Raw genomic sequence first — 57,671 nt, 5'->3', positions numbered from 1 at the left:
AGGTAGTCGGCCTCTTCCCGCCCCCAGCGAGCGTCATCCCATCCCAGCAGCGGTTGGCACAAGGCGCGGACACGTGGCAGTTCTCCACGCGCGCCGTTGGGCAGCAAAAGGCCGAGCCGGGTCCGGCGCAACATCAGGTCATCCAGGTGCAGCACCAGCTCGCCTTCCGCCGCCCAGGCCAGTTCGGCCCAGAGCGTATCGGTGGCGCCGACGCGTTCATTGCCCAACCGCGCGACCCAGCGCGCGAGTTCCACCACTGCCCGCCCATGGCGCCCGACCAGTCGCAGATGCTGGGCAGGCGACAGGATCGGAAGCACTGGGGCGGAAACCACTGGGAACACCGGGCCATCGCCGTCCTCCACAGTGCGACCGACAAACCCTGCGCACGCGTGCAGCACTTCCAGTGCCAACAGGCGGAAGGTGGTCAGCTTGCCTCCGGCGAGGGTCACGCAGCCAGGTTCGGTCCAGAGGACATGCTCGCGCTTTTCATCCGAAGGCTTGATCTGTGAGTCGCCGTTGCTCACCACCGGCCGTACGCCGGCCCAGGTGGACAGCACATCGGCGCGTGCAATCGCCGCCGCCGGGAACTGCAATGCGCAGGCCTCCAACAGATAGTCCACTTCGGCCTCGCTGATGCGCGCGTCCTGGTCCAACCCTTCCCCATGATCGAGGTCGGTGGTGCCGATCACCGTCGCCCCCTCCCAGGGGAACACGAACACCGGCCGCCCATCGGCGGGGTGCATGAAGCTGATGGCATGGGCCAGCGGCAGGCGCCAGCCCGGCACCAGTAAGTGGCTGCCACGCAGCGGGCGGATGTGTTCGGTTCCCTGGGCCGCGCGCAGGCGATCAGCCCAGGCGCCCGTCGCCAGCGCCACGGCGCGGGCACGGAAAGTGAAACGCCGGCCGCTCTCCAGGTCCTCGGCCTCCAGGCCGTTCACCCTGCCCTGCTCACGCTTGAGGTCGACGACGCGCATGCCGTTCAGCGCCTCGCCGCCTTCGGCGCGCGCCTCGCCCAGCACCCGCATGACCAGACGGGAGTCGTCCGTCACCGCGTCGAAGAAACGGGTGCCGCCCTGCAACCCGCCTTCACCCAGGCCAGGAACCAGGTAGCGCAGTTGCTGCAGGGGGTAATAGAGGTGGTTGCGTCGTCCGGCCAGGGCGTCATAGACCGCCAGCAGGCTGCCGAACACGCGCGGCCCCGGAAAGCCGCCGCGATGGGGCATGACGAAGCTCAGCGGTTCCACCAGACCGGGGGCTTCGGCCAGCAAACGCTGGCGTTCGCGTACCGAAGCGCGGGTCAGCCCGAACTGCCCCTTGGCGATGTAGCGCAGGCCGCCATGGACCATCTTCGACGAGCGACTGGAGGTGCCCCAGGCAAAATCCCTCTGCTCCAGCAGCAGGCATTTCCAGCCACGCCGAGCCGCTTCCCGAAGTATGCCCGCGCCACAAATGCCACCACCGACGACAATCAGGTCCCAGTCCTGGGCGGCCAGTTCAGGCAAGGCGGCAGCGCGCCAGGCGGCGCTCCAGGTGGCCATGTTCAGTCCTCGAGCAGGACGCCGGGAGCCAGGCGCCCCTCGGGATCGAAGTGCTGCGCCAGGCTGCGCAGGGCGGCCATACCCAGCGGTCCCTTCTCTACTGGCAGCCAGGGCGCGTGATCGCGACCGACGCCGTGCTGGTGGCTGATGGTGCCGCGATTCTGCGCGATCACTTCGCTCGCGGCGCGCTTCAACTTGCTCCAGCGCGCCAGCGCTTCTGCGTAGCTGTCGCCCGGACGGTAGACGTAGGTGGTGTAGATGCTCGATCCCTCGCCGTAGACATGGGACAGGTGGGTGAACACGTGGACCCGCTCACCCTCCTCCTTCAATCCGGTGCGCAGGCTGGATTCGATCTTGTTGAGCAGGCTGTCGACATTGACCCAGTCGGTGGCGGTTTCCAGGGTGTCCACCACATAGCCGGCGCTCCATAGGGCGTGGCGCAGATAGGGGAAGCGGAAGCGGTTGTGTTCCCACTTCTTGCCCAGCAGGGTGCCAGTGAACACGCCACCGAAGCCCTTCAGCAGGCGACGTGCCTGCTTCAGCGAAGCGGCGTTTTGCGCGCGGTTGCCGGTGACGCCGAAGGTCAGCATGCATTTACCGGCGCCAGCGCCACGTAGAGCGAGGTACTTCTCCAGCAGGGCGATCTGCCCCGGATGACCCGCCAGCGCCAGCTGGGTTTCCGTCTCGATGGCATTGGACAGGCGCAGCATGGACAGCGGCACCCGTGCCTGGGCCAGGCTGCGGATCCCTTTCAGCGCCTGGTTCCAGCTGGGCAGGAAGACGGCGTAGAAGGACTCCTGCTCGGCCAGCCGGGTGACCCGCACCCGTACTTCAGAGATCACCCCGAATCGCCCTTCCGAGCCGAGCACCATTTCGCGCAAGTCAGGGCCTGCCGCCGACGCCGGGAAGGTGGGCAGCTCCATGGGGCCGGCGAAGGTCTCCAGAGTGCCACCGGCAAACAGCTGCTCGATGCGGCCGTAGCGCAGGGACTGCTGACCGCTGGAACGGCTCGCAACCCAGCCGCCGAGGGTGGACAACTCCCAGGACTGCGGGAAATGGCCGAGGGTGTAGCCACGGGCACGCAGCTGGCTTTCCACCTGCGGGCCGCTGGCGCCGGGGCCGAAGGTGGCGATCTGGCTGTCCTCGTCCAGCTCCAGCAGGCGGCTCATACGCTCCAGGGAGACAGTCAGTACCGGCCGCTCGCCGGCCTGGGGATTGATGTGGCCGGCTACCGAAGTACCGCCGCCATAAGGAATCAGCACCAGGTCACGCTCGACGGCCAGGGCCAGCAATTGGCGGATCTGCTCCGGGGTTTCCGGAAAGGCCACGCCATCGGGGAACAGCCCGAAGTCGCCCTCACGCATCGCCAGCCAATCCGGCAGGCTCTGGCCACGGGCGTGACGCACGCGAGTCTCGGCATCCAGGGTGATCAGCGGGTGGGGGGCCAGACGCGAGGCCGGCACGCGGGCCAGCACCTGTTCCAGTTCCGCGTCGGGCAACGGCTGCCCTTCACTGATGCGCTCGGCCAGGAACATCGCTCCATTGGCGGGCAGTTCCACCACCGTCGCCTCATCGCCCCAGCCGTTCCAGCGTCGCATGCCGTTCTCCTTGTTCGGGTTGTTTCGAAGGTTTTCGATGGCTGCCTATACTAGCCAGCCGCCCAAAGGCGTCACTGTCGGATCGGGACAGTGGCAATCGCCAATCAGGACATAACAAGAAACACATGCAAGCGCTCGGCTATACCTCGGTTCCCGCACTTCTCAAGTACCTGCGCCATGCAGAACAGCTCGGCATGGATCAGGCCTCCACCCTGGCCGCGACCGGCATTCGCCCGGACGACCTCGCGGACAACAGCAAGCGCCTGCCCAGTGAAGCCCACGAGCGCCTGCTGACCTACCTGATCCGGGAATCCGGCGACGCCCTCTTCGGCCTGCACTCGGCGCGCTACGTGCAGCCCGGCTCCTGGAGCGTACTGGGCTACATCACCATGAACTGCGCCACCTTGGGCGAGGCCATGAGCCGCATCGCCCCCTACGAAAAACTGGTGGGCGACATGGGGGTGAGCCGCGTGGAAGCCGACGGCGACGCGGTGCGGATGATCTGGAGCTGCCGCCACCAGGACCCGGCGATCCGCCGCCACATGGTGGAGAACGTGCTCGCGTCCTGGCTGCTCTACGCCCGCTGGATCGCCGACATGCAGCGTTCGCCGCAGGAAGTATGGTTCGAACACGCGCAGCCCGAGGCGACCCGCATCGAGGAATACGAAGAAGTGTTTGGTTGCCCGGTGCGTTTCGAGCAGCCCTGCAACGCCCTGCTGGTACCGATGGAGTACCTGGCCGTGCCCCTGCGCCAGGCGGACGCCAATCTGCTGCGCACCTTGGAGGAACATGCCCTGGCCCTGATGGCCGGGCTGAATGACGACGAGCCGCTTCCGCAACGGGTGAAGAACGCCCTGCGCCTGCTGCTCAAGGACGGCCTGCCACGCAAGGAACGGGTGGCGGAGAAATTCCACATGACAGTGCGCACCCTGCAGCGCCACCTGCAGCAGGCCGGCACCAGCTACCAGCAGATTCTCGATGAACTTCGCCGCGAGCTGGCTGAGCACTACCTGCTACGCAGCGACCTGCCGATCCAGGACATCGCCTGCTACCTGGGCTTCACCGAGTCCCGCTCCTTCCACCGCAGTTTCAAGGCATGGACGGGGCAGACGCCGGGGGAGTACAGGGAGGCGAAGAGGCAGGGGTAAAGCAATCATCCCCAAAGGGATAAACCTTGTAGGGGCGAATTCATTCGCCAAGGGACACAAAGCGGCCCCGGACATTGCCGGGGCAGACCTTCGGCCTGCTTGGCGAATGAATTCGCCCCTACATTGGACTTTCCTGATCTGGGCCGTCAGGCCTGCAACTCACTCAACGGAATGAAGCGCAAGGTGTCACCCTCAGCCAGGGTGGTGCCTTCCAGCACCTCCACCAGTCCCTCGGCCCAGGCTGCGCTGCGCAGCACACCGGAGCTCTGGTTCGGGTAGATCACCGCACGGCCGTTCTCCAGCCGCGCGCGCAGGTACTCGCGTCGATTGCCCGGCTTCTTCCAGATGAATCCGGCCGGCACTGTGAAGCCGAGCGGTTCCACTTCTTCCACGCCCAGGCGGCGCAGCAGGTAAGGCCGGGTCAGCAGGCCGAAGGTCACCAGGGTGGAAGCCGGATTGCCCGGCAGGCCGATTACCGGCACTCCACGGAAATGCCCGAAGGTCAGGGGCTTGCCCGGCTTGATGGCCAGCTTCCACAGCGCCAGCTCGCCTTCCTCACGCAATGCCACGCCAAGGAAGTCCGCTTCACCCACCGAGACGCCGCCGGTGGAGAGAATCAGGTCGACCTGTCCCAGCTCACCAAGCGCCTTGCGAGTGAGCGCCAGGTCATCGGCGATGATGCCGGCATCCACCACCGCGCAGCCCAAGCGCTTGAGCCAGGCGATCAGCAGGCTGCGGTTGCTGTTGTAGATCTGCCCCGGCCCGAGGGGCTGGCCAGGCGGTACCAATTCGTCACCCGTGGAGATCACCGCTACGACAGGACGGCGGCGCACCATCAGCTCGGCGGCGCCGAGGGAGGCGCACAGGCCCATTTCGATGGGACCCAGGCGAGTGCCGGCGGGCAGCACCGTTTCGCCGGTGTGGGTTTCCTGACCACGGGCGCGGACGTTCTGCCCAACCTTCATCGGTTCGAGGAAACGTACCCGGCCATCGGCCAGGACTTCGGCGTTCTCCTGCATTTCCACCAGGTCCGCACCCTCGGGCAACGGCGCACCGGTGAAGATGCGCGCACAGGTTCCCGGTTGCAGGGGTTCCGGTGCGCTGCCGGCGAGGATTCGCTGACTCACCACCAGCGGCTCGCCCTGCCAGTCGGCCAGGCGCAAGGCGTAACCGTCCATGGCGCTGTTGTCCCACGGCGGCAGGTCGAGGCCTGCCACCAGCGGCTCGGCCAGCACGCGGCCATCGGCATCGGCCAGCGCAACGGTTTCACAGGCTTCGATCGGTGCGGCCGCTGCCAGGTCGAGCAGACGCCGCAGGGCGTCCTCGACCGGCATCAGGTCGGGATGGTCGCAACCGCTCATCCGCGGCTCTCGCAGGCGTTGGCCTGGGTCAGGTGCGGCACGAAGTTGCAGGGGCGATGACGGTTGTCCAGTTGCTCGGCGAGGATGCCATCCCAGGCAGTGCGGCAGGCATTGGTGGAGCCCGGCAGGCAGCAGACCAGGGTGCCATTGGAGAGGCCAGCCAAGGCGCGGGACTGCATGGTGGAAGTGCCGATATCGCTGACGGAAATCTGTCGGAAGTATTCACCGAAGCCATCCACCTGCTTGTCCAGCAGGCAGGCGACCGCTTCCGGGGTGCTGTCGCGGCCGGTGAAACCGGTGCCGCCGGTGATCAGCACTACCTGCACGTGATCGTCGGCGATCCAGGTGGCGACCTGGGCGCGGATCTTGTACAGGTCGTCCTTCAACAGCACGCGCGCGGCAAGGTTGTGGCCAGCGGCGGTGAGGCGGTCAACGAAGAGCTGGCCGGAGGTGTCGGTCTCCAGGCTGCGGGTATCACTGACAGTAAGAACGGCGATATTGAGCGGCACGAACACCGCCTCGGCCTTGTGACTCATGGCAGGCTTCCAGTTGTAGGAGTGAATGCCCGGTGTTATATCACAGCGCCGTCCCGGAGACCGTGCCATGTCCGACAAGCCTTTGCCGCCCTGCTCTGTCCTGCTGCTTTCAGGCGGTCGTGGGCAGCGTCTTGGCGGCCTCGACAAGGGCCTGGTGGAGTGGCAAGGCCGCCCGCTGATCGCCTGGCTGCATGAGCGGGTGCGCCCCGTCACCGACGACCTGATCATCTCCTGCAACCGCAATGCGGACCGCTATGCCGCCTGGGCCGACCAACTGGTGCAGGACGACAGCCCCGACTATCCCGGCCCGCTGGCCGGCCTTCGAGCGGGCCTCGCGGTGGCCCGCCATGAGCAGGTACTGATCCTCCCCTGCGACGCCCCCAAGGTCGACGATGCGCTGATTGCCGAGTTGCTCGCCGCCGCCTGTGATCGCCCCGTAATGGTCCGACAAGGCAAATTCTGGGAGCCGTTGTTCTGTGTCCTGCCCCGCGCGGTGCTGCCAGTACTGGAAGCCGGATGGCAGGCAGGGGAACGCAGTCCGCAGCGCATCCTCCGCCAATTGAATCCGGTTGCAGTGGTCTGCGCGGAAGGTGATCCACGATTGGCCAACTTCAATACACCCGACCTGCTGGCCCCTTCGCCGCTGAAGGACTGAGTCAGATTGCCGGAACTTTGCCGGGAAGTTCTTCGTCAGAAGCTGCGTACAAACAGCGTAATCATCAAGGAGATGACGATGAACCAGCGGATCGCCCCCGCTTTCCTGCTCGCAATGGGCCTTTTCACTCTGGCCGGCTGCTCCTCGCCGACCGTGATCACCCTCAATGACGGGCGCGAGATCCAGGCCGTAGACAAACCCGACTACGACGAAGACTCGGGCTTCTACGAGTTCGAACAACTGGATGGCAAACATGCCAAGGTGAACAAGGATCAGGTCCGCACCATCAAGGAGCTCTGATTCCACCGGCCCGCTCACGCCCTCCTGGTAAAGCGGGCCCTCACCTCCTCCCGGCAATCCCGCGCCGTTCGCAGTCTCCCACCTCCCCCCGCAAAAAAATTAAAAAATCTTTCGCTAACCCCTTGTAGGCCAAAAGTTTTTCTGTAGAATGCGCGCCACACAACGGAGCGTAGCGCAGCTTGGTAGCGCGTCTCGTTCGGGACGAGAAGGTCGCTGGTTCGAATCCAGTCGCTCCGACCAAATCCCGAAAAACCCGCCTTAAAGGCGGGTTTTTTATTGCCTGCTATTTTTCATCGCCACGACGCGCCACGGCAAATACCCAAAGCCATCGACAGCTCCATCAGCTACTCGAAGAAGAATTGTGCAGCCGTGCTCGGCCAGCCAGCGGCCAGAACATTCTGTGCGGGAGCGGAACGATTTGCGTGGGCGCGCGCGGGAGGCATTACTGCCTGACGCCGGCTACATCAGGACGTAGCAATCACGTCAGAAAAGAAGCCACCTGGCAGGCATCGAAGGGCCACCCCAGCTCGCTGCCGGTATCGCAACGGCGCAGGACCGGAATGCGCAGGCCGTAGGTTTCGACCCACTCCTCGCGGTCGGCAATGTCCACCAGTTCCACCAACAAGCCACGTTCGACGAAGGGCATGAGCACGCCTTCGGCTACCTCGCAGAGGTGGCAGCCGAGGGTGCCGAAGAGTTGGCATTCAGGAAGCATGGGGACGCGCCTCGAAAATCAGCGAGGCGCGAAGTCTAGCACGGGGTCAGTCGTCAGTGGATTCGCTCTTGGCCTTGTCCAGCAAGGGCTGCAGGCCATCCAGCAGGCGGCTGTTGAAGCGTTCGGCCTTGGCCAGTTGGGCCGGGTCGAAACGCTCATCGAGGCCGAATCCGCCCTTGAGCAGCTCTTCCAGCGCACCCCGACCGTTCTCGGCCAGTTCGCCAGCGCTGCGCAGTGCCTCCAGAAGGCTGTTGGCGTAATCCTTGAGGTTGCCGTTGACCGCGCTCGCCGCCTGACCACCCTGCTGGGCGACGGCGCCATATGCGTCGGTCGCCTGCATGATCTTGGTCTGGGTGAGGTGCAGAGACATGGAAGCCAGTTGCTCGCCATCCATGTCCAGGGCCATGGCCCGGTCGAAGGCGCCAGCCACGTCGCCAGAGTAGAACTTGCTGGAGATGTCCTGGACCTGGCCGAGCAGTTCGCTCAGGGCCGCCTTCTCTTCGTCGTCCAACTCCCCTTCCACTTCGATCTGCCAGGCGCCGATCTGCAGGCTGGACGATTGGCTGCTGACGGACAGCAACGAGTTCTTGCCGTCGCTCGCCGCCGCCACGCTGCTGCGCGACCAACTGGACGACGCCTGGGCGATGGAAATGCGCAGCTTGTCGCCGTCGCGGGTTTTGACTTCCAGGTCGAAGGTTTCCGACTGGGCGTTGAAGCGTTCGCTGTAACCCGCGACTGCCACTGCCCCGCCGACCTGGGGAGATTGCGCCGGCTGGGTGTAGGTCTTCTGCAATTGATCCAGGCCATTCTGGATGCGGCCGAAGGTGTCATCGATGTCGTCAGCGACCTTGCCACCAAGTACACCGAGGCCGTCCAGAACCTTGCGCGCGTCGTCGAAGCCTTTCTGAATCCCGGCGCGGGCCTGGTCCAGCAGCCCCTGCAGCTTGGCCGGATCGGCACCGTCCGCCTTCTCTTTGCGCAGGCGCTGGTCGATGAAGCCCAGTACGCGGTCCGCGACTTTCTCGGGGGTGTACTTGGATGCCTTGTCACTCAGGGCGCCCGGCTCGAGACCCAGTCGCTCGCCAAGGCGACCAGCGAGGACTTCCTGGGCATCCGCCTGTTTGCGGGCCAGGACGGAAGCCAGGCCGGGGAAGGAGGAACGATGGGCGGCAGAAGCAAGGGAAGCCAGGGCATTCATGTCGGGAGCATCCGGAGTCGGCGGTGTCCCTTCTTTGGCGGCCGAAGGCCGAAGAACTTGAACCGCCGACGACAAACGGAGCCCGCCTCAGACTCCGGCGGCGTGCATCAGTTGTTCCGCAGCATCCTTCGCCTCCAGGGCCTGGTCGCTCGGCCCCTGGATGTGGGCCATGCTGATCGCCCCTTCCATCAGGTACTGCAACTGACGCGCCAGACGCTCAGGCTGAGCGGCACCCAGGCTCTGCAGGGCGGCGATGAAGTAGTTCTGCGTAGCGATCTTGTAGGACGCCGCAAGACGATGCACCGGATGGGCGCGGTCGTGGAATTCGGCCGCCGCATTGATAAAGGCGCAGCCGCAGAACTCTTCCTGCCGCAGCCATTCATCCAGGCCGTCGAACACCCGCAAGATGGCTTCCCGCGGCGGCAAGTTGGCGAAGGCCCATGCCATGCGCTCGGCCACTGGCGCGAAGCGGGATTCCAGGGCGGCCATGATCAGCTCGTCCTTGGACTTGAAATGCTTGTAGAGGGTCATCTTGGCCACGCCGGACTCCGCCAGGATGCGGTCGATGCCGGTGGCGTGGAAGCCTTCGCGATAGAAGAGCGAAAGAGCCGTGTTGACCAGTTGATCGCGTTTACTCGATGCCATTGCAGCCTCCTGAACCGGCGCATTATGCGCATCCCCCTTGAACGTCTCAAACCACACGGGGCGCGGAATGCGCGGGCGAAGCAAAATTCGCTCTTGAAATATACAGACAGGTCTGTCTACTATCCAGACCAGTTTTCAACCAATGCGAGGGACTCGCCATGCAACTCCACGATTTCTACCTCTCGGGCAACTGCTACAAGGTCCGCCTGTTCCTTGGCCTGATCGGCCAGCCCGCCGAGCTACTGACCGTCGACTTGCCCAAGGGCGCGCAGAAGCGCCCGGAGTTCCTCGCCCTGAATCCGCGCGGACAGGTCCCGGTGCTGGTTGATGACGGCCAGCCACTGGTCGACTCCCAGGCCATCCTGGTCTACCTGGCGCGACGCTATGCGGATGCGCACTGGTACCCGCTGGACGCCGTCCCCCAGGCCCAGATCGCCAGTTGGCTGAGCCTGACCGCCAACGAAATCCACAACGGCGCAGCACGGGCCCGGATTGGTCTGAAATTCGGCCGCCCCATGGACCTGGATGACGCCCAGGCCCGTGGCCGCCAGGTGCTGGAACTGGTGGACGCACACCTGGCCGACCGCGCCTGGCTGGTCGGCGAGCAGCCCACCATTGCCGACGTGGCGGTCTACCCCTACCTCGCCATGGCCGATGAAGGCGGCCTGGACCTGGCGCCCTACCCGCACCTGCACACCTGGTTCGAGCGCATCCGCGCCCTGCCCGGCTACGTCGACCTGCCCCACTTCTGAGGGGCCTGGAGGCCATCATGAGCAGTCCGTTCCACCCTGGCGAACAAGCGATCCAGACCCGTGTCGGCGTGCGCGAGCAAGTAGAAGACATGGGTAGCCGGATGATTCGCGACCACATGCCGGAGCAGCATCGCCTGTTCTTCGCCCAACTGCCCTGGCTGCTGGTGGGCAGCCTGGACAGCGACGGCCAGCCCCAGGCCTCGGTGCTGTGGGGCAAGCCGGGCTTCGCCCACTCGCCGGAGCCCAGCCTGCTGCGGATCAACGCCCGCCCGGAAGCCGACGATCCGCTGGCCGCCAACCTGCACAGTTCGGCACGCCTGGGCCTGCTCGGCCTGGAACTGCCGACACGACGGCGCAACCGCATGAACGGCCCGCTGCTCGACAGCGATGGCGAAGGCTTCGCCCTCGCGGTGCAGCAGTCCTTCGGCAATTGCCCGAAGTACATCCAGGCCCGTGACTGGCACTGGCATCAGCGCGCCGCCGGACCGCTGGAGCAGGGCGATGGTCTCGACCCGCGCTGGCTGGAACTGGTCAAACGCAGCGACACATTGTTCATCGCCAGCCAGCATCTCCACCCGGAAACCGGCGGCGTCGACATCTCCCACCGAGGTGGCATGCCGGGCTTCGTGCTGTTGGGCGACGACGGCCGACTCTGGCTGCCGGACTACAGCGGCAACCAGATGTTCAACACCCTCGGCAACCTGCTGCTGGAACCTCGCTGCGGCCTGCTCTGGGTGGACTTCGCCAGTGGTGACCTGCTGCAACTGGAAGCCCGCGCGGAAATTCTCTGGCCCGGCCAGGACGGCTCGCCCGGCCTGCCCGACTTGCCCGGAGCCGAACGCCTGGTGGCGCTGACTCCCGGCCGCTGGCGCCTGCGTCGAAGCCGCCTGCCGCTGGGCTTCGACAACACACGCCCGTCCCCCTTCCTGCCTCAAGGACACTGATTCCATGCATCTACGTTCGTACTTCCTGTTGCTCCTGCTAGGGACCATCAGTGCGCTCGCCCAAGCCGAAGGGCTGCGCTTCTCGTTGGTGAAGACGTCGGAAACCGAAACCCTGGACGCCTTCACCGTGGCTGATGGCCAATGGACCGAGAAGGTGAAGGCCAACCATGTGGCGGTGCTGATCGAGCACCATGCCGCCACCCTGCTCTTCGATACCGGACTCGGCCGCCAGGTGGACAGCCAGTTCAGCGGCGAGATGCCCTGGTGGGACAAGCCGCTGATGCAATACGGCGCCGTGACCCCGGCCCGCGACCAACTCGACAGGGACGGCATCCGGGTCGACCGCATCCTGCTCAGCCATGTCCATTGGGACCACGCGTCGGCGCTGGCGGACTTCCCCGAAGTGCCGGTCTGGGCGCCCTATGAGGAAATCGAGTTCACCGAGATCGCCACGCCGCCGGCCATCCTGCCCAGCCAGTTCGCCCACGGTGTGAAATGGCATCCCTTCACCTTCCTCCCCATCCCCTTCATGGGCTTTGAGGAAAGCCTCGACCTGTTCGGCGATCGCAGCCTGGTACTGGTGCCGCTCAGCGGTCATACGCCGGGTTCGGTGGGTATGTTCCTGACCCTGGAGGACGGGCGGCGCTTCTTCTTCACCGGCGACGTCAGCTGGCGCCTGGAAGGTTTCACCGGCCCGAAGGAGAAGTTCTGGGTCAGCCGCAGGATGGTCGACAACGACCGTGAAGCCACGCGCGCCCAGCTGCAGAAAGTGCATGACCTGCTCCTGCGCGAGCCCGATCTGGTTGTGGTTCCGGCCCATGACGCCGCGGTGCAGGATCGCCTCGGCTACTACCCGCAATGGGTACAGTGAACGACCGACCATCGTCTAACTGCAAAAGTTGTAACGAAATGCTTTAGTCAAATTGTTGTAACAGGACGACCCGACCGACCTGAAAACCAACGAGGAGACAATAACAATGAGCAAAACCTCGCTTGCGCAAGCCGTGGCCCTCGCCGCGCTCGGCGCCAGTGTCACCCTGCCGGGCGTCGCCCAGGCTGAGTTCATCAAGGACAGCAAGGCCAGCCTGGAGCTACGCAACTTCTACTTCAATCGTGACTTCCGCCAGGAAGGAGCCGCCCAGTCCAAAGCCGAGGAATGGGCCCAGGGCTTCCTCCTGCGTTACGAATCCGGCTTCACCGAAGGCACCGTTGGCGTGGGTGTGGACGCCCTGGGCCTGCTCGGCGTCAAGCTTGATTCCAGCCCCGACCGCAGCAACACCGGCCTGCTCAAGCGCGACCGCGAAACCCGTCGCGCCCAGGACGAGTACGGCGAGCTCGGTCTGACCGCCAAGCTGCGCGCGTCCAAGAGCGTGCTCAAGGTCGGCACCCTGCTGCCCAAGCTGCCGGTGGTTCAGTACAACGATTCGCGCCTGCTGCCGCAGACCTTCAAGGGCGGCCAGTTGAACTCCATGGAGCTCGACGGCCTGACCTTCGATGCCGGCCAGCTCAAGCAGGTGAACCAGCGCGACTCCTCCGACTACGAGGACATGACCATCACCACCGGCGCCGCACGCGCCATCACCGTCCGCAGTGGCACCACCAGCGACAAGTTCAACTTCGGTGGCGCCAGCTACAAGTGGACCGACAACCTCGTCACCGGCTACCACTACGGCGAGCTGCAGGACTTCTACAAGCAGCACTATTTCAGCGCCGTGCACACGCTGCCACTGGCTGACAAGCAGTCGCTGAAGAGCGACCTGCGCTACGCCCGCTCCACCGACGACGGCACCAGCAACGTCGACAACAAAGCCTTCGGCGCCATGTTCACCTACGCCCTGGGCGGCCACGCCTTCGGCCTCGGCTACCAGAGCATGAGCGGCGACACCGGCTTCGCCTACATCAACGGCACCGACCCCTTCCTGGTGAACTACGTACAGATTGGCGACTTCGCCAACAAGGACGAAAAATCCTGGCAGGCCCGCTACGATTACAACTTCGCCAGCATCGGCATTCCCGGCCTGACCTTCATGACCCGCTACCTGTCCGGCGACAACATCGACCTGGGCGCGGGCCGCGAAGAAGGCAAGGAATGGGAACGCAATATGGACATCGCCTACGTATTCCAGGAAGGAGCGCTGAAGAACTTCGGCATCAAATGGCGTAATGCTACGGTGCGCTCCACCAACTTCGGCAACGACCTCGACGAGAATCGCCTGATTCTCAGCTACGTCATGCCGCTCTGGTAAGTTCGCCAGGCAATGAAAAGCCCGCCAGATGGCGGGCTTTTTCTTTCGTCCTGAGGGCGAATTCACTCGCGAATGCGGAGGCTCAATCCTGCGAGGTAGCCCCGATCTTGTGGATCGACAGGTCGGCGCCGTAGTACTCCTCTTCCTGGCTCAGGCGGATGCCCCAGACCGACTTGAGCAGGCCGTAGACCGCAAAGCCGCCCACCAGCGCCACCAGCACGCCAACGCCGGTGCCGATCAGTTGGCTGACGAAGCTGACGCCACCCAGCCCGCCCAGGGCTTGCTGGCCGAAGATGCCGCAGGCGATACCGCCCCAGACGCCGCACAGGCCATGCAGGGGCCAGACGCCGAGTACGTCGTCGATCTTCCACTTCACCTGGGTAGCGGTGAACGCCCAGACGAACAGGGCGCCTGCGATCGCACCGGTGACCAGGGCGCCCACCGGGTGCATCAGGTCCGAGCCGGCGCAGATCGCCACCAGGCCGGCGAGCGGCCCGTTGTGCAGGAAGCCGGGGTCGTTGCGGCCCACCAGCAGCGCGGCGACCGTGCCGCCGACCATGGCCATCAGCGAGTTCACCGCCACCAGGCCACTGACGCCTTGCAGGGTCTGGGCGCTCATCACGTTGAAGCCGAACCAGCCGACGATGAGGATCCAGGAACCCAGCGCCAGGAAGGGAATGTTCGACGGGGCGAAGGCCACCAGGCGGCCTTCGCGATAGCGGCCATTGCGATGGCCCAGCAGCACCACGGCGCCGAAGGCCAGCCAACCGCCAACCGCGTGCACCACCACCGAGCCGGCGAAGTCATGGAAGCTCGCACCGAAGCTGTTCTTCAGCCAGTCCTGCAGGCCGAAGTTGCCGTTCCAGATCATCCCCTCGAAGAAGGGATAGATGAAGGCGACGATCAGCAAGGTGGCGCAGAGCTGCGGGCAGAACCGGGCGCGCTCGGCGATGCCGCCGGAAATGATGGCCGGAATGGCGGCGGCGAAAGTCAGAAGGAAGAAGAATTTCACCAGGGCGTAACCATGGTCGGCGGCGAGTACGCTGGCCGGTTCCAGGAAGGTCACGCCATAGGCGATCCAGTAGCCGACGAAGAAATAGGCCAGGGTCGAGATCGCAAAGTCGGAAAGGATCTTCGACAGGGCGTTGACCTGGTTCTTCTGGCGCACCGTACCCACTTCGAGGAAGGCGAAACCGGCGTGCATGGCCAGCACCATGACGGCGCCCATCAGGATGAACAGGGTGTTGGAACCGTGGATCAGGGTTTCCACGGCGCTATTGAGGTTTTCCATTGGCGAAGACAACTCCGGCAGTGAGGAAAAAAGCACCAATGCGGTTCAGGCGAGGCTTCCTGCGCACCATCCTGAAGCCATGCCGCACCGCAAAGGATCAAACCCGAATCCCGACTTGGTGCAGGCTGGCCAGCGCAGGAAAAATCCCGAACAGCGTTTCTTTTTGATTTTCATGAGGTTGGGCGCTGCTTCCGGGTCTCGACGGGCCATCCAGGGCGCCCCGATCCAGCGCATCTCGCCACAACCGCGCACCAGCCCGATGCAAGCGCTATACCAGCGGGCGGAAGGAAATTCCGGATGAACCTTGGACGAAGGCACCTACTCTTAGGCATTGAGTCCTACAAGGAGAATCGCCATGCCCCGTAAGACCGCCGCCCGCGCCCAGGACGACCTGCTGGCCGACTTCCAGACCCTGGTCAGCGATACCGAGAAACTCCTGCAAGACACCGCCAGCCTGGCAGGCGATCAGGCCGACGAGCTGCGCCTGCAGATCAACGAAAGCCTCAAGCGCGCCCGCGACACCCTTCGCGAAACCGAGCAGAACCTGAAGGAACGCGGCCAGGCCGCGGTACAGGCCACCGAGGACTACGTCCAGGAACATCCCTGGCAGAGCGTCGGCCTGGCTGCCGGTATCGGCTTCCTGCTCGGCCTTCTGGCCGCCCGGCGCTGACCATGAGTGAAGAAACCCCTTCCGCCCAGGAGGCGGGACGCGACCCTTCGCCCAGACGCCTCAGCGCCTCGCTGCTCGGCCTGCTTCAAGGTCATGTGGAGCTGTTCGGCATCGAGTTGCAGGAACAGAAGGCCAACAGCCTCTACCTGTTTCTGTTCGGCGGGCTGACGCTGATTTTCGCCATGCTCCTGCTGATTGGGCTATCTGGCCTGATCCTGGTCCTGCTCTGGGAGAACTGGCGCTTTGAGGCCCTCGGCGGTCTTTGCCTCTTCTACCTGCTGGCGACTATCTATTGCGGCGTGCGCCTGCGGGCGGCGGTGGATGACGAGGAATCGCCCTTCAGCGCGACGCTCGAAGAACTGGCCCGTGACCGGGAGCGCCTGCTGCCATGAGCCTGCCTGAACTACCCCGCAATGCGAGCCGTCGCGACATGCGCAAGGCGCTGATCCGCCTGCGCCTGGAAATGCAGCGCCAGGAACTGCGCCACGAGTCCCTGCTGCTGACCCAGCCCTTGCGCCAGGCGCGGGAGTTGACCCGCAAGCTGGACATCCCCCATGCCCCACTTTGGGGCATCGCGGCGGTAGCCGCCCTGGGCTTCTTCGCCGCGCGCAAGGGCAGCCTGAAGCGCGGCCTGCGCCTGGGCGGTGCGCTTCTTCCCTTGCTCCAGGCGCTGTTGAAAGTCCCGCCGCGAGATGAATCCGGCTGACATCCAACCGGACGAAGGCAACTGGCCACATTCTTGCTACGGGTGAGCGGCCCGTCGCACCAGCCATGGGCATCGACCTGCGCCGTGCGCAAACCCATGGCCTTCCAGCTAAGGAGTCAACGTGATCGATGGGCAACCGCTCGCCTGCTTCCAGCCCTTCATCGATACCGCCACCGGGCTGATCGCCGGCGTCGAGGCCCTGGGGCGGCTGCGCCAGCCGGACGGCAGCCTGCAATCAGTCGGCCCCCTCTTCCTCGACTCCAGGGCGTCCCCGACGGCCCTGCGCAGGCTCGACCGGCAATTGCGGGAAGATGCCCTGCAGCGCCTGCACAGCGCCCCGCCGGAGTGGTTCCTCAGCCTGAACATTTCCCCGCGCTGGATCAGCCGCCTGCGTCCGGGCCAACCCCTGCCCAGCCTCAAGCAACTGCAGCGCTATGGCGTAGAGGCCGAACGCATCGTCTTCGAAATCACCGAACTGGGTGGCGCCAGCCAGCGCCTGGCGGAGGTGGTGGCGCGTTATCGTGAAGCCGGCGCGCGGATCGCCATCGACGACTTCGGCGCCGGCTACTCCCAGCTCGACCGGGTGCTGGCCCTGCAACCGGACATTCTCAAGCTCGACATGCGCCTGTTCCAGGCAGCAGCCCGCGGCGGCCCCAGCGGCGAAGTGGTGAAAGCCCTGGCGCAAATGGCCGAGAAGACCGGCTGCTGGATCATCGCCGAGGGCGTGGAAACCGAAGCCGAGCTGGATTTCGCCCTGGAGTGCGGTGCCCGCTACGTGCAGGGTTACCTGTTCGCCGCACCGCGCCTGGAGTTCTTCGCGACCGACGCCTTCGTCCAGCGCTTCGCCCTGCTGCGCGACCGCTATGTGCAGAGCAAGCTGGCCGAGCGTGCACGCCTGATGACCCTGCGCCGCAGTCTCAACCAGCTGATGGCGCGGCTGCGCATCTGGGCCGAAAGCGGCGCTCCGGCATCCAGCCTGGCCAGCCCCGATGACTATCCCTGGCTGCTGCGCATCTACCAGTGCGACCGCAATGGCACCCAGATCAGCCCCAACCTGCAATGGGGGCCGGGTGGCTGGCAGGAGGACCCAAGCTATCTGGGCCACAACTGGTCCTGGCGCCCCTACTTCTACCAACTGCTGGCCGAGGGCTGGGAAGAGCGCCGCCTGACCCTCTCCACGACCTATCGCGACGCCACCACCAACCAGTACTGCCTGACTGCCGGGCAGTTCATCGACAATGGCCGCCGCCTGCTGTTGGTGGATATCGACGCCGCCGGCCTGGCGAGGGACTGAGCCGCAGGCAGGCGCTTGGGTTAGAGTAGGATCTTCGGCCACTGAACGGCGAGGACAGGCCTTGGACTGGCAGACCCTGCTCACCCGCGAACGCCTTGGCAAACCGGTGCACAGCACCGATGAGCTGGGCCGCAGCCCCTTCCACAAAGACCACGACCGCATCATCTTCTCCGGCGCCTTCCGGCGTCTCGGACGCAAGACCCAGGTGCACCCGGTCTCCAGCAACGACCACATCCATACGCGCCTGACCCACTCACTGGAGGTGAGCTGCGTCGGGCGATCCCTGGGTATGCGCGTGGGCGAAACACTGCGCGACGCGCTGCCGGACTGGTGCGAGCCCTCGGACCTCGGCGTCATCGTCCAGTCGGCGTGCCTGGCCCACGACATCGGCAACCCGCCGTTCGGCCACTCCGGCGAGGACGCCATCCGCCACTGGTTCGAGCAGGCTGCCGCACGGGGCTGGCTGGACGCCATGAGCGACACCGAGCGCGCCGACTTTCTCAGTTTCGAGGGCAACGCCCAGGGCCTGCGCGTGCTCACCCAGCTGGAGTATCACCAGTTCGACGGCGGCATGCGCCTGACCTACGCCACCCTCGGCACCTACCTGAAATACCCCTGGACTTCGCGTCATGCCGAGGCCCTGGGCTACAAGAAGCACAAGTTCGGTTGCTACCAGAGCGAGCTGCCTTTGCTGGAGCAGATCGCCACCAAGCTGGAACTGCCGCGCATCGACGAACACCGCTGGGCACGCCACCCGCTGGTCTACCTGATGGAGGCGGCGGACGACATCTGCTACGGCCTCATCGATCTGGAAGACGGCCTGGAGATGGAGCTGCTGGATTACGAGGAGGTCGAAGCATTGCTCCTCGGCCTGGTGGGCGACGACCTGCCGGAAACCTACCGCCAGCTCGGCCCCAGGGATTCCCGCCGGCGCAAACTGGCCATCCTGCGCGGCAAGGCCATCGAGCACCTGACCAATGCCGCCGCCCGTGCCTTCGTCGATCAGCAGGACGCCTTGCTGGCCGGCAGCCTGCAGGGCGACCTGGTGGAACACATGCACGGCCCGGCCAAGCACTGCGTGCTCCGCGCCAAGGCCATCGCCCGCGAAAAGATCTTCCAGGACAAGCGCAAGACGCTCCATGAGATCGGCGCCTACACGACGCTGGAGATCCTCCTCAACGCATTCTGCGGCGCGGCGCTGGAGCAACATGGCGGGCGCTCGCCGTCGTTCAAGCACCGGCGCATCCTCGACCTGCTCGGCAACAATGCCCCCGACCCCGATTGGCCGCTCTATCGCGCGTTCGTCCGGGTCATCGATTTCATTGCCGGGATGACCGACAGCTACGCTACCGAAATGGCCCGTGAGATGACCGGCCGCTCCAGCCCGACCTGATCCAGCGCCTTCAGGAGCCGTGTCGATGCGCAACCTGCTCAGTCGAAGCCTTAGCTGGCACGCTGGCCCACCCACTTGGGGCCCCGCTCTGATGGCGGGCATGGGCTGCGGCCTGCCGCTGGTGCTTGGCCTGTTCACCAGCCACAGCGGCTTCCTCTGGGCCGCCACCGGTGCGTTCCAGGCCGCCCTGGCCAATCCCTACCATCGACTCGGCATGTTGCGCATGAGCCTGCTCACGAGTCTCGGTGCAATCGCTGCCGGGATGGGCTTCTGGGCCGCCAGCCATCCGTTACTGAGTCTTGCCAGCTTTGCCTTCATGGGGTTGCTGTTGGCGGTGATGCAACGCTATGGCACGGAGTTCGGCAAGTTGGGCGCGGGGCTGGCGGCCTGCCTTTGCCTGGGTCAGGGCCAGGCGGGGCTAGGCAACCTGCACAACGGCCTGGCGGTGGGGGCCTTGTTCGCCATCGGCGGGCTGTGGGTGATGCTGCTGGCGTTCGCCCTGCGCGCCTCCCGGGGGATGCGGCTGTGGCCGCTGATGCCGCGACTGGGCAAATTCGCACGGGTCATGCGTCGCCATGCCCAGCGTCTGCCCCAGCGTCTCTGGCTGATCCATGCGCTGGCTTGCACCCTGGCGGGTGCCCTCGCCGGCCTGGCGGTGAACCTGTCGGGGCTGCCACGGGGCTACTGGCTGACGCTGACGGTGATGACCACCATCCAGATGGATCTCCATGGCAGCCTGGAGCGCGGCATCCAGCGCAGCCTGGGCAGTCTCATCGGGGCGCTGATCCTGATCGGCATCGGCAGCTGGCTGCAGAGCCCGGCGCTGCTGGTGGCCTGCATGCTGCCGCTGATCGTGCTCAGCCGCGCCTACATCGCCCATCACTACGGCCTGTTCGTGGTCCAGACCACCGTGTGTTTCGTGCTGCTGGCGGAGAGCCTTTCCAACGACTGGCACCTGCCCGAGCTTCGCCTCTACAACACGCTTCTCGGGGCTGGATTGGCGCTACTGGTGGCCTATCTCGCCCACCGCGCGCGCCTGCACTGGGCCACTCCCGCACCGCGAATGGAAGCAGCGCCCCAGGGCGACTGAGCTCTTACGCTTTCAGCCGCCCAGCAGTTGCTCGAGTTCTCGCTGCAGGCCGCCAAGGCTCATCCGTATCGCTTCGCCCAGATGCATCAGTTCGGTGACATTGGCACCGCGTCGATGGGCAGCACCGAAGGCAATGCAATGGGCGAGCAGCGGCTGGGCGTCGATCAACTCCATCGCACCCTTGATCTTGTGCACCAGGCGCTCAAGGTCGTCCCAGCGTTCCTCGCGCAGCAGACCCGCCATTTCCTGGCCATCGGCCTCGTTGGCCTTGTGCAATTCGTGCATCAGCATGCGCGCCACTTCGGGTGATCCCCCCGTAGCGCGATCCAGCAGGCTGAGGTCGAAGCGGACGGAGTGCTCGGCCCAGCCCGACACGGCGTCGAGGTCAACCACGCGCAGCAGGTAGCGCTGCAGGCCTTCGAGACCGATGGGTTTGAACAGACAGTCGTCCATGCCGGATTCGCGGCATCGCGCCAGCTCCTCCGGCTGGGCATTGGCGGTAAGACCAACGATCAGCGCCGGCGGCGTATCTCGTTCACGCTCGTACTTGCGGATACGTCGTGCCAGTTCGTAGCCATCCACCACTGGCATGTTGCAGTCGGTGATGAGCAGGTCGAATGCCGACGCCATCCACAAGCGCAGCGCCTCCTCGCCATTCTCCGCCTGCTGCGCCGTCTGCCCCAGCAGCTCGAGTTGCTGTGCCAGCATCATTCGATTGATCGGGTGATCATCCACCACCAGCACACGCAGGGCACCGGCGGGCAGATCGCGGACGGCCTGCGGCTCAGCGACCATCGGCAGCGGCTCCAGCCGTGGCAGGCACAGGCTCACCGCGATCCGCGTTCCGACACCCAACTCGCTGCGCATATCCAGCTGGCCATCCATCATGTCCACCAACCGGCGGCAGATGCTCAGGCCCAGACCGGTGCCACCGCGTCCCGCATTCATGCTGCCGGCCACCTGGGTGAATGGCTGGAACAGCCGTTTCTGGTCGTCTTCGGCTATGCCGATTCCGCTGTCCTCGACCACCACAATCAACTGCAGTTGCTCTTCGTCCACCGGACGGGCTTCCAGCTCCACGCGGATGGCGCCCTGGTCGGTGAACTTGATGGCATTGCTGACGAGGTTCGAGAGGATCTGCTTGTAACAGGACGGGTCCACCAGCACATCGTCCTGGCTCTGGATTTCCAGACTCAGCGACAGTTGCAGCCCCTTCTGCCGCGCCAGCCCCTCGAACACGCGGATCACGGACTCGGTCAGCGCGCGGGGCGACTGGCGGCCAGGCTCCAGCGTCATGCGTCCGGACTCGATCTTGGCGATGTCGAGGATGTCGCCGATCAGTGCCAGCAGGGAGTCGGCAGAGCTGCGAGCCACCCGGATCGCCTCCCGATCCAGACGCTCGCGTTTCAGGGCCAGTTCGAGCATACCCGTGATGGCGTTCAGCGGTGTGCGGATCTCATGGCTCATGGTGGCGAGGAAACTGCTCTTCGCCACATTGGCGGATTCCGCCTGCTCCTTGGCCTGCCGCAGCTCCTCCATCAGACGGTTGCGCTCAGTGATGTCCACCCAGCCACAGATCAGGCCCCGGACGCGCTGCCTGGCATCGCGATAGGGAATCGCCCAACAGGAGACTTCCAGCACGAAGTCACGCAGGTGCAGTTGCTGGTCTCGGAACTGTGCCTCCCCCTGTTCCAGGGCACGCTGGCTCAGCTCATCCAGTACCCCCAGCTCTCCCTCGGCATCGGCATGCAGACCGTCAACCTTTGCCAGCCGCCGGCCGATCAATGCTTCCCGCGGCACGCCGATGGCTTCGATGAAACTGCGGTTGCAGGTGATGGTGCAGCCATCCAGGTCCCGTACCGACAGCGGAAAGGGGATCCCATCGATCAGCGAACGCTTGAAGGCCAACTGGTCGTTCAAGCGACGCTGCTCCCGCTCGCGCCGGCGAACCTGGCGACGCAGGTAGAGAACCCAGGCGGCGAATACCATCGCCACGAGCAAAAAGACGAAACCCACCTGATAGAGCCGAGCCTGGTATTCGATCCAACTGCTATCGGCCTCTTCGGCCCGGGTGTACCAGCGATTGATGATGCTGCCCAACTCGTCCGGGGAAATGGATAGCAATGCCTTATCGAGGATGCTCTGCAGTTCAGGCGCGTCGCGGGAAACGGCGAAGGCAAAGCGGCCCGGATCTCGGCCTACGGTGTCAGCGATGCGGAGCCGCCCCGGAAAGTAGCGGCTGATCAGGAATGTGGAAGACGCCATCGCATGCAGCGCCGCGTCGAACCGGCCCTCCACGACGCCCGAAAGCCCCTGGATTCCGGTTTCTACCTCCTGCAGCAGCAGCTTGGGGTAGTGATTGCGAATGTATGGGATCAGCGAATGCCCGGCCGGAATGGCGAGCCTGCGCCCGTCGAGGTCGTCGAGCCCCTGCGGGCTGTTGTCGGAGTCCCGCACCACCAGCACGCTACTGGTGCTGAAGTATGGGCGGGTGAAGCTGAGACTCTGGCTGCGCTCAGGGGTGGAGAACAGCGTGGCGGCCATGTCAGCGCGTCTGGCGCGCAGGTCGGCGAGCATGTCCCGGGCCGAGGAGCGTGCACTGATCTCGAACTCCAGCCCCGTCCTCTGCCGGATCAGATCCAGGAGGTCCGGCACGATGCCCCGAAAACGGCCCTGGCTGTTGAAGAAGGTCATTGGCTCGAAGGTTTCATCTACCACCAGCCGCGCGGGGCCATGCCGCTCCAGCCAATGCAATTCGCGCTTGGTGAGCTGGGGGCGAAGATTGTCCAGGAACATGCCCGCGCCATCGCCCCAGCGCTTCACGATTTCGGCGCTCATGGTCTCCGGGATTGCGGCGATCGCCGCGTCGAGAATCCGCAGCAAGTTCTCGTTGCCCCTGGCCACGGAAAAACTCACGCCCACGCCATCGAACCCGGCGAAATTGACCATGCGCAGGTTGATGAGGTAGCCCTGCCTTATCAGGTAGTTGGCGGCAATGGCGTCGCCGATGAAGACATCGCTCTGATCGAACGCCACCGACTGCAGTGCGCTGCGCACCGAGTCGTAGCGGAACGAACGCGCGTCGGGATAGGCCTGACAGAGCTTTTCCAGGCTCGGGCCTTCCGCGGAATAGGCCAGACGCAACCCGTCGAGGTTTCCTGACGCGGCACGCCGGTCATCGATGCGGGTCACCATCACCGGCTGCTGCTGCATGTAAGCGACGGTCTGGGACAGGCCGGGGCTGGCGGAGTCGCCGTCCACGCTGTTGCCCAACAGGTCGATCTTCCCGCTTCGCAGGGCGTCGCGGGCCAGCTCACGGTCCGCAAAGCGCACCACTTCCGTTTCGACGCCGATGGACTGGGCGATCAGCCGTACGAAGTCCGCGGTCACGCCCTCGTAATCCTGGCCACTGGCGGTGATGTCGAACGGCGGATAATCGGGCTCGTTGGTGCCGATCCGCAGGACGCGCTTCTCCCGCAGCCAGCGCCTGTCCCGTTCCTCCAACGGCACTCGCAGGTCCCGGGCCTGGGAACGACCCAGCAGTTCCAGGCTGGGTTGATCCTCCGCCAGGCAGTTCGCAGGCAGCAGCATGCCTGCGAGCAGAAGGCAGACGAACAGGGCAGAAAGACGCATGAAGACGATCAAACCAGGGCGTTACGGTTGGCGAACTCCACCAGTTCGATCAGGGAACGGGCGTTGAGCTTGAGGAGAAGGCGGGTTTTGTAGGTACTGACGGTCTTGTTGCTGATGAACATCTCCTCGGCAATGTCCTTGTTGCTGTAGCCATTGGCGAGGAACTTGAGCACCACCAGCTCGCGGTCGGATAGCCGCTCGATCATTTCGTTCTCGTCGGGCAGGCCGACCTGGCGCTTGCCGGACCTGATCACGTCGCTGGGGAAATAGCTGTAGCCGGACAGGACCGCCCGCACCGCGGCAGTCACTTCAGCGAGGTCGCCTTCCTTGCAGACGAAGCCCGCGGCGCCGGCCTGCATGCAGCGCGTCGCATAGTGGTTGGGGTTCTGCCCGGTCAGCACCAGCACCCGCAGCGGCAGGTCCAGCGCGTGCAAGCGGGCGATGACATCCAGACCGCCGAGCTTGGGAATTCCGATGTCGAGAATCACCAGGTCCGGCTGGTGTTCCCGCGCCAGGGCGATGGCATCCACACCGTTATCCGTCTCCGCGACGACTGCATAACCCTCGCGATCCAGCAGCAGGCGTACGGCAAGGCGAATGACCGGGTGATCGTCGACGATCATCACCTTGTAGGCGGACTCGCTTCCGGGTTCGAGGAAATCATCCAGATTGACCATTTTGCTCACAGCATCGCTCCCTTGGTGCGGTTTGGAGGCTGCCACGATAGAGAAGCGACCTGCACTGTCGACCCCTGAAACAGACAGGGCACAGCTTTCAGGAATCGACCTACCTCACCTTGCGTTTCCTCCTACAGGGGAGAACTGATTTCGGCGGCAATACATGCTCGATTCCCGGCAGATGACGGTCATATCCACGGCCACCCTTGCTCCCGAGCAAGGCGGCGCTTCGCCATTTCCAGCCTTTCCCGCCGCGCCGGCCGACAGCCCCTGCCCCATGGCAAATTGCACGACGGGCGTCACAAGCCTCATCTATGCTCCTGTAGCCCCTCAGGGATGGGGTTAAGGAGCTGCTGCAATGCCTCAAAAGTTTGCTGAGCGTCGCTTTCCGCTGCACGTCCATATCAGTGCGCTCTTCACCCTGCTTCTGCTGTTCACCGGAGTGGTTCTGGGCCTGTTCAACTATCGCCAGACCAGCCAGATCATCCTTTCCAGCAGCGATGAGCTCTTCGGCCGCATCAGCCAGGAGGTGGAAACCGACCTGCAGCAGACCTACCAACCCATCTACCACTTGCTCAACCTGCTGGCCCTGGGTGGAACCAACCAGCGTCTGAACAGCTTCGACCGCCTGGACATCCTGCTAAGACCGCTTACCCAGGCCCTGCATGACAATCCCAAGCTGGCGGCGCTGTACGTCGGCTATGACGATGGCGACTTCTTCATGGTCCGCCACCTTCGCAACGACACGCTGAAAAAGACCTTCAATGCCCCACCGAACGCGGTTTATCAGGTATGGAGCATCGAGCGGGACAACCTGAGCCGTGCCCGTTCACTGACCTTCTTCTTCGACGGCCAGCTCAATGAGATCGTCCGCCGCCAGGAACTGAAGGAGCGCTACGATCCACGCAGCCGGCCCTGGTTCTACGGCGCGCTGGAGCAGGATGAACCGATCACCACGGCCCCCTATGTGTTCTTCTCCAGCGGCGCCGTCGGCACGACCCTGGCACGCCCCGGCGGCAGCGATGCGGTGATAGGCGCCGACCTGACCCTGGATGACCTGTCGGCCACGCTGGCCAGCCACCGGGTCACACCCTCAACCGAAGTGGTCCTGTACCAGGCCGACGGCCGTGCGGTTGCCTACCCCGACACCAGCAAGCTGGTCAAACGCATCAATGGCGCGCCCGAACTGGGCGAGGTGAAGGACTTCAGCCCGCCGCTCGCTGCCCTGATCGGTCTCGCTGGGCAGGAAGACCTGCGCACCAGCGCGGAAATCGGTGATCGCCGCTGGGTGATCGCGCGCCAGCATCTCGCCGAAGGCGGGCCCAAAGGCCTGCAACTGGCCATCCTCGCCCCCGAAGACGAACTGCTGGACGATGCCTATCGCATCCGCTGGCAGGGCGCGATGCTGACGCTGGCCATCCTGCTGCTGTGCATCCCGCTGGGCGTCCTGCTTTCGCGCATCGTGGTGAAGCCGCTGCGGGCGCTGGTCGTCCAGGCTGAAGCCATCCGCAGCTTCAATTTCAACTTGCCCGCCATGGGACGCTCGCCAGTACTGGAGGTGGACCAACTGGCGGTCTCCATGGCACGGATGAAGGAAACCATTTCCAGCTTCCTGGAGATCGCATCCAGCCTCTCGGCGGAGAACCGCTTCGACAACCTGCTACGCCGCGTCCTGGACGAAACCATCGACATCAGCGAAGCCTCCGGCGGCCTGCTCTACCTGATCGACAACCAGAAGGGCCGCCTGGAACCCCACGGTCTGTTCCTCAACGACCAGGAGCAGGATCTGGAAGCCCACGGCATCCGCGGCTTCGGCCTGGAAAGTCCGGCCTTGCCGCACTGGCTCGACCTGCCGTCCCACGGTGGCCCCAGCCAGGTGTGCTCGTTCGGCTATGACCAGGCCGGCGCCTATCGGGATCTGCTGCAGACCCTGGAAAGCCCGCGGATACACCTGGTCAGCACCGGCCTGCATAACCGCCAGGGAATCACCATTGGTGTGCTGGTCCTCTTGCACCGCGACACGGGCAAGGAATCTCGCCCCGCCATCCTCAGGCCGGAACGCATCGCCTTCGTCGAGGCCATCTCCGGCGTCGCCGCGCTGTGCATCGAAAGCCAGCGCCTGCTGGAGAAACAGAAGCAGTTGCTGGACGCCTTCATCCAGCTGATGGCCGGCGCCATCGACGCCAAGAGCCCCTACACCGGTGGCCACTGCCAGCGCGTACCGGAAATCACGCTGATGCTGGCCCGTGCTGCCGCCGCCAGCAACGAGACGGCATTCCGTGGCTTCCAACCCACGGACGAAGAATGGGAAGCCCTGCACATCGCCGCCTGGCTGCACGATTGCGGCAAGGTGACCACTCCCGAGTACGTGGTGGACAAGGCCACCAAGCTGGAAACCCTGAACGACCGCATCCATGAAATCCGCACCCGCTTCGAGGTGCTCAAGCGCGACGCCTGGGTGCACTACTGGCAGGCCCTGGCCCAGGGCGCCGAGGAGAATGAACAGGCGCGGCTGCGGGACGCGGAACTAACCGCGCTGGACGACGACTTCGCCTTCATCGCCCGCTGCAACCTGGGTGGTGAAGCCATGGCCGAAGCCGACCAGGAACGCCTGAAAGGCATCGCCGCACGCACCTGGACCCGCACCCTGGACAACCGCCTGGGCGTGTCCTGGGAAGAGGCACAGCGCCTGTCGCGTACGCCGCCGCAATCGTTGCCGGTGGAGGAAAACCTGCTGGCCGACCGGCCCGATCATCTCTTCGAGCGACCCGCCACCGAACTGATGCCACCGGACAACCCCTGGGGCTTTAAGCTGCAGGTTCCCGAATACAAGTTCAACCGGGGCGAACTGCACAACCTATCCGTCAGCCGCGGCACCCTGACCGATGAAGAGCGCTACATCATCAACCACCACATCGTGCAGACCATCCTGATGCTCAACCACCTGCCCTTCCCCGCGCATCTGGCGAACGTGGCGGAGATCGCCGGTGGGCATCACGAGAAGATGGACGGTACCGGCTACCCGAAGCGCCTGACCCGGGAAGAAATGAGCCTTCCAGCGCGGATGATGGCCATCGCCGACATCTTCGAAGCACTGACGGCGGTTGACCGCCCCTACAAAAAGGGCAAGACCCTCTCCGAAGCACTGGGAATCATGACCGGCATGTGCCGCGGCGCCCACATCGACCCCGACCTGTTCGGCCTGTTCATCCGTTCCGGGGTGTACATGGACTACGCCAGGCGCTTCCTGAAGCCGGAGCAGGTCGACCAGGTGGATGAGAAGGCGGTGTTGGCGAAAGCGGGTTTGGCTTGAGCCGCCCGCGTACGGATCGATCGAGGCGGCCCCCCCCTTGTAGGGGGAATCTATTCGCCAAGGGCGGCGAAGCTGCGCCTGGCGAAGCGGCAGGCAGACCTGTGGTCTGCTTGGCGATTGAAATCGCCCCTACAGCAATTTGCAGGCAACAAAGAAGGGCGCCAACAGGCGCCCTTCTTTATTCCGTCATCGCACTCAGGCGTTGACCGGATTCTCCGGGTACCACACGTCGATCAGCGGGCTGACGGTGGAGCCGGCCAGTTCGGCGTGGCCCTTCTGCAGCCAGGCTTCCACCTGGGTACGCTGGTCGGCGTTTACCGAACCACGCTTGCCAAGGCAAACGAAACCGTAGTCCTCGGCACCGATGAAGCCCAGGCCGTTGCTTTCGATCGCTTCGTCGATGAAACGCTCGAAGAACACCGAAACCGCTTCCGGATTCAGACCCTCCTTGTAGCTGAGGGTGAGTTCGAAGCCCAGTTCCGCGATTTGACTATTTAGCAACCTTTGTCATTATTTTTTCAACGCCCCTGGAATGGGCCATTCAGACCGCCACGGCAACTCAATAAAAATGACAATTATCAAAGACACCCGGGCCATCCGCTCTCATCCTCTCGCTGCAATCGACCCAGAAGTGGCGAATCTTATTAACCATGGGGCTTCGCTCCACCAACGATCCTTCGGCACGAGTCACCACAGCATCAGTGTTCCCCTGCAGCTGTTGGAGGCCTACTGCGACATTGCCGGCCTGCGAATCACCATGGAAACGCTCAGAAGCTCAGCCATTGAGGCAATCATGCAAGGGTTCTGCGCCGCGATGGCAGGCAATGCTCTATTGGAGCAATCGGGACCACGGAACGTCGGAATTTGCCGTCGTCTCTACCAGTCGCTCACCTCGGCACGAGCGCGAGTTTCTGGCGCTCACGCTTTAGCTTGGGACATCTCCCTGTTCAAACCAGACCCAGCCGTGTGCGCGAGGATTGCTTCGACTAGTGATGACAAACGTTGGTACTGGAAGGGCTGGGCAATCCAAAGCCCGCACAAACGTGGCGTGTACCTGCGGCTCGGCCAGCTCGTAGTCCCTTATGGAAGGAAATTTGTAGAGGCCATCTTCGCAGAGGTTGAAAAAGACTTCCGTGGCCGACCTGCCTCATTTCACAACGAATGGAATGACATGTTCGACTACCTCGGCGAGCACCAAACCAGGTGGCCACGGAGGACCTTTAATACCGAAGAAGGCGTGAAAAGCTTCATGCAAGCCTTCACGATTGCTCACTTCACCAAGGCAGAGAAGGCCCAGAAGGACGCAAAATCACAAATCAAAAGCTGGAACACGTTTGTAAGCACGGTTGAGGTATGCCTATGCAAAACAGGGGTATGGGCAAACCTCTCGAAGCCTATCAAGAAGCCACCATCGTCAACCAAACGTGGATCTGAAACCAAACTAAAAGAGTGCGAAGACGGGCTGCTTGTCCAAGAGAAACTACTTACGAGCATTCCCCTTCACGTAACCGACTCTGAAGCCGTTGAGGTCCTCTTCTTCCACATTAAGAACGACCTAGCCACGGTTCGTGGCTGGGCAGCCCATCAGGCTGCAGACCTTAAATCCCGACAAGCTCGTCGTGTCCTGCTAGCTCAGAAAGGCAATCCGATTATAGAGTGCAAAGGTTCAAGTACCGCGAAAAAATATACGCTGGCCGACGTCTGCGCGACACTGGAGGCCACCAGTTCCGAAGTGCCACCTGCGTTCCTCTGCAAAGTCCATTATTGGGTCACTGGCGAAAACTGCAGTGGCTCAGAACTTGCCAACTATTACGGATACCCCGTGACAGGAAGCCTGTTCCCGCTTCAGTGCTTATTGGTGCTTGAGCATCCTGAAATCACGACCGAATTTCTACGGAGTTTCGAGCTTTATAATGAGCAAGGTCAATTGACGGGATTTGACGAAGAGAAGCGTTTACTCACTGGATACAAAAACCGCAAAAGATCAGATATGCGGGAGCAGGTAATCAAACTCAATGACATTTCTTTCCAAACAGTTAAGGACATCATCGAAATAACTAGCGTATGCCGGAGAAAGCTTCGTGCCCAAGGAGATGACAGCTATCGCTACCTATTTATCACGTCAGGCACAGCCTTTGATCGAGTTCGGCGGGCCAATGTAACGTACTGGAACAAGCATAAATTTCTTGGAAATCCTAAGTTGCGCGAACAACTAATCGCACAATTTAGTCCCCACAGCGACCTGCCAGCAGACGAGTTGATCGAGTTCATCAAACGGGTGCGACTGACCAAGATACGGACATCTAGGGCAGTTGAAATATTTATTCAGACCAAAAGTAGCGAGGCCATGTCTAAGGCCCTCGGCCATGAGCGTTACTATCCAGATCTTCTCAGCCACTACCTTCCGGATGCGTTACTAGCATTTATCAAAGCTCGGTGGATCCGAATCTTTCAGAAAGCTCTTGTTTGTGAAGCGATGAAAGATAGCCCGAACCTCCTTCGGGCGACGCAATTCAATACCATGAATGAGTTAGATGACTTTCTGGCCAACCACCGAATCAAAGAGATTCCGTCCCAGGCCTCCGACCCTGAACGCACAGAACAATGGGAAAATACCGAGACCAGTGAGGCTGTACTCTCTATCGGCGTGCCGTTCCTGGCTTCTCTGCTCTCACTCGAAGTGGCAGTCACAGCCTCCACCGACCGGGCCCGCGTATGCGGAAAAGCAGAATACTGGGCGTCGTTTGCAGACAAAATCAAGACAGAAATCAAAAAAGGATCTAACCGTCTACTGAAAAAACACCTGAATGCTGCATTGAAGCTGATCGACGCAAAAAAAATGGAGAAATTGATCTATGTCCCTGCTCACTGGGCGTGAATCTAGCACGGGGTATGAATTCCTCGATGAGTTTGGGGTAACAGAACTATCGCCTCATACGTCAGCACCTTGGCTGCTCAGTGACTTCGATGAGACTCTTTGGTCAATTTATATTAACAAAAAGAAATTATACGAACTTGATTGGAGTGTACGTCTTGGGGATGGCAGCCTATTAACTGACGACAACAACGAGGTACTACTCCGGTCATTGAAGCACCTGCTCATCATTGGCACGACGGGAGTCAACGACGAGTTTGCCACACTCGCGCCAGCGTCCCTAAAAACGCGCCTTTCATTCATATTAAAAATCATTGACTATCTGTTAATCCATGCTCAAAGCCTTAGTCTTATCCAATTCGGCCTTGGCGCCTTGAACGCCGATGAATTGAAAGGAATTCTCAACCATTTGGCCTCCTCCCCACGGGCTGAAGAGTCCGTTTATGCATGGCATGAACGCGCATCCGCTTTCTGTAATGCCCAACTGAGCAATATAATCTACAGCGAGGCCGAGGATTTTTTTGCTAAGTATCCAAGTATGCTGGAGGTTAACGATGATGAATGTGAAGATCTTAAACTCAATATCACCGTAGCTGAGATCCCGATGATTCGTGCGGCGCTCATGAAAGCTAATTTGTACTACGGAACCCACTGCCAGGGCTTTAAGGTAAATACTAAATTACTTTCGGAAAGCGTCTATCCAGACACGATCTACGGGCGGCAGACGCCAAAATCGTCTCTCGAAGTACTAAGCTTCTATCCCAGCGAAACCAGGTATAAGCGCGAATATCCGAAAGTCAAAGTAACCACAGGTGAATCCGAACACCTTATAGACACCGCGTACTTTTACTATCGGTATGCACTCGTGAATAGCGCAGCGCTCAGCACATTGGGGTTGCCGGCTCCCTCAGATACTCACACCATCATAGAGTACATTCCAAAACTCAACGAGGCTTCCCGGTACAGAAGTGTGCCTGCGAGCAACCTGCTAAAGCTCTTCCGTTGCAGTATAGATTTTCATGTCGAACATGGAAGGAAGGTCCTAAACGGCTTCATCAGAGTAGCAGCGCATTGCCACAGACAGAATCTCGCAATGACCCGCCTACCCGAGGCGGACTTTTTGAGGATTATCGGCCCGGAACTTGTCAGCTTCGGCGTTAAAAAGTTAGGCCTTTCGAGTTACCGTAGTAATAAATCTCCTCGAAAAGGTGGCGCAAAGCAATACTTCCAGCACTTACGCGCCAACCATGGACTGCTTGAGTTGGTGAGTGTCTACCTGGGCAGTGTCCAGTTGGCCGTTGGGATGCTCATGGCGCGGCGCATTGACGAGTTGGTCACTCTAGACGCCTCGAGATGCTTGGACGAAAGCAAATCATGGCTTGTCTTCAACCTAGCGAAATCCACCCACAAAGCCTTGGGGATTCGGCAGCGTGAGTCTCGGCCTATCGATGCCATTGCCGTCGAAATGATTGAGGAACTGCGCCGCTTTCAAATGATACTTAAACGCCTTGGAGTTATAAGCGACCTGACCAACTTGTTCGCGACTCCATGGTTGCGGGGACTCAAAGGACTGCAGGACTGCACACTGCACCTGTACCATCGCAATCTGGACTTGGCCTGTGACTACTTCGAAAGCGATATTAACGCTGCTGGGGAGCGCTACTACGTACGCCAACACCAACTACGCCGCTTTTTCGCCATCATGTTCTTCTACACGAATAGCTTCGGCGAGTTGGATACCCTTCGCTGGATGCTTGGCCACCGCGACATCGAGCACGTTTGGCACTACCTGACTGAATGTCTGGAGCCCAAAGATATCAGGGGAGCGGGCGCCCGCTATTTCGCTGAACTTGCTAAACAGGAGCGGTTGGAAAACTATCAAAATTTGCAAGATTTGCTGTTTGCGGAATTCGGCACCTCTAAATTTTCATTGGTAGACGAGCAGAAAATCGAAGATTACCTTTCGGCGATGCTTGAAGAAGGTAAAGTCCGGATTGAGCCGCAATTCTTCAACGATGAAAACGGCAAATCCATGAAAGTCCTATTTATTGTCAGCTAAAACAATGAGCACATTGCCTAAGCGCGAGTTGATCGACCAATCTATTGGGAACATTTTTAAATTACTTTCAGACATAGCGTACTCCCCAGGGAGCTATGTCGAAAATAAACAGGTTTTTAACGCACTGAAGAGCCAGGGAAATCTCTGCGCCCTCGATCTGGATTTCACCGTACAGGATGAACAGCTAGCAATTCGACCAATAAGCCTTAACACTCTCAAGAAAAGGCTCTCCGACAATTCCTCTGATATAAATTTTCAGCACCTGGATAAGCTTCGAGTGCAAGCACAGGCGGCAATACGAAAATTTAGCGAAGATTTGACCACCCCTAAGAAGAAGACCCGTTCTGCATTGGAGGATCAGATTGAGGAACTTAAGAAATCTGTCGCCACACTCCATGCAGTTAACATGGTTCTAATACAGGCACTGGAGGTTAACCGAAGGGATCTAATCACAATATCCGATACCCCCAGCACAGGTCTTCGACAAAAAAGGATTAACGACGCGATCAATCGGATCATCAAGATTTTAAATTTGAATCCTGCACCTTTCGACGACATCACTATTCTGTCCATGAAAAAGCATTTGCAGTCGGTGCCCAATGAAAAATAGAATCGTTGAGTATCCTGAATCAGCTCAACTTTTTAAACCTATTCCTATATTAAGACTCTACGACTATTTAACGCAGGACACGCTCCGAACGCTTGACGGCAGCAACATGCCCTTCATGACATGGCCGGATGGATCACCATGCCTGCAAGCAAATGCCTACATGATTAGAATCCGTATGCAATCCGGCCGAGGCGGGAACGGCCCGTCAAGACTCGGAAGCAAAGGTGGTACATTTGGAGAGTACGCGGGTCAGATTAGCCATTTGATCAGGTTCTGCTACTACAACAAACTCAATTTCATTTCTCTTTCGGACGACGATTTTTGTGAGTTCATCGATGGGCTCCGCAAGGAGACCAAACTCAACAACCCAAGCCAACTCAAGAGAAATGAGCGCACAATTTCCAGCATTGGCAAAAGGTGCTTGAACTTTCTATCACACGTTGGAGAAATGAACCAGCTGCATAATTTCGTTGGCATTGGTGGAACCATTGCTATAAAAATGGTCGATTCAACTGCCTATCGAAACGGAAAATCCTTCAAACGCTCCAGCGTCCACCATAGATCTTTCAGGACGGCCAGCGCCAAAAAGACTCGCAAGCCTATTGGCGAGGCGAGCATTGAAAAGTTGCGCTATGCAGTTGATGAGATATCCAACTCAGAATTTCTATGCAATCGTCGGCACTTGATGATTTCCTTGTTTGAGGAACTTGGTGCGCGACGAGGCGAAATTCAGCCTATTACCGTTGCCCAGGTATTAGCCGCCAGCAAGAAAAAAAAACACATAATTACCATCACCACTTTAAAGCGAGGAGAGACTGGCCTGACGCGCGAGTTAGAGCTGAGCCCTCCCCTGATTGAGGATCTCTTGACATATATTCGCGGCGATCGCCGCGAAATCATGAAACGATTTAAGGGCATTCCAGATCACGGCTTCCTGTTTGTTACCGAGCGCGGCGGACGCCCTTTAGGGGCAGACACGCTGACGACCGAATTTTCAATAATCCGACGCGCAGCTGGCATTGAGGAACAAGCTTGTGCACACCTCTTTAGACACGCCTTTTGTACCAACATTGTCGCCAACCTCATTGCTGAAACACAGGCGCTAAGCACCGACTCATTCAGACAAACGCTGATGACCAATAAGATGCTGGCCGAGCGAGCGATGTCCATGAGCGGCCATGCAACGCTAGAAAGCTTGCTTGACTATGTAGACGCCGCTTTCAGGGTCAAATCCAAATTCGAGCAACTCATCCACAACGTCGAAATCGCCCGACGTTATGAAGTCTACGAGCGCCGAAGAAAACGCCTTCTTCAGGATTTCAAGGCCGGCAAAATCAGCAAAGAAAAATACATCGAGCGCGAGGAGTCCCTCACAGCGGCAATGGATAGTGACCTTAAGACTGTGTAAGGCCCTCTCAACGCGCCGTCAAACTGATGGCCAATTCAGCCTGGCAATCCCACGCAGAATGCCTTCATCGAGTCTTTCAACGGCGAGTACCAGGATGAATGCCTCAACGAGCCACGATTCTGTTCGCTGGCAAAATCCAGAATTCGCACCGCGGCGTAGCGACGGGATTACAACGAACACCGACCGCACCGCACGATTGGCGATCTCACTCCGGAGGAATTTGCTGCGGAATGGCGAGCCAGCCAAGAGAAGATAAAGTCACTGCTTGCCGGAAAGGTGGAAGAGCTTCCACAAGAAAGTCAGCCTTGGGCTTTCTTGAATTCCCGTAACGATTAGTTGGCCTGCAGTTCTGTCACCTGAGGCAGAAGAGTGGCTGGATCGCACGCCAGCACGCTGGCGATACGGTATAGCTTCTCGACGGTGATATTCACTTCACCACGCTCGATGCGTCCCATATAGCTGCGGTCAATGCTGCAGGCCAGTGCCAATGCGTCCTGGGAAATCCGGCAGGACTTTCTCTGCGTCCGAATGCGTGTCCCCAACGCTTTCGCCAACTGATCCATGACCGCCTCAACTCCACTTGAGGCGGCACTATCCTGCGTTTGCCGACGCACAAACCACGGACTATAATCCGCATTTTTACGCTACGACCCCGTGGGTGCCCGCATGAGATCTGCCTCGTTCATCTTCGATAGGCGGCTGTATCAGCTGCTTCAGGAGGAAGGGCGCACGCAATTCACGACTCGTGACCTGCGGGATGCCTATGCCAAGCGCTTGGAGGGCATGACCTTTCGTCTCGGCAATGTGCGCCGATATGTGTATAAGCAGATCCGCCGAATGCTGCGGGTAGGCTGGCTCGTGCTTGACGAAGAGCGCCGCACGCGCGGGCAGGTCTACCACCTGCAACCAATCCCGGCACATTTGCAACTCGAGCTAGTAGACAACGGGTTCGAGAATAGCCTCAGCGAACCAAGGCAGGCGCCGCCAGTGCTTGAGCCGCCTAGACCTTCATTCGACGCGGAGCAGCACCTGGAAACGCTCCTCAAGGAGATCCGGCTCGACTTCCTGTCCGCCATGGGCGAGGCGGAGCGATTCAAGCAGTTACTTGATGACATGCCGGATCTGCGGGAAAAGGTCGAAGGCGAGTATTTGGAAGCCATGGACCGCAGCTCGCGCCTCTTGGGACACCTCCGTGCCGTCGAGAAGACGCTCAAGACACTTACTACTTCGCGATGACGTCATCCCTGAGAAATTGGCAGCGTCGCTGTATTGAAACGGCGCTCGAGCACTTCATTTCCACGCCGCATTTCTTCTGCCAGGCAACACCGGGCGCCGGCAAAACTCGCATGGCAGCGGAGCTGGCCCGGCGCCTGCGGGAGCAAGGCTTGATCGATCTGGTGCTCTGCTTTGCTCCGTCGTGCCAGGTGGTGGACGGCTTTCGCTCGACCTTTTCATCGGTGCTTGGCGGACGCTTGGACGGCTTGCTTGGCGCTTTGGGTGGCGCGTACACCTACCAAGCCATGGAGTACCGAGACGAGGCATTCTGGCGCCTCCTCGACGACTACCGCGTATTTGTCGTCTTCGACGAAATCCACCATTGCGCCGGTCATGATCCGCTCCTGAGCAACGCCTGGGGACAGCAGATCCTGCAACGGATCCAGGATCGTGCCGCTTTCACCCTGGCCCTTTCCGGCACTCCATGGCGCTCGGACGACCGTGCTATTGCCCTCGCGCGATACTCCTCTCCCGAGGGGCACCTGATCTGTGACTATCGCTATGGCTTGAAGGAGGCCATTGCGGACGGGGTGTGCCGTTCGCCTCGCATCGTCCTCCTCGACAACCAGAAGGTGAAGCTTACGGAAGAGTTGGGGGCCGAGAGCCTCGCCAGGCACTTTCCCAGCATTGTCAAGCTATTGGAGGAATCCCCCGTCACCTATGAAGACCTGCTTCGCCATGACGAGGTGATCGATCAACTGCTCGGCCTGGGATGCGAAAGGTTGGATGAGCTTCGCCGAATCAAGCCGGATGCTGCTGGCCTGGTGGTCGCCACCGATATCGAGCATGCCCATCAGATTGCCCAGACCCTAAAATCCAGGGGAGAAAGTTGCCGGGTCGTAACCAACCGAACCCCGGATGCCCAGCAGGTGATCAATAACTTCAAGCACAGCGACTGCCGTTGGATCGTCGCCGTGGGAATGATCAGCGAAGGCACAGACATCCCCCGCTTGCAGGTGTGCTGCTACCTCAGCCGCATCCGAACCGAGCTGCACTACCGGCAAGTGTTGGGACGGGTGCTGCGGCGTATAGGCGAGCCCGATGACAAGGCCTGGCTATTCATGCTCGCGGAGCCCACGCTCCAGCGCTTTGCGGAGCGCATTGCAGATGATCTACCGGATGATCTGGCGGTGCTGAGTCAGGTTCATACGCCTACTTCTACACCCGGCATTACGTCTGGCGGGCTGGCTACCGCTAACTATGTCGATGGCAGCAGTGGTACTGAGAGTGGGCAGGGTCTTGGGACAGGTTCGGTAGGCATCTCCTCGTTGGGTGATTTCGCCGCTGAGCCAAGCTATCAAATCAGCTTCTCGCAGCACTACCGGCAGCTGTTGGTGGCTTGCTTTTGACGGCCGATTGGTAACGGAATCAAATTAAACGCAGAGGCCATCGAGCTTGCCAAGGACCAGGTCAGTGAGATGCTCACCCATGAGAAGGCTGGACAGAATCGGGCCAGAAAGAGAAGAACTTCTTCGAAACTCGCGTCATCGAGTACTAGACCTACGGCGCACTGAGCTGGGATCAAAGCTATCTCGCGTAGTTTTTCAACAAACACTGAAACTTTTTCACTGAATGTTGAAACGAATGCACCGAGACGGTGCATAGCCGCTGCCAGGGGAGGCAGCGGCGACAGCCATCCAAGGCTGGCTTTCGCTGTTAGGTCGAGACCATTGGCCCCGAAGGAATAGAGGGCAGCAAAGAGTAAACAACAGGGCCGGCGAGCATTGCTCGCTGGCCCTTTTTACTGGCGGGACAGTTCCGGCTTGGGGGAAAAGCAGCCGTCACCTTCCCGTGTAACTTACAACCTCAGTTTGATTCCGCCTGGCTATCACAAGCCAGGATCATCGATGTACCAGGGGGTACGCCGAATTGGACAAACAACGAAAGACCAAGCCCCCAAATGGGCGGTACGACACCAACGACGAAACGAAACGAATCGTCTGGACTCAGGCTGCCGGTCACTGCGAGCTATGCGGCACCGATCTCACATTCGACTACCGCGCAGGCAAGCCAATGAAGTGGGGCGAGGTAGCCCACATCCTACCGGCCAGCCCCCAAGGTCCGCGGGGGCGTAAGGACCATGACGAAGCAAAGGCGCAGGGGCTCACCAACGACAGCGCCAACCTCATGCTCCTCTGCCCAAGCTGTCACAAGAAGATTGATCGTGACGCGGATGGCTACCCGGAAAATGACTTGAGTGGCCTGCATCAAGCCTACCTCGAACGTATCCGCCTCTTGCTTCAGTCCAGGTCTTTGCGGATGCAATGAAAGCTGATGACGAGCGGCGGCCGATCGATACGTAGCAGGGGCTACATACGGGTCTAAGCTGAGTGTATTCCCTTAGGGTCAATCTCTAATGGCTACCCCTAGCAAAGACACTCGCGCAGATGGTGCCTCAGTGGCAGCGGAGGCAGGCTGCAGTCTTCGGGAGTTGGAGCGACTTAACCGAACGCTCGAGACCCTTAGTGCAGGCAATCGTATGCTTCTGCGCTGCTCAAATGAGCAAGAACTACTGAGCGGCATGTGCCGCGTAATAGTAGGAAAAGGCTATTATCGCTATGCCGGTGTTTGGAGTGCGCTAAACGACGATGGCTATCCCCTAGTTCATATGGCGTATGCACTCAGCTCTTCACATAGCCTTCAGGAGGCTGAATTTTTTAAAAGCATTTCGCTTTCGTGGGCAAATCCAGAAAGGGGAGGAGCCGCAGCTATCGCTGTCATTACAGGTAAAGCCTGTGTCGGCCGCAATCTTCTTACCGACCCTGACCACGCTAAATGGCGCGAAGACATGGTTCGTCTTGGTTATGGATCGGTTACTGCCTTTCCATTGCGGGTAGATTCAGTTGTCGTAGGATCTCTGTGCATCACTGCTACCGAACCTGAAGTATTTGATGAGTCTGAAGTTTCTTTGTTAGGCGAGTTGGCTGATGATCTGGCGTTCGGGATAGAAAATTTGCGCATACGTGCAAAGCATCAAGCTGCAGAAAAAAAAATTCATCAAATGGCTTACTACGACTCACTTACCGGACTACCTAATCGAGAGATGTTTTATGAAAAAATCAAGTCAGCCATTATAGAGTTCAGAGAGAAAAATCGCCCGCTCGCAGTATTGCTTCTAAAGGCCAAAAATTACCACGAAATCAAGGACACCTTTGGACACATACAGGGAGACAAGTTACTACAGGAGATTGCCAACCAGCTCTGCGCGACAATACTCTCGAGTGGATTTGTTTCTCGCGTAGGCGAGGCCGAATTTGCTATTCTTTATCCTCATGCGGACGCAGAATGCGCTATTCAAATGGCGCAAAAGCTTAATGCATTATTTCATTGTGCGCCTGACTCTTCTGGGCTAACCCACTATACAAGGGTGACGATAGGAATTGCGTTGTTCCCCGGCCATGGTGTTGAGCCGGATGCATTATTTAGGCATGCACGAGCTGCTATGTCCGAGGCGAGGCGCACAGGACGCGACTATGTGGTATTCGCGCATAGCCTTGATGAGGCATGCACCAACCGGTTATTACTGACGTCGGACTTGCGTGAAGCGATCAAGCTTGGCCAGCTAATACTCTATTGCCAGCCTAAATTCAGTTTAGCTTGCTCGTATCTATGTGGAGCTGAGGCACTAGTGCGTTGGCGGCATCCGGTTCGGGGCATGGTGCCTCCCAGCGAGTTTGTGACACTTGCTGAATTCACCGGACTGATTACTACACTCACCTTTTGGGTTCTCGAAGCTGCATTTAGACAATGCTTTGCATGGAATGAGTCAGGTTTAAACATTCCGCTTTCCATAAATCTTTCGGCGCAAGACTTATGCGACACCAGGCTAGTCACCAAGATCGAAGGTTTGATGGCGACTTGGGGGGCGAAATCGAATTGGATACAGTTTGAGGTTACTGAAAGTGCGCTCATGGAGGACCCAGCTAATGCGCTAGAAACACTGCGGAAATTGAAAGGAACAGGGGCTCAGATTGCTGTCGATGATTTTGGAATTGGCTATTCCAGCTTGAGCTACCTACAAAATCTGCCGATAGATGCAATTAAGATAGATCAGTCTTTCGTTAAGCAAATGGCCGAGCACCCGAAGGCGGCTGCTATTGTTCACTCTACGATTGAGTTAGCGCACAGATTGAATTTAGAGGTAATTGCTGAGGGCGTTGAAAACCAAGAGGCTTGGGAGCGTCTCGTGAAGATGGGATGCGATGTAGTTCAAGGTTACTACATAGGAGCGCCAATGCCTGCGGAAGCTTTCGGAGATTGGCTGGAGCACTCTAAATGGAAGTAATTTGAGAAGTGATAATCCAGTCGCTTGAAAACGGGACGTTACCCCCCTTAAACCGAAGAATCGGAAGAAGTGGTAATTGGCTCGAAAGCAAAGCTTATCTCTGTAAAATGGATTATTTTTATATAAATATATTGCCCACCATTCGAGCGGCAGTAAGTAGCTCCTAACTCTCAGCACATCAAATCGAAAAGCCCCCTGGGCGAAGCCTCAGGGGGCACGATTAGATTAGATTGCTAGCGCTAGATTCAGCGATTAGGAAGCGCAATCTTGGGAGCGACCTCTTTAGCGATCAACTCTAGCGACTGAAACCAGGGCGCCGGATCATCATAGTAATCATGCGCTTCTACCTGTAGCGTTCCCCAACCACCTGTTGCTTCAAACAGCGCATTGATCTTCTCCTTCACGGTATCGGGCGAACCGACCAGGAAGACGTGATCCACCAAGAATTCAAGATCAGCATTAGCCGGATCGATACCTGCATCCTTGGCATACCCATCCATCATGCCGAAACGACGCCAGATGGGGATCAGGTAGTGCTGGAAGCAGTAGCCGATCGGTCCTTCCATCACCAAACGCTTGGCTTCCTTGTCGGTTTCAGCACAAAACACAGTGTGGGATACCGCATGACGCGAACGGTCCGGGGTATGGCCCGCTTTAATGGCCGCTTCGGAATAGACTTCCCAGTGTCTCTTCAGTGCATCAAGACCAGAAAAGATCGAAACCGGCTTGAAGTTGCGCTCACCGGCCAGACGCATGGACGGCGAGTTGTAGCTGAAACCGGTTACCGCGATCTCAGGTGCCTTTCCCCCCCAAGGACTGAAATCCGCCAGCTTATGCTGTTCATCACCCTCGGCACCTTCAAGCTCTTCCGGATACCCCGCATCCCAATACTTACCTTCATAGAAGAACGGCTCACGCTTCCAGATCTTCTCCATGATGAACAGTGACTCTCGCACCATGTCGTTCAGGTCCTTGGTTTCGTCTCCACCGCTAGCCGTGTTGGACTGGCCGGCGTTGCGAATTCCGTGCATGTAGGAGGCTTGCGGATAGGCGCCAGCACCAATACCGAGGAAGTAACGGCCTTCCAGAATGCGTGACAACCAGCCGATCATGGTCGCTAGTTTTGCTGGATGCTGATGCGGCAGCAGGTGGGCCATAGGCCCGAACTTAATGTTCTTGGTTTGCAAGGCTGCAGCGGCGATTAAAAGTTCAGGGTTGGGGATGTTCTCCCATATTTGCGAGGCGTGCTCGGAGATCATCATTGAATCGATACCGACGCTGTCCGCCTGCACGGCACTCTGGATGCCCCAATCAAAGGTCTGCTTGGCTGTCCGGCCAGGACGCATGTAGGGATGAAAGATCAAACCAGTTTCCATTGCCATAATTGTTGTCTCCTCTAGATGGGTAATAGGCAAGGGAGGCATTAGCCTGTGTCTGCGGGCAGGTGCCAGCAGAGGCGACTATAACGGCGTTATACTGATCAGTCAACCATCGCGTTGATTGCTTTTTAATGCTTGTCACCCCAACATTCGCTAAGCTGGATCCCTGGCGTTCCTAGATCGTTCCTGATGCCGAATACCACACGAGCGGGAGCGAGGAGGAAGAGCCCTAACGATACCTTTTGCCCACCAGGATTAACCCAAATCGGCTCAGGGATTTATTGAATTTTATGCACAGGTTAATCAGATGAAATCGATGGTTTCTCCCAGCATTAAGGATCGCCTCAGTGACACCCTCGAAGTGAAGAAGCGCTTGCTGCAGGTAGCTCGGCACCTACTGAGTACAGAGGGACGCGAGGGGGCAAGCTCTCGCGCAATCTGCGCCCTGGCAGGGGTCGGCGCACCAACGATCTATCATTACTTCGGCGATCTGACAGGGCTGCACCGGGCTGCCATTGATGAAACCTATGTGCAAGTAGCCGAAGCCTATCAACAGGGAGCGAAGGAGCGCGGCCCCCAGCAGGGGTTGAGAAACGGCTGGGGCGCTTTTAATCACTTTGCTCATCAAGAGCCACTTATGTGCAGGATAGTTATCCAACAGATCCTAGCCGGCGAGCCTCCGGCTACCGTTGCGGAAACGCTGCGGACGGTAGAGAACGACCTATCGCGGCTATATGAAGAAGGTGTCCTGAATTGCCCCGCTCATGAAGCAGTTCAATTATTATGGATAGGCACACTGGGAACAGCCTGCTTTACATCAATCAAAAAAAATGAAGAGCATGAAAGTTACCCAGCATTACAAGAGAAAATGGTGGATTTAGTCCTTAACGCGTTGTTTTTAAATAAGATCCAATAACTTTAAATGGACCCCTGGAACATCTGGATAGTTCTTACTTTTGATTGCACTCGCACACTTTCATCATGGATTAAGCGCTTACATAGCACGACCAGTAACTCCAATTGTATTAAAACTGGTCGATACCAGGATCTTGCCGTCGCGAACGGCATGGCGGCAGTGGCTCGAACTCACGCCTGAGCTTGGGCTTGCCCCGCCCCCATCCCGCTAACTTCAGCACGGCCTCAAAAGTCGTGGAGTGACTGGCGATCCCGATAGCCGCCTGGAAAAGCTCCATTGGCTCAGCCTGACAGGAAAGCTTGTGTGACAGGGCCAGTTGAAGGAGAAGTGGGTGTTTCTCCGCGGAAATTGTCGACGGTCGTCCAGCCTTGGTCATCGGCTCGCCCCGGGTAGGAGCCAATGGATTACTTGATTTTGTCTGCACCCTCTTAAGGAGTGTCTGGCACAGCATTCCGGTTTCAAGATGCGCTTCACGCCGACCAGCGCAGCCTGGTTGTCTTTTATTGCGCAGCGGCAACTAGCGGTCGCCCTTGACCACTAGGTGCGCCGGCTTGTCATGGCACAGGGCATTGGCCTGATCAACGCGGATCCGGTCGAGCACCTCACGGCCATGGCGGGCGAAGACATGAACAGGTCGCATACCACCTCCGCGCGTGGGCAATGCCATTTCACTTCCATATCGAAGGCGGTGTTCATGTCCATAGCCACTGACGCGAACCGTTAGCACCACTCGCCGAGCAGTTCGAAGAACAGCAAGATCGCCTACAGCTGTTGCCGCGGAGTAGCGATGGCCCTTGTACAACGCAAATGCGAAGAAATGGCCCCATCGACTGCCTGCTTCGCCCCACATCCGGCACCGACAATGATCGGAGTTCACTTCCCTTCGACACGCGCCACCTGTCAACACCACCGTTGACCGGAAAGGAACGTCGATGCTAGGGTGCTCGACGAAGGCTCCACACGCGGCCGTCGTCGCAAAGCTCTTCAACGGAATGGTAAGCGAACCTGCCCGAGCAATTTGATCCAGCTCTCCGGCAGTACCTTAAAATCTCGCTAAAGGCACTATTCCTGGAACCAACGCGTTAATTGGCGTTGGTCGGATTCGAATGCAGACAATCAAATAACAACAAGGGTCGCATCGCCTTGAATCACGAACAGGTTTCAATAGAAACACACGATGGCAAGTGCCAGGCGCACATCTTCAAGCCAGAGGGTCAGGGCCCATGGCCCGCCGTGATTTTTTGCATGGATGGCTTTGGCATCCGTCCCACATTGTTCCAAATGGCTAGGCAGCTCGCACAAGGCGGCTATGTCGTATTACTACCTGACCTGTTCTATCGAGCTGGCCGCTATGGGCCATTGGCGCCTGCAGAGATTTTCAGAAGCCTCGATGTCATGGGCGCAATCGGCCACCTACTCGCCTCAACGGACAATCACAAGGCGGCACAAGATACGCAGGCATTCATAGACTACTTGGACACCCGCACCGATGTTGCTAGTCCCAATATTGGGACAACCGGATATTGCATGGGTGGTGGCATTTCTCTCTCCATTGCAGGCACATATCCGGATCGAATTTTGGCTGCTGCGAGCTTCCATGGAGGCAATCTTGCTACGGATGCTGAAACCAGCCCTCATTTACTGGCGCCATCAATCAAGGCGCGAGTCTATGTCGCCAGTGCCGATAGAGACGACTACTACTCACCACAAATGGCGAGGCGTCTGGAGAAAGCGCTGTTAGATGCGGGCGTCGATCACCGATGTGAAACCTATGCAGGGGCACTACACGGCTTCGCCGTACCTGACTTTCAAGAATTCAACAAAGAAGCTGCCGCGCGCCATTGGCGTGAGCTTTTTGGCTTGCTTGACACGACACTGATTTTTTAAAAGATACAATTTAGTCATTTTTATTTAGCAGACACAAGACGACCACCCTTAATTGCAACGGGCGCTCACATGCTGACATCGAAAAGCCGCAGAGCTACAACTGAATGCCTTATGCATCTAATTGATGCGTTGGAAGGACACTCCAAACCCAACGCACCAGAAGAGAATTTAACTGCGCCCCCCCTAGTTAAGCGTGCTTACCGCGCATTGCGCGAACATGTGCAAGCGCAAGATCATAAGCAGCAACAACAGACTGCCCTCGCCAGCCAGATAGTTTCGTTAACTCAGCAGCGAACCACTACCACGAACGAAAAACTTCATGTCGATCAACGCATTGAACTAATTAGCCTAGCCAGCAACGAAGGACTTTGGGATCTTCCGGTGAAAAATGGAGACCCCGTAAATCCAAATAACTCCCTTTGGTGCTCAACACGGTTTCGCTCATTACTTGGACTGGATGACGAAAATGATCTATCCGTGCAACTAGGAACTTGGATTCAGCGCATACATCCTGCCGACCTGAAACCTACAACGGATGCATTGAGCAAATATCTAAAAGAAGGCCGAGACGACGTTACTTTTCGCACTGAATACCGACTACGTAATGCCGCAGGCGATTATGTCAACGTTGAAGTAAACGCAAGGGCCTGGCGTGACGCGAAAGATGTACTGATACGCATGGCCGGCACTATACGTGACGTACAAGTACAGCGCGATCGGGATTACGAACTGGAGCGGACGCTTGAGCGATTCGAGATTGCCAGGGAGATAATCAGCGACGGTCTCTGGGATATGGAGGTGATAGGCGGCAACCCACTGAATCCTCACAATCCCCTATGGTGGTCGCAACAATTCCTTCAAATGCTTGGTTTCGAAGATCCAGATGAATTTCCCAATGTTCTCGAAAGCTGGGTTTCTCGCATCCATCCAGACGACAGACAAAATGTGTCCGATTTGTTTGGCGCACACATAAACGACAGCAGCGGTGGCACCCCGTTTGAGGCGACCTACCGAATAAAATTGAAAAGCGGCGAATATCGCTGGTTCAGCTCCCGGTGCAAGACACTACGAAGCACTGACGGAAAGCCACTCCGGATAGCAGGCGCGTTGGTAGACATGCACTCCCAGTACCAAGAGGAACAATTGCGTGAGGAGCGGGAGCTGCAGGGTAAACTCATAGAACGAAATCTAAGTAAGCTTACCGAGATTGTCGGTGCCATCCAAGCCATCGCTAGCCGCACAAATCTACTCGCCCTCAATGCGGCAATTGAGGCCGCACGTGCTGGTGAGGCTGGACGAGGATTTGCAGTAGTTGCCGATGAAGTCCGCAAACTTGCCACACGAACAAGCGAGGCCACTCAACAGGCGGCTGAAATGCTTGCCACGCAGAATAACAATTAAAACACCTCTTACGGGCAACACATTCCGAAGCAGTAAGAATTGTACTAAAAGGCAACCCAAGCATCACAGCAACACTAGCGGCTTTATTAGCGCAAAAAAACGCACCCTATACAACAAATCATCTAGACAAACTACATATGTCGCAAAATTATCAGACGAAAGTGCACGCCCTCCGCTCCAACACCCAAAAACAGCAGCACTTGGCTGCGCAATCTCAAAACTCACTCTTCACATCGACTGCGGCCTTCAATCTAAGCGCATCACATGCTTAGGGATAGCATCGAACCACCAAACCGGCATTTTTAGATAGGGTATTTTTTAATGCACATCGCACAGGTTTTTTTGCTTATTTCATCCTAAATGCCTGCATCCCTATACTCGATTCAACTAGCTCGCCAATGAATGACGTACCGGCCACGCAAAACAACAAGAGAACCAGCCATGAGCGACGTAGCTCTTAATCGTGCCCAAAGTAATCCAATGCAATACCGCGGCGATGGCCTTCCCAGCATGGAGGGTACGACTATTGGATGGCACGAATTCCTTCTTTACGGCACCGATGCTGCCCTATTCCTCAAAAAACTCACCATTCCTTTGCAAGGCACCTTGGCTGCCTTCGCCGCCTATGCAGATGAGATCATCGGTCGTCTGATAGGCACGGTCTCCTCCATTCACGAGCAACAACTGCTGACTTTTGGTTGTAAGTTTCCATACCTGTCCAGGATCACTCTGCGCCTTTTAGGCTTGCTTCACCGAGAAAACTTCGTCACGTCTCCGTACCTTGGAAAGCTCAATCACTATAGCCTTCGCTCACAAGTACTGCCGATCGCCGAATCTCATCGCCATATCGATATCGACAACTTACCTGTCTACTCGGTTTCACCGCCCCCTTTTACCTAGCCCCTTCTCTACCAAGTACACGAAGTCAAACCTGACTGTAAGAGTGATCAATCAACCTCTTTATAAACCACCCACAGGAAAATATACATGGGCGCTTCAACTCCTAAAGTAAAGCTCTTAATCAACGGCGAATTTGTCGAATCGAAAACCACCCAGTGGCGTGACGTAGTCAACCCAGCCACCCAGGAAGTCCTGGCCCGCGTGCCCTTCGCCACCCAGGACGAGATGAACGCCGCCGTCGCCGCCGCCCAGGACGCCTTCAAGACCTGGCGCAAGACCCCGATCGGCGCCCGCGCTCGCATCTTCCTCAAGTACCAGCAGCTGATCCGCGAGAACATCAAGGAGCTGGCCGCCCTACTCACCGCCGAACAGGGCAAGACCCTGCCGGACGCCGAGGGCGACGTCTTTCGTGGCCTGGAGGTGGTAGAACACGCCGCCAACATCGGCACCCTGCAGATGGGCGAACTGGCCAACAACGTCGCCAACGGCGTGGACACCTACACCCTGCTGCAACCGATCGGCGTGTGCGCCGGCATCACCCCGTTCAACTTCCCGGCGATGATCCCGCTGTGGATGTTCCCGATGGCCATCGCCTGCGGTAACACCTTCGTCCTCAAGCCCTCCGAGCAGGACCCGCTGGTGACCATGCGCCTGGTCGAGCTGGCGCTGGAAGCCGGCATCCCGAAAGGCGTGCTGAACGTGATCCACGGCGGCGTCGATGCGGTAAACCTGATCTGCGACCACCCGGACATTAAGGCCGTGTCCTTCGTCGGCTCCACCAAGGTGGGCACCCACGTCTACAACCGCGCCACCCTGAACGGCAAGCGCGCGCAATGCATGATGGGCGCCAAGAACCACGCCATCGTCCTGCCCGACGCGAACAAGCAGCAGACCCTGAACAACCTGCTGGGTGCCTCCTTCGGCGCCGCCGGCCAGCGCTGCATGGCCCTGCCGGTCGTAATCCTGGTAGGCGAGGCGCAGACCTGGCTGCCGGACCTGGTGGAAAAGGCCACGACCCTCAAGGTCAATGCCGGCGTCGAGCCGGGTACCGATATCGGCCCGGTGGTGTCCTGCGCGGCGTTGGACCGCATCAGCGGCCTGATTGCCACCGGCATCGAGGAAGGCGCCAAGCTGGTCCTGGACGGCCGCAACCCGAGCGTACCCGGTTATCTGGAAGGCAACTTCGTCGGCCCGACCATCTTCTCCGGCGTTACCCCGTCGATGACCATCTACCGCGAGGAGATCTTCGGGCCGGTGCTCTGCGTGGTGAACGCCGCCTCCCTGGACGAGGCCATCTCCTTCATCAATGCCAACCCGAACGGCAACGGCACCGCGCTCTTCACCCGCTCCGGCGCCGCCGCACGCCACTTCCAGGAAGAGATCGACGTGGGTCAGGTCGGCATCAACGTACCGATTCCGGTGCCGGTCCCGCTGTTCTCCTTCAGCGGCTCCCGCGCCTCCAAGCTCGGCGACCTCGGCCCCTACGGCAAGCAAGTGGTGCTGTTCTACACCCAGACCAAGACCATCACCCAGCGCTGGTTCGACGAGAGCGATGTCGGCGGCGCAGTGAACACAACCATTACCCTCAAGTGAGGCTTCAGGGGCGGGCTATGAACCGCCCCTGATTAAGGAGACCTCTAAATGGCATTCGAATCTCTACTTGTTGAAGTCCATGGCCGCGTTGGCCTGATTACATTAAACCGACCCAAAGCGCTCAATGCGTTAAACGTCAATCTGATAGACGAAATCAACCGGGCACTAGACGGCCTGGATCGCGATCCCAACGTCGGTTGCATGGTGATTACCGGTTCTTCCAAGGCCTTCGCGGCCGGCGCCGACATCAAGGAAATGGTCGACATGGCCTATCCGCAAGTGTTCCTTGATGACTTCTTTTCTGCAGCAGATCGCATTGCAGCCCGACGCAAACCCCTGATCGCCGCTGTTGCTGGCTATGCGCTGGGTGGCGGCTGCGAGCTGGCGCTGATGTGCGACTTCATCTACGCCGCTGACAACGCTCGTTTTGCCCTGCCAGAGATCACCCTTGGTGTTTTACCCGGGATCGGCGGAACCCAACGCTTGGCTCGTGCCATTGGCAAGGCCAAGGCCATGGAGATGTGCCTAAGTGGTCGACAAATGGATGCCCAGGAGGCAGAGCGCGCCGGCTTGGTTGCACGCGTACTGCCGGTTGAGCTCCTCCTCGAGGAAACGCTGAAAAGCGCTGCAGCCATAGCAGAGAAATCTATGCCGGCAGCCATGCTGATCAAGGAGTCAGTTAATCGCGCCTTCGAAGGCAGCTTGGCGGAAGGTATCCGGTTCGAGCGTCGAGTATTCCACTCCACTTTTGCCAACGCAGATCAAAGGGAAGGCATGAGTGCCTTCGTTGAAAAGCGTACTCCCCACTTCATTCACCGCTGAAATTTCTGGCCCTACCTCAAGAGGACGCCAACATGCATATCGGATTCCTTGGCCTCGGCAACATGGGCGGCCCCATGGCCCGCAACCTGCTCAAGGCCGGCCACACCCTCACCGTATTCGACCCCTCGCCGCTGGCGACCGCCGCACTCGTAGAGCTCGGCGCCCGCACCTCCAACAGCCCGGCGGAGCTGGCCCGCGATGGCGTCGCCGCGATCATCACCATGCTGCCCACCGCGGCCCACGTGAAGGATGTCTACCTGGGCGCCGAAGGCCTATTGGCCAACGTCCAGCCGGGCGTGCTGCTGATCGACAGCTCGACCATCGACCCGCTCAGCGCCCGCGAAGTGGCCAAAGCCGCCGCCTCCCAGGGCAATCCCATGCTCGACGCGCCGGTTTCCGGTGGCACAGGTGGCGCGGCGGCTGGCACCCTGACTTTCATGGTCGGCGGCACCGTCAGCGCCTTCGACGAGGCCCACCTGCTGCTCGCCGCCATGGGCAAGAACATCGTCTACTGTGGTGACACAGGCAACGGCCAGGTGGCCAAGATCGCCAACAACATGCTGCTAGGCATCTCCATGGTCGGCGTCGCCGAAGCCATGGCGCTGGGCGTTGCCCTGGGCATGGACGCGAAAGTCCTGGCCGGCATCATCAACACCTCCAGCGGCCGCTGCTGGAGCTCGGAAATCAACAACCCGTTCCCCGGCGTGCTGGAAAACGCCCCGGCGTCCCGCGGCTACAGCGGCGGTTTCGGCACCGATCTAATGCTTAAGGACCTAGGCCTGGCCACCGAAGCCGCGCGCCATGCGAAACAACCGGTGGTGCTCGGCGCCGCGGCCCAGCAGCTGTACCAGACCTTCAGCCTACAGGGTCACGGCGGCCTGGACTTCTCCGCAATCATCAGCCTGTTCCGTCGGGAAGCCTGAGCATGAGTGAGCACGAGGCACCGGTACTGGCCAGTGTGCGCAACCGCGTCGGTCACCTGACCCTCAACCGCCCGGCCGGGTTGAACACCCTGACCCTGCCCATGGTGCGCCTGCTACAGCGCCACCTGTGGGCCTGGGAACTCGACCCGGACATCGTCGCGGTGGTCATTCGCGGCGCTGGTGAGAAAGCGTTCTGCGCCGGCGGCGATATCCGCATGCTCTACGAGAGCCATGCCACCGGCGACAACCAGCACCAACTGTTCCTCGAAGAGGAATACGCGCTCGACGAATACCTGCACGGCTATTCCAAGCCTGTGATGGCCCTAATGGATGGATTCGTGCTTGGCGGCGGTATGGGCCTGGCCCAGGCCGCGTCGCTGCGGGTTATCACCGAGCGCACCCGCATGGGCATGCCGGAAGTCGGCATCGGCTTCTTCCCGGATGTTGGCGGCAGCTACTTCCTGCCGCGCCTGCCCGGCGAACTGGGCGTCTACCTGGGCGTCATCGGCTGCCAGGTGCGCGCCGCCGATGCCCTCTACACCGGACTGGCCGACTATTGCCTGCCCAGCGAACGCATCGCTGAGCTGGATCAGGCGCTGGACACCCTCAACTGGAGCTTCGCGCCGCAGGAAAACCTCCACCAGTTGCTGGCCGGCCTCGCCACCGAGCGCATCCCTGGATCGGAGCTGAAGGCCTATCGCCAAGTTATCGACGAAATTTTTTCACTTCCCAATCTCAAGGAGATCCGCACGGCGCTGCAGTCCGACACCCGGCCCGGTGTACAAGATTGGGCAGAGGAAACGCTCCGCCTGCTCAACAAGAATTCCCCACTCGCCATGGCTGTGACCCTCAAGCTGCTGCGCTGCGGTCGATGCCTTAGTCTGGCTGACTGTGTCGATCTTGAGCTGCATCTTGACCGCCAGTGGTTCGACAAGGGCGACCTGATAGAGGGCATTCGCGCCCTGATCATCGATAAGGACAAAAACCCACGCTGGAACCCACCGAACCTTGAGGAGTTACAGGATGAACGGGTGAAAGCCTTTTTTGCAGGCTTTCATACCCGTCGAACCTCTGCAATAGCTGCTAAGCGGCCAGAAACTTAATAGCGCCAGGCACGACCGATCCGCTGGAGACCTTTAATGCACGATATCGAACTCACCGAAGAACAACACATGATCCGCGACATGGCGCGGGACTTCGCCCGCGCTGAAGTCGCGCCCCACGCACAGGCCTGGGAAAAGGCTGGCTGGATAGACGACGACCTGGTGCAGCAGATGGGCGAGCTGGGCCTGCTCGGCATGGTGGTGCCCGAGGAATGGGGCGGCAGCTATATCGACTATGTGGCCTATGCCCTGGCGGTGGAAGAAATCTCCGCCGGCGACGGTGCGCTCGGCGCCCTGATGAGTATCCACAACTCCGTGGGCTGCGGGCCCATCCTCAACTACGGAAGCCAGGCGCAGAAGGACTTGTGGCTGCCGCAGCTGGCGAGCGGCACCGCCATCGGTTGCTTCTGCCTCACCGAACCCCAGGCGGGTTCGGAAGCGCACAATCTGCGCACCCGCGCCGAGCTGGTGGACGGTCACTGGGTGCTGAACGGCGCCAAACAGTTTGTCAGCAATGGCAAGCGTGCCAAGCTCGCCATCGTCTTCGCCGTGACCGATCCGGAACTGGGCAAGAAGGGCCTCTCCGCATTCCTGGTCCCCACCGACACCCCCGGCTTCGTGGTGGACCGCAGCGAGCACAAAATGGGGATCAAGGCCTCCGATACCTGCGCCGTCACCCTGAGCGATTGTCGCATTCCGGAAGAGAACCTGCTGGGCCTGCGCGGCAAAGGCCTCGCCATTGCCCTGTCCAACCTCGAAGGCGGCCGCATCGGCATCGCCGCCCAGGCCCTAGGCATCGCCCGTGCGGCCTTCGAGGCGGCGCTCGGTTATGCACGGGAACGGGTGCAGTTCGGCAAGCCGATCATCGAGCACCAGAGCATCGGCAACTTGTTGGCAGACATGCACACCCGCCTCAACGCCGCGCGGCTGATGATTCTCCACGCCGCCCGCCTGAAGAGCGCCGGCCTGCCCTGCCTCTCGGAAGCCTCGCAGGCCAAGCTGTTCGCCTCGGAAATCGCTGAGCAGGTGTGCTCCAGCGCGATCCAGATCCACGGCGGCTACGGCTACCTGGAGGACTACCCGGTGGAGAAGTACTACCGCGATGCGCGCATCACCCAGATCTACGAAGGCTCCAGTGAAGTGCAGCGGCTGCTGATCGCTCGGGAAATGGCTAATTACACTTTATAGAACCTCTTGTGGGCGCCTCAGCGGTGCCCACAAGCGCCCCAACTATGCACCCATGATCATCACAAACATCCAAGAATCGCTAGAAGCAGTACCTCTGGCGGCGAATAACACTGTTAGCTGTAGCCACATCGATGAAGATCTGATGTCCATGTCCATTACTTTGTTTGACGAGCTGCAGCCATCCACTCTCAGCCAACCTATAAGTACTACTGGCTCCCCAAAACGCTATCAACAAACACGCGAGAAAGCTCTGGAGCTGTTCGCTAAGCGTGGCTATAGCCGAGTTAGCATGCGTGATTTGGCAGAGTTCATGGGCATTCGTGCCGGCTCTCTCTACAACCACATCGAAAGCAAAGAAGCCTTGCTGTTCGAGCTAATCGAGGAACTATATGAGCAGTTGCTAGATGGCGCGCTGGAATTAACCCACCGGGACGTCTCCCCCACAGCACGACTGCTTCTCCTCACTGAAACCCATCTCCAACTACACAACGGTATGGGCGCACACTTCCGTCTGGCGGAGTACGACGTACACTACCTCAATAACGATCACCAGGAACGGATCCTAAAGTTGCGTCAACTCTATGAGGCGGTGCTAATAAAAACCGTTGAGCAACTAACTGGAGAGCCAGCATGCATGCTCCGACGCGCCGGCCTAGCTAGCATCGTTTCACAGCTTAACCAGTTACCGGCTTGGTTCGGAGAGGCACCAACTGGCAATACGGCAAAGTTTGAGATGCTGCGCGAAATGATTATTGGATCCATACGAGGCGTGCTCCAGGCCACCCAGCGTGTAGCTAACTCGGTAGCTCAAACCGGTGGCAGATAGCTCATCGATGTTGACTCGCCCATCAGTAGCGGCTGGTTAAGTTCGACGCAGCCCCGCAGGTATTCGGCTACCTGAGTAATACGACGGAGTTTACGTAGATCCTCGCTATAATAGATCCAGAACTGCCGCACTACCTCGATCTCACCCGGAAGAACTTCGCACAGACGCTGGTTCTGTCCTGCTAGAAAGCAGGGAAGAATTGCAAGCGCTCTTCCCTCCAGCGCTGCATGGTAATGAGCAATCACACTAGTACTACGCAGTTGGCGTACCGCTCCGGGTACAAGGTCATTTAAGTAGAGAAGCTTGGGGCTGAAGGCTAAGTCTTCAACGTAGGAGATGAACGTGTGCCCGGCCAAGCTTTCGAGGCTGAGAATCGGCGCATGATTGGCCAAGTACTCAGGAGTGGCATACAAGCGAAGACGGTAGTCGCAAAGCTTAGAACAGACATACGGCCCCCGTTGCGGGCGCTCCAGCGTAATAGCGATATCAGCCTCGCGCCTAGACAAGCTCACAAAGTGTGGCACCGGGAGGATATCCAATGAGATGTGTGGATGGCGGTCTTGGAATCGACTCATATGTTGAGTGATGAAACTGGAGCCGAATCCCTCAGTGCAACCGATACGCACATGCCCAGACAGTTCCAAGCCAGCGCCTGAAACTTGCTCGCAGGCTGCCTGTAGGGTGCTTTCAAGAGTCTCGGCGTAGCTCAGCATGCGCTGCCCTTCTAGCGTGAGCACAAAACCCGCAGCCCTAGATTTCTCGAATAGCAGTGCACCCAGGTTCTGCTCCAGAACACGGACTCGACGCGAGACTGTGGTGTAGTCAACGCCCAGCCTTCGAGAAGCAGCACTGGCGGTACCGGTGCGCGCCACTTCTAAGAAAAAGCGCAGGTCATCCCAATTTAGACGCTCGAGGCTGGCGCGATTTGGCATATTTTCCTCCAGTTCGCACGATCAGGGCTTAGCTAGCACGACCCACAGCAGTCGCGCCTCTTTTATCAACGCAAATGTTGACTCGCGAGAACCTTTACACCCTCTCGACAAAAAATCAAGTCCGACCGAACGCCGCCAGCCGCAGCGGGAACCTACACGCGCGTTCAAACAGATTGAGATGTCCTGAGGGCATTGAACAGCATCGCTAGCTGCGCCGTATTCTTGGCAGGGCCAGGGACTCGTCCCCCTCACACATTTTAGGGCTGGACCATCCGAACGCTTGACCGTCCCGTATAAGGTTCACGGGGCCACTATCAGACCACCGTCAAGGGGAATAACCGTCCCAGTAAGATAGGCGCTTGCACGGGAGATTAAATAGATGGCAGTGCCGCCAATATCAGTTGCACTGCCAAACCGATGAGCAGGTATACCATCCAACACTGCGCGCTCAACTTCAGCATCAGCGATGACCCCGGCGGTCAGGTCGCTTGGGAAAAAACCCGGGGCAATGGCGTTAACGTTGATGTTCCGCGAACGTAGATCTGATGCCAGCGTGCGGCTAAGCTGATGAATGGCAGCCTTGCTGCAACCATAGGCATAGGCGCCCCCGAAACTTTTTCCGAGAATGCCACCCACTGAACCGATGTTGATTATACGTGCCGGATCGTCAGCTGTGCCGGCCTTCTCCAGCAGGGGACACAGTGCCTGGATCAGGAGAAACGGCGATTGCAGGTTGAGGCTCATCACCGCAGACCAGTCTTTCTCTGTGACAGAACCCAGTGGCGGCGCATGAAATACACCGGCGTTGTTAATCAGCGCGTCCAGTTTGGAGCAGCGGGCCTGCACGGCGCGAAACAGATCAGCCAGATGATCATCGCGCACAAGGTCACACTCAATGAATTCGAACCCCCCGTACTCTGCCAGTTCATTGTTCAGACTGTCTGCCGCAGCATGATCGCGCCCAGCGACCATCACCCGGCAGCCTGCCGCTACCAGGCAGCGGGTAATCATTGCACCGATGCCCTTGGCCCCACCTGTAACCAACACTGTTCTGCCGGCGACGGAAAACAATCCAGAAATGCCATTCCAAGACATAAATCTGAGCTCCTTGTCAGTTTAGTGCTACAAGATGTGAAATGGCTGCCAAACAGCAGCCATTTGCGGTCGGATCAATACAGCAAAACAACGCAATTTGATCCTTAGTGCGACCTGCTTTGATTAGAACTGGCAAAGCTAGGCGGAGAAGACCACCACCTAGCCTTTCGTTCTACGATGTTTTGACGCGGGGAATCACTTCTTGCGCCAGTCGCTGCAGCGACTCGAAATAGGGTTCCGGGTTGTCGATATTGTCATGCGAGTTGACGATGACCTGACCGCAGCCACCAGTGCGCTCGATCATTGCCTCGATCTTTCGCGTCACGGTTTCCGGCGAACCACAGAGCCAGACATGGTCGGCAAGGAAGTCCATATCTATCTGACTGGGATCAATATCCACACCAGCATCCGCGATGATGCCCGGGAACAGATTGAACTTCTTGTAGATCGGGAACAGATAGTGCTCCCAAGTCTTGGCCATGCCACTGGCCTTGGCGCGCCGGCGGGCCTCAGCATCGGAGTCGGCAATGAAGATCTCCCGCGTCACACGGAAGCGCGACGTTTCCGGAGTAAAGCCCTTGGACTGCATAGCTGTGGCCCAAGTGTCGTAATGAGAACGCATAACCTCATGACCACCGAAGAAGGAGATCGGGCTGTAGTTGCGCTCACCAGCCCACTTCAGCGACGAGGAGTTTTTGGTCAGACCGGTAACGGCAATTTCCAGTGCCTCGCGGCCACCCCAGGGGCTGTTGTCCGCGATCTCCACATCGTATTCGGGCATGGTATCCGGCCCAGGGAAGCCGGCCTGGAAGAACTTGCCCTTCTCCATGAAAGGTTTGCGCGCCCAGACCTTCTCCATAAGATCCAGCGCCTCAAACATCTGCTCTTGCAGCGGACCAATGCCTTCGAAACCGTGCAGGATGGCATCGGTGTGATGCCCACCGGGCGCCACACCAAGGAAATAGCGACCCTCAAGAATCTGTGACAGCCAACCAACCTGAATCGCCAGACTGGCCGGGTTGTGATAGGGCAGCAGGTGCGCCATCGGCGCAAAACGGATGTTTTTGGTGATCGGCGCTGCGGCACCGATGATGATCTCCGGACAGGGAATGTTTTCCCAAGCCAGAGTCGCATGCTCACCGATCATGAAATCGGCAAAACCCGCCTCATCACAGACTTGTGCCAGCTTGAGAGACCAATCAAACATCTCCCGCGCAGTGCGGTGAGGAAGATTATAGGGAGTATGGAAAAATCCGCATTGCATAGTCATTACCTCTTGTTATTGTTTAGCCTGTCAGACTGGCTTGCCAGGCAAACCAGCCATGCAATCACTTAAACCAACGTGCCTTCGGCATCCTTGGTCGCGAAGCGAGGAGCCACCAGGCTGGCAAACTTTTCCAGTTCCTCGTTGTTCTGCTCCGGGTCCAGGTGACCCTGACCGAACATCAGGAACAGCTCGTTGAAGCCCAGGCGGTCGTGGGCGCGGCCGATCTGATCGGCGATCTCGTCAGCCGAGCCGATCAGCACGTTCGGCATTTTCTGGCCGAACGGAATGAACCACTTGTCCCAGAACCACTTATGCTCGGCCATCAACTGCTTGGCCTTGTCCTTGTCATCGGTCAGCATCAGGAAACCGCCCCAGGCAGCAACATCCTCACGGGCAACCTCCCGCTCGTGCTGGCGTGCGGTATCGGCATAGCGGGTCCACAGGGCATCGCAAAAGTCCAGGTCGGAAGCCAGCACGATTGGCTTGCCGCCTTCCCGGGCCCACATGTCGACGGTGCGCATGCTGCCGGCAAAGCCGCCGTAAATTTTCGGGTGGGGACTCTGGTAGCACTTCGGCGCAATGCCGATCTGGCGCACGATGCCATCTGCATCCATGCCCTTGCCCATGCTGGCATAGGCCGGGTGACCGGCAGAGCCGCCATTTGGCGGGAACTCCCAGTGTTTGCCCTTGTGGCTAAACACGTCATTGGCCCAGGCCTTCTTGATGACCTGCAGCGACTCCTCGAAGACTTCGCGGTTCAGCGCATCTTGCTCGTCGCGGGCCTTGGCGTTGTCCGGCGTAGTGGCGCTGACACCCGGACGCGCAGCATAGGAGTCGACCCAGCGCGCATGGTAGCCACGGGTGAAACCAACCATCAGGCGCCCTTGGAGCATGTGGTCAAGGGTGGCGATTTCTTCGGCGATACGCACCGGGTTATGGGTCGGCAGGGTGTACCCCATGATGCCGGCCTTCATCCGCTTGGAATGCAGGCCCACATAGAGACTGAACATGCCGGGATGGTTGTTGATCTCAAAACCTTCGATCTGCAGGTGGTGCTCAGGCTGGCAATAGCCTGCATAACCAAGCTCATCCGCCAGACGAACGTAATCACGCACTTCGGATAGAAAGCGCTGATACAACTCAGGACGCTGCCCAGCCATACCCGCTTCCAGCTCATAACGACGACCGATTACACCTGTTTGCATCAAATGAAACTTCATTGCG

The 57,671-nt window shown here is 59.5% G+C and carries 48 protein-coding genes, 1 tRNA gene and 3 pseudogenes (1 of these 52 running past the window's edge); 34 read left to right on the top strand and 18 right to left on the bottom strand.

The window, feature by feature from the left end; translation table 11 throughout:
- Both E8E91_RS17340 and E8E91_RS17335 read right to left on the bottom strand, forming a co-directional pair.
- A protein-coding gene (locus tag E8E91_RS17340; protein ID WP_280377243.1) for a glycerol-3-phosphate dehydrogenase/oxidase crosses the window boundary here: on the bottom strand, positions 1-1,538 show its 5' portion. 37 nt of this gene lie to the left of the window's left edge; the window shows 1,538 of its 1,575 coding nt (coding positions 1-1,538); it begins with the start codon at positions 1,536-1,538; its stop codon lies off the left edge, out of view.
- Positions 1,539-1,540: 2 nt separating this feature from the next.
- Positions 1,541-3,136: an FAD-binding oxidoreductase gene (locus tag E8E91_RS17335; protein ID WP_280377242.1), complete on the bottom strand. Its 1,596-nt coding sequence runs from the start codon at positions 3,134-3,136 to the stop codon at positions 1,541-1,543.
- 125 nt (positions 3,137-3,261) lie between these two features.
- Here E8E91_RS17335 and E8E91_RS17330 point away from each other — a divergent pair, with 125 nt between their 5' ends.
- On the top strand, positions 3,262-4,284 hold the full coding sequence (locus E8E91_RS17330) for an AraC family transcriptional regulator (RefSeq protein WP_280377239.1): 1,023 nt from the start codon (positions 3,262-3,264) through the stop codon (positions 4,282-4,284).
- A gap of 146 nt (positions 4,285-4,430) precedes the next feature.
- Here E8E91_RS17330 and glp read toward each other — a convergent pair whose 3' ends face one another.
- Positions 4,431-5,645 (bottom strand): gephyrin-like molybdotransferase Glp, encoded by a 1,215-nt coding sequence (gene glp / locus E8E91_RS17325; RefSeq protein ID WP_280377236.1) that lies wholly within the window; start codon positions 5,643-5,645, stop codon positions 4,431-4,433.
- Entirely contained in the window at positions 5,642-6,181 is a 540-nt protein-coding gene (gene moaB / locus E8E91_RS17320; RefSeq protein WP_190828483.1) for a molybdenum cofactor biosynthesis protein B, read from the bottom strand. The genes glp and moaB overlap by 4 nt, the downstream gene beginning before the upstream one ends.
- Positions 6,182-6,248: 67 nt before the next feature.
- Between moaB and mobA the strand changes: the two genes are divergently transcribed.
- From mobA to E8E91_RS17305, 3 genes are all read left to right on the top strand, one after another.
- The gene (gene mobA, locus E8E91_RS17315; RefSeq protein ID WP_280377233.1) at positions 6,249-6,836 is read left to right on the top strand and encodes a molybdenum cofactor guanylyltransferase MobA; all 588 of its coding nucleotides are present in this window, start codon (positions 6,249-6,251) and stop codon (positions 6,834-6,836) included.
- 78 nt (positions 6,837-6,914) lie between these two features.
- Positions 6,915-7,136 carry a YgdI/YgdR family lipoprotein gene (locus tag E8E91_RS17310; protein WP_028629502.1) on the top strand — a complete coding sequence of 74 codons (222 nt, stop codon included), beginning with the start codon at positions 6,915-6,917 and terminating at the stop codon, positions 7,134-7,136.
- Positions 7,137-7,299: 163 nt separating this feature from the next.
- A tRNA-Pro gene (locus E8E91_RS17305) sits at positions 7,300-7,376 on the top strand.
- A 238-nt stretch (positions 7,377-7,614) separates the two neighbouring features.
- Here the strand turns inward: E8E91_RS17305 and E8E91_RS17300 are convergent.
- From E8E91_RS17300 to E8E91_RS17290, 3 genes are all read right to left on the bottom strand, one after another.
- Positions 7,615-7,851, bottom strand: a complete 237-nt coding sequence (locus tag E8E91_RS17300; RefSeq protein ID WP_280366225.1) for a glutaredoxin family protein — start codon at positions 7,849-7,851, stop codon at positions 7,615-7,617.
- Positions 7,852-7,897: 46 nt separating this feature from the next.
- A complete protein-coding gene (locus E8E91_RS17295; RefSeq protein ID WP_280377231.1) occupies positions 7,898-9,049 on the bottom strand; it encodes a DUF5610 domain-containing protein in 1,152 nt (383 codons plus the stop codon).
- An 87-nt stretch (positions 9,050-9,136) separates the two neighbouring features.
- Positions 9,137-9,694, bottom strand: coding sequence for a TetR family transcriptional regulator (locus E8E91_RS17290; protein ID WP_280377228.1), 558 nt, complete (start codon positions 9,692-9,694; stop codon positions 9,137-9,139).
- Between the two features lie 158 nt (positions 9,695-9,852).
- Between E8E91_RS17290 and E8E91_RS17285 the strand changes: the two genes are divergently transcribed.
- From E8E91_RS17285 to E8E91_RS17270, 4 genes are all read left to right on the top strand, one after another.
- Positions 9,853-10,446 (top strand): glutathione S-transferase family protein, encoded by a 594-nt coding sequence (locus tag E8E91_RS17285; RefSeq protein ID WP_280377226.1) that lies wholly within the window; start codon positions 9,853-9,855, stop codon positions 10,444-10,446.
- Positions 10,447-10,463: 17 nt separating this feature from the next.
- A complete protein-coding gene (locus tag E8E91_RS17280; protein WP_280377224.1) occupies positions 10,464-11,390 on the top strand; it encodes a pyridoxamine 5'-phosphate oxidase family protein in 927 nt (308 codons plus the stop codon).
- A 4-nt stretch (positions 11,391-11,394) separates the two neighbouring features.
- Positions 11,395-12,261 carry an MBL fold metallo-hydrolase gene (locus E8E91_RS17275; protein WP_280377223.1) on the top strand — a complete coding sequence of 289 codons (867 nt, stop codon included), beginning with the start codon at positions 11,395-11,397 and terminating at the stop codon, positions 12,259-12,261.
- 106 nt (positions 12,262-12,367) lie between these two features.
- Positions 12,368-13,636, top strand: a complete 1,269-nt coding sequence (locus E8E91_RS17270; protein WP_280377220.1) for an OprD family porin — start codon at positions 12,368-12,370, stop codon at positions 13,634-13,636.
- An 82-nt stretch (positions 13,637-13,718) separates the two neighbouring features.
- On the opposite strand, the gene E8E91_RS17265 is transcribed toward E8E91_RS17270, so the two are convergent.
- Entirely contained in the window at positions 13,719-14,927 is a 1,209-nt protein-coding gene (locus E8E91_RS17265) for an ammonium transporter (protein ID WP_280377217.1), read from the bottom strand.
- Positions 14,928-15,282: 355 nt separating this feature from the next.
- Between E8E91_RS17265 and E8E91_RS17260 the strand changes: the two genes are divergently transcribed.
- The 6 genes from E8E91_RS17260 to E8E91_RS17235 all read left to right on the top strand — a co-directional run bounded on the left by E8E91_RS17260 (position 15,283) and on the right by E8E91_RS17235 (position 20,080).
- Positions 15,283-15,597 (top strand): YqjD family protein, encoded by a 315-nt coding sequence (locus tag E8E91_RS17260; protein WP_280377214.1) that lies wholly within the window; start codon positions 15,283-15,285, stop codon positions 15,595-15,597.
- A 2-nt stretch (positions 15,598-15,599) separates the two neighbouring features.
- On the top strand, positions 15,600-15,989 hold the full coding sequence (locus E8E91_RS17255) for a phage holin family protein (RefSeq protein ID WP_280377212.1): 390 nt from the start codon (positions 15,600-15,602) through the stop codon (positions 15,987-15,989).
- Entirely contained in the window at positions 15,986-16,303 is a 318-nt protein-coding gene (locus tag E8E91_RS17250) for a hypothetical protein (protein WP_271470490.1), read from the top strand. Before E8E91_RS17255 ends, E8E91_RS17250 begins: the two co-directional genes overlap by 4 nt.
- Positions 16,304-16,424: 121 nt before the next feature.
- Positions 16,425-17,597, top strand: a complete 1,173-nt coding sequence (locus E8E91_RS17245) for an EAL domain-containing protein (RefSeq protein ID WP_280377208.1) — start codon at positions 16,425-16,427, stop codon at positions 17,595-17,597.
- Positions 17,598-17,658: 61 nt separating this feature from the next.
- On the top strand, positions 17,659-18,990 hold the full coding sequence (locus E8E91_RS17240) for a deoxyguanosinetriphosphate triphosphohydrolase (RefSeq protein WP_280366253.1): 1,332 nt from the start codon (positions 17,659-17,661) through the stop codon (positions 18,988-18,990).
- Positions 18,991-19,015: 25 nt separating this feature from the next.
- Complete coding sequence (locus E8E91_RS17235) at positions 19,016-20,080, top strand: FUSC family protein (RefSeq protein WP_280377206.1); 1,065 nt, start codon at positions 19,016-19,018, stop codon at positions 20,078-20,080.
- Between the two features lie 12 nt (positions 20,081-20,092).
- On the opposite strand, the gene E8E91_RS17230 is transcribed toward E8E91_RS17235, so the two are convergent.
- Together E8E91_RS17230 and E8E91_RS17225 are read right to left on the bottom strand one after the other, a co-directional pair.
- The gene (locus E8E91_RS17230; RefSeq protein WP_280377204.1) at positions 20,093-23,713 is read right to left on the bottom strand and encodes a transporter substrate-binding domain-containing protein; all 3,621 of its coding nucleotides are present in this window, start codon (positions 23,711-23,713) and stop codon (positions 20,093-20,095) included.
- An 8-nt stretch (positions 23,714-23,721) separates the two neighbouring features.
- Positions 23,722-24,390 carry a response regulator transcription factor gene (locus E8E91_RS17225; protein WP_280366267.1) on the bottom strand — a complete coding sequence of 223 codons (669 nt, stop codon included), beginning with the start codon at positions 24,388-24,390 and terminating at the stop codon, positions 23,722-23,724.
- 358 nt (positions 24,391-24,748) lie between these two features.
- On the opposite strand from E8E91_RS17225, the gene E8E91_RS17220 reads away from it, so the two are divergent.
- On the top strand, positions 24,749-27,703 hold the full coding sequence (locus tag E8E91_RS17220) for an HD domain-containing phosphohydrolase (RefSeq protein WP_280377201.1): 2,955 nt from the start codon (positions 24,749-24,751) through the stop codon (positions 27,701-27,703).
- A gap of 195 nt (positions 27,704-27,898) precedes the next feature.
- Here E8E91_RS17220 and E8E91_RS17215 read toward each other — a convergent pair whose 3' ends face one another.
- Positions 27,899-28,204 carry a YggL family protein gene (locus E8E91_RS17215; RefSeq protein ID WP_280366261.1) on the bottom strand — a complete coding sequence of 102 codons (306 nt, stop codon included), beginning with the start codon at positions 28,202-28,204 and terminating at the stop codon, positions 27,899-27,901.
- Between the two features lie 31 nt (positions 28,205-28,235).
- Here E8E91_RS17215 and E8E91_RS17210 point away from each other — a divergent pair, with 31 nt between their 5' ends.
- The 5 genes and pseudogenes from E8E91_RS17210 to E8E91_RS17190 form a co-directional block, all read left to right on the top strand.
- Positions 28,236-30,581 carry a hypothetical protein gene (locus tag E8E91_RS17210; RefSeq protein WP_280358514.1) on the top strand — a complete coding sequence of 782 codons (2,346 nt, stop codon included), beginning with the start codon at positions 28,236-28,238 and terminating at the stop codon, positions 30,579-30,581.
- Positions 30,559-32,637 carry an integrase gene (locus tag E8E91_RS17205; protein ID WP_179060050.1) on the top strand — a complete coding sequence of 693 codons (2,079 nt, stop codon included), beginning with the start codon at positions 30,559-30,561 and terminating at the stop codon, positions 32,635-32,637. The genes E8E91_RS17210 and E8E91_RS17205 overlap by 23 nt, the downstream gene beginning before the upstream one ends.
- A gap of 4 nt (positions 32,638-32,641) precedes the next feature.
- A complete protein-coding gene (locus E8E91_RS17200) occupies positions 32,642-33,247 on the top strand; it encodes a hypothetical protein (protein ID WP_179060051.1) in 606 nt (201 codons plus the stop codon).
- Complete coding sequence (locus E8E91_RS17195) at positions 33,237-34,655, top strand: site-specific integrase (protein WP_179060052.1); 1,419 nt, start codon at positions 33,237-33,239, stop codon at positions 34,653-34,655. Before E8E91_RS17200 ends, E8E91_RS17195 begins: the two co-directional genes overlap by 11 nt.
- A gap of 33 nt (positions 34,656-34,688) precedes the next feature.
- A pseudogene (locus E8E91_RS17190) lies at positions 34,689-34,991 on the top strand (transposase); the annotation flags it as partial.
- Here E8E91_RS17190 and E8E91_RS17185 read toward each other — a convergent pair.
- A complete protein-coding gene (locus E8E91_RS17185) occupies positions 34,988-35,218 on the bottom strand; it encodes a helix-turn-helix transcriptional regulator (protein ID WP_179060053.1) in 231 nt (76 codons plus the stop codon). The pseudogene E8E91_RS17190 and the gene E8E91_RS17185 sit on opposite strands and share 4 nt — an antisense overlap.
- Positions 35,219-35,321: 103 nt before the next feature.
- On the opposite strand from E8E91_RS17185, the gene E8E91_RS17180 reads away from it, so the two are divergent.
- From E8E91_RS17180 to E8E91_RS17165, 4 genes and pseudogenes are all read left to right on the top strand, one after another.
- Positions 35,322-35,891: a hypothetical protein gene (locus E8E91_RS17180; RefSeq protein WP_179060054.1), complete on the top strand. Its 570-nt coding sequence runs from the start codon at positions 35,322-35,324 to the stop codon at positions 35,889-35,891.
- A complete protein-coding gene (locus E8E91_RS17175; RefSeq protein ID WP_179060055.1) occupies positions 35,888-37,279 on the top strand; it encodes a DEAD/DEAH box helicase family protein in 1,392 nt (463 codons plus the stop codon). Before E8E91_RS17180 ends, E8E91_RS17175 begins: the two co-directional genes overlap by 4 nt.
- 520 nt (positions 37,280-37,799) lie before the next feature.
- A pseudogene (locus E8E91_RS17170) lies at positions 37,800-38,165 on the top strand (HNH endonuclease signature motif containing protein); the annotation flags it as partial.
- Positions 38,166-38,409: 244 nt separating this feature from the next.
- Positions 38,410-40,215 carry an EAL domain-containing protein gene (locus E8E91_RS17165; protein ID WP_179060116.1) on the top strand — a complete coding sequence of 602 codons (1,806 nt, stop codon included), beginning with the start codon at positions 38,410-38,412 and terminating at the stop codon, positions 40,213-40,215.
- Between the two features lie 245 nt (positions 40,216-40,460).
- Here the strand turns inward: E8E91_RS17165 and E8E91_RS17160 are convergent, their stop codons facing one another.
- The gene (locus tag E8E91_RS17160) at positions 40,461-41,597 is read right to left on the bottom strand and encodes an LLM class flavin-dependent oxidoreductase (protein ID WP_179060117.1); all 1,137 of its coding nucleotides are present in this window, start codon (positions 41,595-41,597) and stop codon (positions 40,461-40,463) included.
- 304 nt (positions 41,598-41,901) lie between these two features.
- Here E8E91_RS17160 and E8E91_RS17155 point away from each other — a divergent pair, with 304 nt between their 5' ends.
- A complete protein-coding gene (locus E8E91_RS17155) occupies positions 41,902-42,510 on the top strand; it encodes a TetR/AcrR family transcriptional regulator (RefSeq protein ID WP_179060118.1) in 609 nt (202 codons plus the stop codon).
- A 457-nt stretch (positions 42,511-42,967) separates the two neighbouring features.
- Here the strand turns inward: E8E91_RS17155 and E8E91_RS17150 are convergent.
- Positions 42,968-43,272, bottom strand: a pseudogene (locus tag E8E91_RS17150) (transposase); the annotation flags it as partial.
- A gap of 381 nt (positions 43,273-43,653) precedes the next feature.
- Between E8E91_RS17150 and E8E91_RS17145 the strand changes: the two are divergent.
- The 9 genes from E8E91_RS17145 (at position 43,654) to E8E91_RS17105 (ending at position 53,153) form a co-directional block, all read left to right on the top strand.
- Positions 43,654-44,397 (top strand): dienelactone hydrolase family protein, encoded by a 744-nt coding sequence (locus E8E91_RS17145; RefSeq protein WP_179060119.1) that lies wholly within the window; start codon positions 43,654-43,656, stop codon positions 44,395-44,397.
- Positions 44,398-44,466: 69 nt separating this feature from the next.
- The gene (locus E8E91_RS17140) at positions 44,467-45,798 is read left to right on the top strand and encodes a PAS domain-containing protein (RefSeq protein WP_179060120.1); all 1,332 of its coding nucleotides are present in this window, start codon (positions 44,467-44,469) and stop codon (positions 45,796-45,798) included.
- Positions 45,799-46,239: 441 nt separating this feature from the next.
- Positions 46,240-46,698, top strand: a complete 459-nt coding sequence (locus tag E8E91_RS17135; RefSeq protein ID WP_179060121.1) for a hypothetical protein — start codon at positions 46,240-46,242, stop codon at positions 46,696-46,698.
- Between the two features lie 87 nt (positions 46,699-46,785).
- Entirely contained in the window at positions 46,786-48,291 is a 1,506-nt protein-coding gene (locus E8E91_RS17130; protein ID WP_179060122.1) for a CoA-acylating methylmalonate-semialdehyde dehydrogenase, read from the top strand.
- Positions 48,292-48,339: 48 nt separating this feature from the next.
- Positions 48,340-49,113, top strand: a complete 774-nt coding sequence (locus E8E91_RS17125) for an enoyl-CoA hydratase (RefSeq protein WP_179060123.1) — start codon at positions 48,340-48,342, stop codon at positions 49,111-49,113.
- Between the two features lie 32 nt (positions 49,114-49,145).
- Positions 49,146-50,036 carry a 3-hydroxyisobutyrate dehydrogenase gene (gene mmsB / locus E8E91_RS17120; protein WP_179060124.1) on the top strand — a complete coding sequence of 297 codons (891 nt, stop codon included), beginning with the start codon at positions 49,146-49,148 and terminating at the stop codon, positions 50,034-50,036.
- A 2-nt stretch (positions 50,037-50,038) separates the two neighbouring features.
- Positions 50,039-51,139, top strand: a complete 1,101-nt coding sequence (locus E8E91_RS17115; RefSeq protein ID WP_179060125.1) for an enoyl-CoA hydratase/isomerase family protein — start codon at positions 50,039-50,041, stop codon at positions 51,137-51,139.
- Between the two features lie 36 nt (positions 51,140-51,175).
- Positions 51,176-52,327 carry an acyl-CoA dehydrogenase family protein gene (locus E8E91_RS17110; RefSeq protein ID WP_179060126.1) on the top strand — a complete coding sequence of 384 codons (1,152 nt, stop codon included), beginning with the start codon at positions 51,176-51,178 and terminating at the stop codon, positions 52,325-52,327.
- Between the two features lie 52 nt (positions 52,328-52,379).
- A complete protein-coding gene (locus E8E91_RS17105; protein WP_256873404.1) occupies positions 52,380-53,153 on the top strand; it encodes a TetR/AcrR family transcriptional regulator in 774 nt (257 codons plus the stop codon).
- Here the strand turns inward: E8E91_RS17105 and E8E91_RS17100 are convergent.
- The 4 genes from E8E91_RS17100 to E8E91_RS17085 all read right to left on the bottom strand — a co-directional run bounded on the left by E8E91_RS17100 (position 53,135) and on the right by E8E91_RS17085 (position 57,652).
- Entirely contained in the window at positions 53,135-54,085 is a 951-nt protein-coding gene (locus tag E8E91_RS17100; protein WP_179060127.1) for a LysR family transcriptional regulator, read from the bottom strand. The genes E8E91_RS17105 and E8E91_RS17100 overlap by 19 nt on opposite strands.
- 300 nt (positions 54,086-54,385) lie before the next feature.
- The gene (locus E8E91_RS17095) at positions 54,386-55,180 is read right to left on the bottom strand and encodes an SDR family oxidoreductase (RefSeq protein WP_280358403.1); all 795 of its coding nucleotides are present in this window, start codon (positions 55,178-55,180) and stop codon (positions 54,386-54,388) included.
- Between the two features lie 172 nt (positions 55,181-55,352).
- On the bottom strand, positions 55,353-56,450 hold the full coding sequence (locus tag E8E91_RS17090) for an LLM class flavin-dependent oxidoreductase (protein ID WP_280347434.1): 1,098 nt from the start codon (positions 56,448-56,450) through the stop codon (positions 55,353-55,355).
- 62 nt (positions 56,451-56,512) lie between these two features.
- Complete coding sequence (locus E8E91_RS17085; protein WP_280363646.1) at positions 56,513-57,652, bottom strand: LLM class flavin-dependent oxidoreductase; 1,140 nt, start codon at positions 57,650-57,652, stop codon at positions 56,513-56,515.
- Between the last annotated feature and the right edge of the window lie 19 nt (positions 57,653-57,671).

It is taken from the genome of Pseudomonas sp. BN515 (genome assembly GCF_029873155.1).
In the GTDB taxonomy this organism is placed as follows: Bacteria; Pseudomonadota; Gammaproteobacteria; order Pseudomonadales; family Pseudomonadaceae; genus Metapseudomonas.
This window is presented reverse-complemented; position numbering and strand designations above follow the sequence as displayed.

Coding starts and splice junctions, on each gene's coding strand:
- E8E91_RS17180 (WP_179060054.1), top strand. CDS start 35,322: ATGAGATCTGCCTCGTTCATCTTCGATAGGCGGCTGTATCAGCTGCTT.
- E8E91_RS17125 (WP_179060123.1), top strand. CDS start 48,340: ATGGCATTCGAATCTCTACTTGTTGAAGTCCATGGCCGCGTTGGCCTG.
- E8E91_RS17105 (WP_256873404.1), top strand. CDS start 52,380: ATGATCATCACAAACATCCAAGAATCGCTAGAAGCAGTACCTCTGGCG.
- E8E91_RS17160 (WP_179060117.1), bottom strand. CDS start 41,597: ATGGCAATGGAAACTGGTTTGATCTTTCATCCCTACATGCGTCCTGGC.
- E8E91_RS17280 (WP_280377224.1), top strand. CDS start 10,464: ATGAGCAGTCCGTTCCACCCTGGCGAACAAGCGATCCAGACCCGTGTC.
- E8E91_RS17235 (WP_280377206.1), top strand. CDS start 19,016: ATGCGCAACCTGCTCAGTCGAAGCCTTAGCTGGCACGCTGGCCCACCC.
- E8E91_RS17260 (WP_280377214.1), top strand. CDS start 15,283: ATGCCCCGTAAGACCGCCGCCCGCGCCCAGGACGACCTGCTGGCCGAC.
- E8E91_RS17300 (WP_280366225.1), bottom strand. CDS start 7,851: ATGCTTCCTGAATGCCAACTCTTCGGCACCCTCGGCTGCCACCTCTGC.
- E8E91_RS17270 (WP_280377220.1), top strand. CDS start 12,368: ATGAGCAAAACCTCGCTTGCGCAAGCCGTGGCCCTCGCCGCGCTCGGC.
- E8E91_RS17205 (WP_179060050.1), top strand. CDS start 30,559: ATGTCCCTGCTCACTGGGCGTGAATCTAGCACGGGGTATGAATTCCTC.
- E8E91_RS17230 (WP_280377204.1), bottom strand. CDS start 23,713: ATGCGTCTTTCTGCCCTGTTCGTCTGCCTTCTGCTCGCAGGCATGCTG.
- E8E91_RS17250 (WP_271470490.1), top strand. CDS start 15,986: ATGAGCCTGCCTGAACTACCCCGCAATGCGAGCCGTCGCGACATGCGC.
- E8E91_RS17285 (WP_280377226.1), top strand. CDS start 9,853: ATGCAACTCCACGATTTCTACCTCTCGGGCAACTGCTACAAGGTCCGC.
- E8E91_RS17115 (WP_179060125.1), top strand. CDS start 50,039: ATGAGTGAGCACGAGGCACCGGTACTGGCCAGTGTGCGCAACCGCGTC.
- E8E91_RS17295 (WP_280377231.1), bottom strand. CDS start 9,049: ATGAATGCCCTGGCTTCCCTTGCTTCTGCCGCCCATCGTTCCTCCTTC.
- E8E91_RS17110 (WP_179060126.1), top strand. CDS start 51,176: ATGCACGATATCGAACTCACCGAAGAACAACACATGATCCGCGACATG.
- E8E91_RS17220 (WP_280377201.1), top strand. CDS start 24,749: ATGCCTCAAAAGTTTGCTGAGCGTCGCTTTCCGCTGCACGTCCATATC.
- E8E91_RS17335 (WP_280377242.1), bottom strand. CDS start 3,136: ATGCGACGCTGGAACGGCTGGGGCGATGAGGCGACGGTGGTGGAACTG.
- E8E91_RS17135 (WP_179060121.1), top strand. CDS start 46,240: ATGAGCGACGTAGCTCTTAATCGTGCCCAAAGTAATCCAATGCAATAC.
- E8E91_RS17265 (WP_280377217.1), bottom strand. CDS start 14,927: ATGGAAAACCTCAATAGCGCCGTGGAAACCCTGATCCACGGTTCCAAC.
- E8E91_RS17140 (WP_179060120.1), top strand. CDS start 44,467: ATGCTGACATCGAAAAGCCGCAGAGCTACAACTGAATGCCTTATGCAT.
- E8E91_RS17255 (WP_280377212.1), top strand. CDS start 15,600: ATGAGTGAAGAAACCCCTTCCGCCCAGGAGGCGGGACGCGACCCTTCG.
- E8E91_RS17330 (WP_280377239.1), top strand. CDS start 3,262: ATGCAAGCGCTCGGCTATACCTCGGTTCCCGCACTTCTCAAGTACCTG.
- E8E91_RS17175 (WP_179060055.1), top strand. CDS start 35,888: ATGACGTCATCCCTGAGAAATTGGCAGCGTCGCTGTATTGAAACGGCG.
- mmsB (WP_179060124.1), top strand. CDS start 49,146: ATGCATATCGGATTCCTTGGCCTCGGCAACATGGGCGGCCCCATGGCC.
- E8E91_RS17310 (WP_028629502.1), top strand. CDS start 6,915: ATGAACCAGCGGATCGCCCCCGCTTTCCTGCTCGCAATGGGCCTTTTC.
- E8E91_RS17090 (WP_280347434.1), bottom strand. CDS start 56,450: ATGACTATGCAATGCGGATTTTTCCATACTCCCTATAATCTTCCTCAC.
- E8E91_RS17210 (WP_280358514.1), top strand. CDS start 28,236: ATGGGCCATTCAGACCGCCACGGCAACTCAATAAAAATGACAATTATC.
- E8E91_RS17290 (WP_280377228.1), bottom strand. CDS start 9,694: ATGGCATCGAGTAAACGCGATCAACTGGTCAACACGGCTCTTTCGCTC.
- E8E91_RS17085 (WP_280363646.1), bottom strand. CDS start 57,652: ATGCAAACAGGTGTAATCGGTCGTCGTTATGAGCTGGAAGCGGGTATG.
- E8E91_RS17275 (WP_280377223.1), top strand. CDS start 11,395: ATGCATCTACGTTCGTACTTCCTGTTGCTCCTGCTAGGGACCATCAGT.
- moaB (WP_190828483.1), bottom strand. CDS start 6,181: ATGAGTCACAAGGCCGAGGCGGTGTTCGTGCCGCTCAATATCGCCGTT.
- glp (WP_280377236.1), bottom strand. CDS start 5,645: ATGAGCGGTTGCGACCATCCCGACCTGATGCCGGTCGAGGACGCCCTG.
- mobA (WP_280377233.1), top strand. CDS start 6,249: ATGTCCGACAAGCCTTTGCCGCCCTGCTCTGTCCTGCTGCTTTCAGGC.
- E8E91_RS17200 (WP_179060051.1), top strand. CDS start 32,642: ATGAGCACATTGCCTAAGCGCGAGTTGATCGACCAATCTATTGGGAAC.
- E8E91_RS17095 (WP_280358403.1), bottom strand. CDS start 55,180: ATGTCTTGGAATGGCATTTCTGGATTGTTTTCCGTCGCCGGCAGAACA.
- E8E91_RS17100 (WP_179060127.1), bottom strand. CDS start 54,085: ATGCCAAATCGCGCCAGCCTCGAGCGTCTAAATTGGGATGACCTGCGC.
- E8E91_RS17155 (WP_179060118.1), top strand. CDS start 41,902: ATGAAATCGATGGTTTCTCCCAGCATTAAGGATCGCCTCAGTGACACC.
- E8E91_RS17225 (WP_280366267.1), bottom strand. CDS start 24,390: ATGGTCAATCTGGATGATTTCCTCGAACCCGGAAGCGAGTCCGCCTAC.
- E8E91_RS17130 (WP_179060122.1), top strand. CDS start 46,786: ATGGGCGCTTCAACTCCTAAAGTAAAGCTCTTAATCAACGGCGAATTT.
- E8E91_RS17165 (WP_179060116.1), top strand. CDS start 38,410: ATGCTTCTGCGCTGCTCAAATGAGCAAGAACTACTGAGCGGCATGTGC.
- E8E91_RS17185 (WP_179060053.1), bottom strand. CDS start 35,218: ATGGATCAGTTGGCGAAAGCGTTGGGGACACGCATTCGGACGCAGAGA.
- E8E91_RS17195 (WP_179060052.1), top strand. CDS start 33,237: ATGAAAAATAGAATCGTTGAGTATCCTGAATCAGCTCAACTTTTTAAA.